The sequence below is a fragment of the Streptomyces sp. NBC_00250 genome (assembly GCF_036192275.1).
Lineage (GTDB): Bacteria > Actinomycetota > Actinomycetes > Streptomycetales > Streptomycetaceae > Streptomyces.
The window spans coordinates 8980919-9037815 of record NZ_CP108088.1 but is presented as its reverse complement, the minus strand read 5'-3'; the positions used below and the strand labels follow the sequence as shown (position 1 = coordinate 9037815).

The following is a 56897-nucleotide window of genomic DNA, read 5'->3' as shown; positions in this document are numbered from 1 at the left end:
GGGATCCCGGCAGGGCACCCGGGAATCCGTGACCAGTCGACATCCGTGCAGCCCAGCAGCGCGGGGTGGTCGCATGCAGCTCGCTCCATCTGCGGATACTCGCGGAGGAACCGCGCAACGGCAGCCTCTTTGACCGCCGCATCCATCACACACATCTCTCTGCCCTGCTCCCACGACTTCGCTCCGAACGGCGTCCGCGAAACTCTTCCCGGGGCGGGCACCGAACGCAAGTACCAGGCCAGTAGCCGCCACTTCCCGCCCTGGTGCAGTGGCGCCCCAGCCCAGCACTGGATTCCGGGACGGCCCTCAGCTAGCCGGAGCTTTCAGGCGGTGCTCATTGCGAGAGTGCGAATGACGCTCTTTCCTTCCAGTTCGTGCCGTCGTACGCGATGAGTTCAACCGACGAGACGTGCGAGGTGAACGGGAGCCCTCCGGCGAGATCGGCCTCGATCTTCTCAAGGACGGCATCTTTCTGGCCTTGAGCAATGGTCAGGTGCGGGACGATCTCGGTGAACCGTCCCCCGTACGGAGGGGCCTCGGGCCATCGATCAGCGATCGCCTGGGTGAGCTGCCGCAACTGGGCGTCGGGCTCGGGAACGAGATACGACACCCCCGGGAACCGTCCACACCTCTCGAACCGCAGGTCAAAGGCATGGTGACTTCCCATCACGTCCGCGAGAGCGGAGTGGACGCCCGAATCCGTTCGGCTCTCGTCGAGAAACGGGAAGAGCACGGTGACATGTGCTGGAACCCCGGCCTGGGCTGAGGGGTCCAACTGTTCACGCCACCGCCGGACAGCGGACTCCGCCTCGGGGATCCGGACGATGAGCCCGGTCTGGCCTGCCTGGTACGCAGTACCACCTTTGTCTGCCATGACATCGCATGGTGTCACTTCTGCCACACGCGGCACGGCTCTTTTTCGGCTGAACGCTCAGGACGGATCTACGGACACGTCGGCGAGGAGATCCACCGAGGAGGCGGCACTGCCGCCGATGGGCGCTGTCGGTAGAAGGGCTCCGGCTCAAAGGAGTTGAGCCAGAGCCGGTTGAAATGAACGAAGCCAACCGGGCGAAGTCCGAGATCGGCCACGTGCTTCTCGCCTCGGGGGCCGTCCTGGACGCGGTGCAGGCAGTCGAGGTGGTCGGTGACGAGTTTGAGGAGGACTGGCTCGTCGTGCTCGTAGCCGAGCGGTGCGCGTTCGGGTGGCAGGACACATCCGGGCGGCTCCTGCACATAGAACTCCGCCATCCACCGGCCTGCGCCAGCGTCTCGGGCCAGGCACCGGTCAGCGGGGGCGCATGCGGGATTCGGTGGCCAGCGGCTCGGCGAGGAATGGTTTGACCATGAAGGCGAGAGAGTAACCGAGCACTCCCGCGCCGACGATCACGACATCTGCCCCCGCCTGCCGCACGCTTCATGCACCCCCGCTCGCCTTCGGCCGACGCGACCCCCGGGTGCGGCCCGTCTGAGCCGGTCAGAACGCGAAGGCCGCTCCTCCGTTCAGGGTGACGCCCATGGCGCAAGCGTTGGCGAAGGTGTACTGCCAGGACGTGCGGGACCCCTCCCACACTCCGTCCACGGTGACGGTGACGGGGTCGAAGTGCTGCGGGCACATGCGGTCCGGCTCCGGCGAGGCCAGCAGCCCCGCGAAGGCGCCGTCCTCGGACGTGGCCTTGAGCTCGGCGCAGGCGGCCTCGGGGGCGGGGTGCGTTCCGCCGGCGGTCGGCGCACAGCTGAGCGTGACCGCCCGCAGGACGGTGGCCGAACTCGCGTCGGTGCCCTTGCCGATGCTCAGCACGACGGCGGAGGGCGCGTACAGACTTTCGGTCCGGGCTTCCGCGACACCGGCGGTGCCGGCGAGACACAGGAGAGCGGACGCGGAGACTGCGACGGAACGACGAAGCATGACGGAGACTCACTTTCGATTCGAAGAGTTGAGGTGGCATCTACCTTCGGATCACCACCTCCGTTTGCGCTTCGGAGTGTGTCTGACACACAGAGCGACCGCATCTTCGCGGTCATTATCCGGACACGTGCACCCACATGTCGGTGATCGAATGAATGTTCAGCAGGTCAGCCCTGGTTCCGGACGGCTCCGCCGCGGGCCCGAACCCGCTCGCTCCAGCCCCGCAGCAACCGCCGGCCTGCGCAAGGACGCGTCAGATTTACCGACCGGTCGTTCAGTACGACCGATTAACGACGCTCGCTTCGGCGGGAGTCCTCAAGCCCTTCCCTCACTCGTCGAAGCCGTGACACCGACCGTGCGCCTTCACGGCGACCACCCTGGGCTGCCAGGACAGCACCGCCCCTCGACTGGTTCACCGCCGCCCCGACACGCCTCCCCGACAGTGGATCCGTCGCCGCCACGATGAACGTGCTCGATCTGCTGGGCGTCAGACGGTCGGTTCTCCTACGGGAGACCTGGGAAGGGTTCATTCCGCAAGCCGGAGAAGGGATGATCAACCCATGCGAGGTGCCTTCGACGACGTCCCCCTGACCACGCTCTTCCCTGCCCTGTCGCCTGCCGGGGCGAACGCCTTGAACGAGGTGGCCCGCAGGGTCGACGCAGCTCGTGCCGGGAGGAGTACGGCGGACTGGGAGTGGTTCCCGGAACATGCCGCCTTCCCCGCCACGCAGCCGACGACGCCGATCATCCTCGGACTGGAGGTCATCGAGCACTCCGAAGGGGGCGAACGGCTGGAGTTCCTGCTTCAGCTGGTGTGGACAGACTTGGGTCGACTCGCGGTCGACGCGGCGGTGAACGTGGCCTGCTGGTGCGACGCCGATCACGCCACCCATGACGTCGACGCCCTCAGGCTCGTGGCCGACGAGGAAACCTCACTGCCAGAGGTCTTCCGCGCCGGCGCCGAACGTCTGACCGGATGGCTGGCCGATCCTCACGACGCAGACCACTGGCGTGCTCAAGCGGGACTACCAGCGCGGTGGTCCCGCTGAAGGTCCGGCACCGGGCACGTTCGTCTCTACCTGACCGGGTACGTCACATGCGTGCCGACACCCGAGGCGTGCGATCGCTTCATGCAGCGGGACCGCGGCCTGTGGCTCAGCCACGCCACCCCCGGTCCGAACCGATGCCCTCATCTCTGCGGATGACGATCCACTTCGACCCGGAGGCCATCCTCGGCAACAACCACGATGCCTTCCGGGGCCGTTGGGACGACCGGCTGTGGCTCAACGTCCCCGGCCTTTCTACGGCGGGAAGACTGACACCTGCTGGACGGGACGGCTTTCGGCACCCGCCCACGTCCTCTACGGAGGCGAGTACCTCAGCGAAGAAATACGTCTATCGCCGGCCCAGAACGCCGGCCGATGCGACCCTGCTGGTCGAGGCGCCTGGCGTTCGGGCTTCATCGGCGGCTAGGCCGTTTCGTTTGGATCACCGAGCGGACCAGAGGAAGATGCCCGCGATGTGGAGCCCGGCCAGGTAGACGGTCGCGGTCTTCTCGCAGCGGGTGGCGATGCCTCGCCACTGCTTCAAGCGATTGATGCAGCGTTCGACACTGTCGCGCTGCTTGTATGCCTCACGGTCGAAGGCTGGTGGCCTGCCGCCTCGGCTTCCACGCCGCAGGCGGTGACCGCGCTGATCGGCCGGAACGGGGATCACAGCACGGATCCCGCGCTTGCGCAGGTGCTCGCGGATCGCGCGGGAGGAGTACGCCTTGTCGGCCAGGACCACGTCCGGCCTGGTGCGGGGCCGTCCTCGCCGTCGAGGAACGCGAAGGCGGGCCATGACGTGTGTGAAGGCGGGTGCGTCGCCGGCCTGTCCGGCGGTGAGCACGAAGGCCAGCGGACGGCAGTGGGCATCGGAGGCGAGGTGGATCTTCGTGGTCAGCCCGCCGCGGGACCGGCCGATGGCGTGGTCTGCCGGTTCGCCCGCTGAAGCCCCTTTTTGCGGGCTCCGGCCGCGTGCTGGTGTGCGCGCACGATGGTGGAGTCCACCGAGACATCCCAGTTGAGGTCTTCGTCGGCGTCGGCCTGCGCGACCAGCGCGGTGAGCACCCGCTCCCAGGTGCCGTCGATGGCCCACATCCGCAGCCGGTTGTAGACACCTCGCCAGTTGCCGTACTTCTCGGGGAGATGGACCCACTGCGAGCCAGTCTGGAACTTCCAGGCGATCGCGTCGATCACCTCTCGATGATCCCTCCACCGAACAGTCCCCGAGCGCCTCGCGGCGCTCGACGTCCCAGTCCTGGTGATCTTCGGCGCAGCCGACCGCCGTTGGGATCCGTCTTCGGTACACCGCTACGACACGGCGCCGAACGCGCGCGTCGAGCAGCTACCCGACGTCGGACACCTCCCCATGCTCGAAGCACCGGAAGCGACCAGCGAATTGCTGCTGGCCTTCGCGGCCGCAGGCCGCTGACACCGATCGCTACCCTGGTGCCATGCGTGTCATGCATGCCATGTGCGCCACTGAGTCACCTGACTGGACAACAGTGGACGTCGCCGTCCCACGGAAGTCAGAGCGACTTCCCGGTATCAGAATGGCCGGGTTCGGTGCACGTGTCCCGGCGACGCCCGTGGACATCGCCATGGTCGCGCACCCATCAGTCACCCTGTTCGTCGATCTCAGCGAGGGGGACGGGCCCGTCTACGACGCCCGCGGCCACCGCGAACGCGGCAGCGTGGTCGTCGGACTGCTCCCGGGAGACCTTCGGGTCAGCGGACCGACGGCCGAGGCATACCAGTACCTCCAGATTCGGTTGTCGCCGGTCGTGGCAGCCGCAGTGCTCGGCGCATCGACCGAGCTCGTCGGGGCGGTGGTACCTCTGGCAGACGTCTGGGGTCGCGACGCCGGGCGCACCGAGGACAGACTGCGCGCCGCCTCGTCGTGGGACGAGCGGTTCACGATCGTGGCGGATGTCCTCGGCCGACGGCTGGATGCCCGCCCACCGCTCGATCCGGAGGTCGCTGCCGCCTGGTGGCGGATACGCGCCGGCCGGGGACAGGTGCGGGTCGACGGTCTGGCGGACGAGGTGGGATGGAGCCGTCAGCGCCTCTGGTCCCGCTTCCGGTCCCAGGTCGGCCTCACCCCCAAGCGGGCCGCGCAGCTGGTGCGCTTCGACCACGCCGCTCACCTTCTCGCGGCCGGTGGCGCCGCTGCCCGGGTAGCGGCCGCAAGTGGCTACGCCGATCAGTCCCACCTTCACCGCGAGGTCAAGGCGTTCACCGGGGTGACACCGATCGCCCTAGCCGCTGCGCCGTGGCTCGCGATCGACGATGTCGCATGGCCGACTTCGTTCGCCGACCCGCCGCCGTCATCGTGTGCGCTCCGTCAGGTCCCTTCGAAGTGAGTACACGTGCCACGACTCCGAGCGGGTCGCTGACCACCGGCTTCTTGGCCCGCTGGGAGAACGCGGCACGGGGGTGATCTACCTGGCCCGGTCGTTGTCCTGCTCACCCAAGGGCAGGGTGATCGGCACGCGGCCCTCCGCACCGCTCCCCCGCGGAACCTGTCCGCCGGCCCTGCTGGTCCCCCGTGCCACCCTGAACGGGCCCGGTGGCACCCGCCTCTTTCAGTAGAGGTCGATCGTGAAGCGCCTCGTACCCGGAGCGATCGTGTCGGCGTGCACCGAACCACGAGCCCGGTCGTATTCCCCAGTGCCGCCGGTGATCCCGTTGTCGAACGACGGGGGCGGGCCCGGGTTGAGAATGCCGAAGAGCATCCCCTGCACCGAGATCTGGCCGCCCGGGAGGGTGTAGGTCACCACGCACACCTCCGCTCCGCCGTTGTCGACCCGGGTGGTGGAGCAGGTGCCGCCGGTTTCACCGACCTCCTTGCCGTTCTGGTCGAAGAGGATCGAGCGGAAGACGGTCCGATCGCCCTGGGCGGGGCTGCCGCCGGGGTTGACGGGGAAGCGCGTCTGTTCCGCGAGCCGACCGGTGAGTGTGATGACCTTGTGCTTGCCCTTGGCGTCGGCCGAGTCGGTCGCGGCAGCGGCCGCGAGAGGGGCGCAGGCGAGAAGGGTGGCCAGCGCAGTGGCCGTTCCGAGACAGGCTGCTCTGATGGGGCGCATCAAATGGCTCCTGAGGCTGATACTCATGGATGGTCCGGTGATGCATCCATAACCTCAGCTCTGCAGCGCCCAGCGCGACCACCGGAAGATCCGACCGATCGGACGAGCCCGCGGCGGATGGCCTCACGGACCGGCCGACTACCAGGCGAGGGCCGTGTCAAGGCCAGTGATCACACCTTACGATCACGTCAATGTCGACCACACCATCCACCCCTGTCCTGCGCGGCGGCGGCGCCGTTCTCCGTCACGAGGACGACGCACTGACGCTGCGCCGCAGGGACGAAGAGCTACGCATCCCCCTGCAGGCCGTCCGCGACGTCATACCGGACCGCCGTGCGGTAACTGTCGAACTGCGGGTCCCGGCCGGCGGCACGCCCGCCACGTACCGGATCGATGGCGTCAGCGAGGCCGCGGCAGACCTGTTCGCCGTGGCGGTGGGCACGGCCCTGGCCGCGTTGCCGGAGCCGGACCCGTCCTTCGACGGCGCGTCGCTCGTGACGACCCGCTCGTTGCGCACTCCGTCCCTCAGCACCGGCGCGAAGGCGCAACACATCGCCTCGCTCGTGATCGCTCTCGGGCCCGGTGTCGTCACCCTCATCCTGACCTGCGTGCTGGTCGTCACGAAGGGAGAGGCGGGCATGCTCCTCCTCGCGGTCCCGATGGGACTCGTGACCGTGTTCTTCAACGTCGCGAGTACCGCCGCGACGTACGGGACCTTCCAGATGTGGCTGTTCCCCCGGCACGCCATCACGGTGATGGCCGTGCGCACCAGTCCGTACAGCGGCAAGTCGGAGAAGTACGAGTACACGGGCCCGAGCGGCCAGACCCACAGCTGCTACCGGAGCAACTACGCCAGCCAGATCGAGATCAGCTACCACCCGGACAGCCCCGGCGATCCCGCCGTTGTCCATACCCCCTTGACACGTGTGGCAGCCACCATCGGGACCTTGCTGCTGTGGGCCGTCACGGCGGGCCTCATCTTCGTGGCGATGATGGCCGCCACCGAGTGACCACCACGCGCCGAGTGCAGGACGTCGTGACCGCACGCAGAGCACTTCGATGCTCCCACCGCAAGGAACTCGGGCCCGTACTCTGACCGGGCATCCGCTGCTCATGCGCGGCGGCCGGACCGCGCAACGCCTTTGACGTGTCCGACCGGCCACAGGCCGGTGCCCTGTCTTCCGCTGTGGACGTGGTGGGAGACGGGCAGCAGAAACGGGAGGGGCAGCGGTGGTGGCCCCAGGACCCGGTGTCGACGGTGCGGCAGCGGTCGTCGCGGAGGTCGCGCGGAAAGCCAGTCGGCATGCCGATCGCGCGTCCGATCCCGTTCTCCGTGCGTAGTGAGGAAGACATCGGCGCCGCCGTCGTAGGGGTGATGGATGCGCCGCATCTGGGTGTCGGTGACCAGCACTCCCGCCACCTTGTTGTCCGCGATCTCACGGAGCAGCTCGTCGAGGCAGCCACTTCGCCAGGGCCGGCGGACGGCGAAGAGGTGACAGTAGGTACGAAACCCCGGGTCAGGATCGTCCTCGACCAGCAAGCTCTGCCAATAGCCCACATCGGGCTGGAGTGGCGGAACCTCGGCGTCGGTCGCCCACACCGGGGTGACCACGTAGACGTCCTCGCCGGCGAACAACTCATCGAGGACGGTGTTGTACCGCTCCAGTACGACGGCGTATTCGCTCTCGTCCTCTGCGTATCGCTTCGACTCCGGCAGGCTGTGGAAACGCACCCAGATCCCGGTACGGGTCGCGGAGCTTGTACCCGACCGACCGTTGCTTCAGGGCTATCGTCTACCAGATCGAATCCGTACACCCAGGGGGATTGTGTTGAGGCGACGGGTTCTCATGAGCACTGCAGCCATGTTGCTGGTGGTGGCTGGATGTACGTCGGGGACGGAGCAGCCGGGGCAGCCATCGAAGCCGTCGGCGGTGAAGCCCTCGGCCGCGACACGGCCGACAGTCACGCCGGCGCCATACGACAAGTCGCCGGCGCGGCCGCTGGGCAAGGCCGCGGCCACCGGCCGCGACGAGGCGTTCCTCCGTAAGGCTTTTGATTCCGGGGTGCCGACCGGGTACGAGGTTCCGCCGGTCGACGAGGTCGCCGTCATCCATCGGCTGAGTGCCGAGACTGGTGAGCTGGCGTGGATGCCCGACGGGCACACCTTCTGCTACGGCATGGTCCGGGGAGACTACAGATCGTTCAAATGCGGTCGGCTGCCCGAAGAGGCGCCCGCGCCCGGACTGCTTCTCACGCACCCGGGTGACTCTGACGGGGTGACGAGCGAGGACAATCTCGAACAGCTCCGGCGTGTGGTCTTCGTGATGGCCGAGGGCGGTCCGAAGCGTTTCGACCACGTCAAACCCCGTAAGCAGCTGGGAGTGGTTCACCAGGCGGTGGCGAGGTTCCCCTCGGGCCGCATGGTCACCTTCCTGACGTTCGACTACCCCGGGCACGGATGGGAGCTCGACCCGGAGGCCCGGATCTGCAGGAGTGACCGGGCGATCTGCTTTCCGTCCCAGCCCGTGCCGGACTGATAGAGCGGTCGGTGTGTGCCGTCGCTCGCTCATCGGCGGCCGAGCCTGCAACGCGAACCAGCAGACCTCTACCGAGACGTCGCCCTCGCATCTCCGGGGCTCCTGCCCCGGGTCCGCCGGGGCAGCGGGCGAGGACCCGCTCCCTGGCACCTGCTCCAAGTCGGCCAGCGGCGCCGGCCGCCAGGACGCCCAGCCCTCGGCCCGACCGGCACGAGGGCTGGGCCGGTGAGGTGTTCGCCGGCTCTCCAGCAGGCGGTCTGTCAGTAGGGCGGCTCCGACCACACCGCCAAACGCCAGGGCAGGCACGCCCGGTCGATCTTGAAGTTCCATGAGCGCGCGTCGGCCCCGCGGCCACGGCGATCCAGCATCGCTCACCCAGCATGCGAACGAACGTGCGGTCGCGGCGACTTCGAACTCCTACGCAAGCGCGTCCTGATCTACCTTCGAGCTTGCCGTTCAGCCTTCGGCGTCCGGCGAAGGTGGTTCGCCATCGGCGGCGAGAGTGACTTGGGCGGTCCATGACCAAGGCTTCTGGGGCGGATCCCAACTCACTTCGACATCCCTGTTGTGGAAGTCGCGCGCGAGTTCCGTCACCATCAACGCCGCCGCAGCCCGCGCGTCTTGCGGGTCGGTGTTGATCGGCACGTCCAGGCGCCCGCACAGCATTCCGCCCTCCGTGGTGAGGACGCTGGTCCGCCAGCCCTCCGGCGTCGCCAACAGAACGATCCCCTTCGGAATGCCCCAGACGGGCCGCTCCACCTTCGCCTTCTTGCGTCTCACCATGCCGCCATCCAACCTCGTCGGGTTCATGGTGAGGAGTACGGGTGGAGGATCGCCCGCCACGACGCAGCTTGGTGGCCTGTCTTGTACGGCGAGCAGAAACCCTTCAACACGTATCGTGCGCCCCTGAGGGAGGCACGGCGGATCCGAGGGATCTGACGGGCTCCAAAAGTCACTTGCTCTCTAGATCATTCCGGCGAGTACACTCCGCCTACACATCCGGGGGGGGGTGTTCGCCCTACGTGCGCGCCGCGTCTCCGTGGCCGTGCCGAAGCGCCGCGGACGGACCCCCGTTCCGGTTCCGGTTCTTGTTCACGTTCCCCAGGGGGATCTTTGCGTTCTGCGTTCTCTGGGCGTGCCAGCCACGTCGCCACCTGCACCGCGCTCGTCCTGTCCGTCGGCATGCTGTGGGCCTCGCCCGCCGTTGCCGGGTCGGCTCCTCGGCCCGTCCTGGAGCTGCCGCTGACCGATACGCCGATGGTGCCGACGCTCGACGTGTCGGCGCTGGACGGTATGGCCCGTACCGCTGAGGCGACGGCCGGCTCGAAGCCCCGTTTCGACGTGACCGGTGACGGCAAGACCGACCTGATCCACCGCACGCGGAACGGCTTCACCTTCGTCGCGCCGTCTTCGGGCGGGGAGCACGTCGAGTTCACCACTGCCGGCTCGTTCCTCGACCTCGACCTCGTCCCGCTCGGCGACCAGAACGGCACGGGCAAGCCAGAGGTGCTGTCGCTCTCGGCGAACGGCGCGCTGCGACTGTACTCGGATGCCTCCACGACCACCGGCACGCTCAGGTGGACGGGCTACGGCTGGAACATCTACAACAAGGTGTTCTCGCCCGGTGACGTCGACGGCGACGGCAGGGCCGACGTCATGGCCCGCCAGTACAACGGTGACCTGTACTTCTACCGTTCGACCGGTACGGTGACGGCCCCCTTCGCCGGCCGTGCGAAGGTGGGCCCGGGCTGGGGCGCGTACGACCAGCTCGTGGGTCTCGGCGACAACGACGGCGACGGCAAGGGCGACCTGCTCGCCCGCACGCCTTCCGGCCAGGTGTACTTCTACGGCAGCACCGGCGACAAGTCGGCGCCGTTCAAGCCGCGCAAGGCGCTCGCCACCGGTTGGCAGGTCTACAACCAGGTCATCGCCGTCGACGACCGCAACCTCGACGGTCATGCCGATGTGTTCGCACGTGACCTGAACGGCACCCTGTGGGCCTACTACGGCCGCGGCAACGGGACGTTCACGTCGCGGGCGCAGACCGGCAGCGCCTGGAACCGGGTGGAGCAGTTCGGTGGGGCGGGCAATATCCCGTCCGTCGGCAAGACCCTGTTCATCGCCCGCGACAAGGCCGGAACCCTCTTCTGGCACCGCGGCCTGAACAACGGCAAGCTCGCCGCCCGCGAGCAGGTGAGCGACACCGGTGGCTACGCGGGCGCGAACCTCTCGCTCGTCCATTCGCTGGACGGTGGCACGCTCCCCGACCTCCTGCAGGTCTACGAGGGCCGGCTGTGGAACAACGACAAGGACCTCGGCGGCGGCTGGCAGATCTACAACCGGCTCGTCGGCCCCGGTGACCTGACCGGCGACGGCAAGTCGGACCTCCTTGCCCGTGACACGTCCGGTGTCCTGTACCTGTACCGCGGCAACGGCGCCGGCACGGGCTTCGCCTCCCGCATCCGGGTCGGTGACGGCTGGAGCGCGTACAACCAGATCCTCGGCGCGGGTGACTACACCGGCGACGGCCGTGCGGACGTTCTGGCCCGTGACGGCTCCGGCAACCTGTTCCTGTACAGGGGCACGGGCTCCGCGACGGCACCGTTCGCGGGCCGGCTGAACATCGGCGGCGGCTGGGGCTCGTACACCGAACTGGTGGCGCCGGGCGACCTCAGCGGCGACGGCCGGGCCGACCTGCTCGCGGTGAACGCGGCAGGCGATCTGTACCGGTACCTGGGCACCGGCACCGGCTCCGCGATCAGCTCGCGGGTGAAGATCGGCTACGGCTACCAGACGTACGGCGACCTGTACTAGGAGGCCGACGGGCGCCCCGCACCTGAGTTCCGGTGCGGGGCGCCCGTGTGTTCATGTGCTCGCCGGCCGCGTGCCGGGCGGCGCAGCTCCACCGTCCCGGGCTGCGACCCGTACGTTGCAGCCGGCCCAGGATCGGCACCGCGTGCAGGGCCTCGACCGAGCGGGCGAGGTGGAGGACCGCGCGCACGTTCACGAGGGGGCTTCGTCTTCTGTGGGCTCTTCGAAGTGGACGGTGCCGTCTTCGTCGAGGCGGGGGTGGAGGGCCTGGGGGGCGTGGGTGTTGATGTCGGAGGGGCGCGGGCCTTCCGGTCCGTCGGGGCCCCAGCGCAGCAGGCGGCGGGCGCGGCCGATCCGGGAGACGGTGCCGTGGACCTCGACCTGGTCGAGCCGGCCGGCTCGGAGCCGGTCCGCGGCCTCGGCGAACGCCGCCAGCTCACCGACCGCGGGACTGGTGTTCTCGGCGACAACTGTGTGGGCGTCGACGTCTGCCTCGGCCTCGTAGGGGATCAGGCCGCGCTTGCGCGGTTCCCACCAGGTCAGGGCGAAGGCGAGGGTTCGGCGTGCGTCGTGAGGGGTGGCTTGCAGGCCGCTGCCCGGTGTCCAGGGCTCGTCGCCGGACTTCTCGACGATCAGGAATGCCGCCGGCATGAGCACCACGTCGGGGTGACTGTCCACGGCCCGTTCGGAATCGTGCAGTACGGGGGTGGGGAACCTGGTCCCGGTGTAGGCCAGCGAGCGCAAGGACAGGCGTTCCGCCGCCTGGAGTGGGGAGTGGGGTGCGTCCGGGTCCAGGACGAGGTTGTCGTCGACCCGCGGACTGCGGGCACCGGCACCGGGGCTCCAGTCGGGGGTGGGAGGTTCGGGGTCGGTGGGCCGTGGCGTTTCGATATCGCCGTGCGCGTCGATGGCCGCGTACTCCTCGGCCCGCACCACGCGGTAGCGGGTGTCGAGCACGGTGAGCTCGTCGGCGTACTCGTTCTCCAGTCGGGCGACCGCCGCCAGCAGAGCACGCCGTTCCTGCCTGCTCTTCGCCTCGTCCTTCGCCCGGAACCACAGCAGGGAGTTGAGCCCGTCGCGGGCCTGCTGCGGGCAGCCGTGCGTGACCTCGACGACCACCCGCCACCGCCGCCCGTCATCCTTGCCCTGCGAGGCCACGCCGAACAGCGGGCCCCGGACCGCCAGGGCGCTGTTGCGCGCCGCCGCGTCAAGGGCATCGGCCTCCATGACGGCCTCTACCGGCTCCACCGGAACCCTCACCACCACCGGCCACCCCGCCGGCCCCACACCCTCTTCGCTCATGCCACCATCGTGGCGGCACGCGTGCGCCCGCATCAGGGTTTCACCGGATCGTCCACCGACATCAGCGACGTCCCCACGACGGCGGTCTCATCCTCAGGCGGATTCCCGGCGCCGCGCCGTCGCCTTCACGGCGCGGCCCTCATCACCCCCGCCTTCTCGGCACGGTCCTCATCAGAGGCGTCTGCGTCGGTTCCGGCAATCCGTGGACGGTCGCCTCGATGGTCTCGGGCGTCGACGACCGACTTCTCCAGCGCGGCCGTCGGATCGACGACTCCCCCGCCGGGCACCACCTCAACCTCTCCGTGCTTCGGCTCCCGTTGCGCTGATCGATGCGGCCCAATTCGGCCTAATGCGATCCAATGCGGCCTGGTGCGGCACGGTGTCCCGCTTGCAGAAGGTGGTCTCGATGGCCATCCTCGAAGGCTGCGATGCGCCGGCCCCCGCCCTACGCTCCCGATCACGAGATCGACCGCCGAGCGAGCATCGTCGAGAACCACGGGGAGCAACGTGCCGCCTTTCGTCTACCGGATCACCAAGTACGACCCTGCCGACCGCGACGAGCACGGCAGCTACATCGGCGCTGAGGACTCGATCAGCGACCGCGGACCGGTCGAGGCTGCATATCTGCAAGCAATCGCCGCCTTCGCCGAGGACACCGGCATCGACCGCCTGGCCGTTCGCGAGCCGGGGATCTCCGGCTTTGCCCACTTCGGACTGGAGCCGACGGTCGAAGGCCACGGTCTTGCCGGGCACTTCCCGCCCGATCTCAGCGGGTTCCACGACGGTGCCGAAGTGTCCCTCTCCCTCGGCCTGGAGCTGGTCAGGGTCATGCTCCGCGGCAACGGCGCCTGGTGCCGTCTGGAGGTGGAGGGCACGTTCGTTGTGGAGGTCGATGGGGACCAGTACGTCTACGTCCGCAGCGACAAGCCCTGCGAGCGCGCCGTTTCCCACGTCCGGGCTCTCGGTCTCTTCCCGGAGCGGCTGGACGCCTCGCCCTACGACACGGACTTCGACGAGCCCGGCGTGCAACGTCCCGCCGACGAGGACTTCTGGGCCCGTCTGCGCTGGTCCATCGCCATGCGGCACGCAGCGATTCTGGAGGAGGAGTACCTTCACCATGCCTCCCGCTGGCATCGCCTCACCGAAGACACCCTCGATGCGGTGCGCGCCCGGCTCACCCCTCGTGCCCGGCTGACCGTCTGGCCGGATCTTTCCACCGATGTCGACGCGGTCCTCGCCTCGCTTCCCGACGAAGGTCCGGTGGAGTTCGTATGGGAGGACGAGAACGGGGTCGTCTCCAGCACGCCGGCCGACGAGTCCGAGTACGGGGACCTCGCCGCCCACGTCGCGGGCGCCCGTGCCGCCATGGCCCTGTCCTTGGTTCTCGACGAACGCCACCCGCTGTTCACCGCGGTCCTGCCCGACAGCGACGGCGTCCTGCGCGCGCGGTGGAGGACCGAGCCGACACCGAGCGACCGGAACTGGGCCTTCCTCAAGACCCTTCGCCGTGGGCAGATCTGCACCGGCACGGTCACGGAGATCGCCGGCTTCGGTGTGACGTTCGTGGACATCGGCGGCTTCACCGCGATGATCAACATTCCCGAGCTGTCCTGGCGGCCTTTCGATCACCCCTCCGACGTCGTCGCCGTCGGCCAGGAGATCTCGGCCGAGATCCTCGACGTCGACCTGGTACGCGAGCGTGTGCCGCTGTCCCTGAAGGCATTGCAAGAGGATCCGATGCCGCAGTTCATCGAGCAGGTCGGCCACATCACGAAGGGCGTCGTGACCAAACTCGTACCGTTCGGTGTCTTCGTCCGTATCGAGGACAGAGAGAACGGCCTCGAAGGTTTCGTGCACCTCACCGAGTTGGCCGAGGAAGGACACGTGGAACGGCCCGAGGAAGTTGTTCAGGTCGGGGACAGCCTCGCCGTGAAGATTCTGGAGGTCGACCCTCCACGGCGTCGGATCACCCTCTCCCACCTGCGTACGCGCACAGGAGAACGCTGACCAGCGCGGCCTGTCAGGTCGCAAGAGGCTCTCGGACAGCCATATGTCGGGCGGCCCCATGGGCACAACGGCGCTGTACGACCGGCTTTCGTGGCGCATCATCACGGGATGACGCTCGGCAGCGGGAACGCCCTCGACGTCGACCTCATCGCCCGCCTCCGGACCGCTGTCGCTGCCCCCCTCTTCCTGCACGGCTCCTGCGCAGCCATGCCCTCGGTCAGCTGATAACCGCTCAGGGAAGCGGGGTGCAATGCGCGTTGTTGCGGCGGCTCGTCGCAGTAGCGGACGAGGGATGTCCGGTAGGCGGCGTGCGAGGCGGTGCAGCGGATGCGCCCGGACCCCGGAGGAATGCCTTCTCTTCCTCTCGCTCTCGGCCACCGAGGAGATGAGCCTGCGCCGCCGGTCCGCCCGGAGGGGAGGCGAGGGGCGCATATCGGACATTGACGATGCCTTCACTTCCGCCCACCGCGCATATCCACGGATCAGGCAGTGCCGATGCGCTGCGACATCGAGCGTGCGTGCATTTTCAATTCCGCCCACCAATTGCCCGTCAATTACCCATCAGAAACTACCAACCAAAAACTTTGATGTCTAGACCAATGAGATAATTCAAGGCCCTTTCGTAACGCGACACACCCCCAGGCGTACACGTTGTCGCAGGTCAGAGGCAATTCGGAGCTTTTGATTCCGGTTTGTTCAACTGTCGACACACACCCATCTCGTCTCACTCTCTGGGCATCGATCAAATTCCTGTTGCACGCGTACAGGCCTCGTGTAATCTTCCGATCATACAGATCAAGGAATACTGACTCTTTTCGCCTCCAATATCACTGCAGGTCAGAAAATAGAGGAGAAGACCCATGGGTGGCCGCTTCGACATGGGAGCACCAGGCCTCGCAAACGACATGAAGGGAATAGCGGTCGAATCCGTTCCCATCGCGTCCCTGATCACCAGAGAATCTCCTAGAATTCAGGCGGAATTACCTGAGCACGTCCGGTTGCTCGCAGAATCGGACAAGCCCTTTCCGCCGATCGTGGTGCACCGCCCCACCCTGCAGGTGGTCGACGGAATGCACCGGGTCCGCGCCTCGCTGCTCCGCGGCGCGGAACGCATCGACGCACGGTTCGTCGACGGCGACGAGCGGGACCTCTTCCTGCTGGCCGTGCGTCTCAACATCACCCACGGACTCCCCCTCTCGCGCGCCGACCGCCGGGCGGCGGCCGCCCGGATCCTGCGGTCCCATCCCCAGTGGTCCGACCGGGCCATCGCCGAGGCGACCGGCCTCGCCGCCAAGTCGATCAGTGCCATCCGCCGGGACAGCGTCGCCGCCGACACCACGCTGAACGTACGGATCGGGCGAGACGGCAAGCGCCGCCCCCTGAGCAGTATCGAAGGACGCAAGTCCGCCAGTGAGCTCATCAAAGCCCGGCCCGGCACCCCGCTGCGCCAGATCGCCAAGGAAGCGGGCATCTCCCTGGGCACCGCCGCGGACGTACGGTCCCGGGTGCTGCGCGGCGAGGACCCGGTGCCCCAGGGCAGGACGCGCGTGTCCCGGGCGTCGGCCGCCCGCCGGCCCGTCACCACGGTCACCACGGAGCTGCCGGCCCCAGCTGCGGCGACCCGCTCCGTCGAATCTCCCGCCCAGCGCGACGTGGCCACCATGATGCGGATCCTGCTCTCCGACCCGTCCCTGCGCTTCAACGAGGGCGGCCGCAGCCTGCTGCGGTGGCTGTCCGGACACGTGCTCGAGTCCCGGGAGGCCCAGACCGTCGCCGACGAGGCGCCGAGCCACTGTGTCGGCACCATCGCCGACCTGGCGCGCAAATGCGGCGAGTCCTGGCTGGAGCTCGCCGAGCAGCTGGACCGACGGCAACGGATGACGGGCTGAGCCGGACTCACCCACGGGGCCTCGTCCGTACGACGGCCCTTCCGGCGCGGCCGCGTCCGCACCGCGGACGGCCGCGCCCCACAGCAACCGAGGGAAACGCGATGGATCACCTGACCGGACTGGTCAACTCCTGCCTGCTGCCCGCCTATGGCGGAGCGGCACCACCCGACTGGCTGAAGCGGGCGCTGGACGACTCGCTCGCCGGCATCGTGCTGTACGGAGCCAACCTGGGGCTCCTGGACGGGCGGATACGCGAGGACGTGACCGCCCCACTACGGGCGCTGCGCCCGGACCTCGTCATCGCGCTGGACGAGGAAGGCGGCGACATCACCCGGGCCGAGTACCACCGGGGCAGCAACTACCCCGGCAACCTCGCCCTCGGGGTCGTGGACGACACGGCGCTCACCGCGGAGGTCGCCTCCGCCATCGCGGCGGACCTCAGGGACCTGGGCGTCACCGTGAACCTCGCGCCGTCGGCGGACGTCTGCCCCGGCTTCCACCTGCCCGTCTTCGGCACCCGGTCGTTCGGCCCGGACCCCGAGCGGGTGGCCGCGCACACCCGGGCGTTCGTCGAGGCGACCCAGCGGCACCGGGTGGCCGCCACGGCCAAGCACTTTCCCGGGCTCGGGGCCACCCGGGTCGACTCGCACTATGCGCTCCCGGTCGTCGACGCGCCGGAGGAGGTGTTCCGCGCCCGCGACCTCACGCCTTTCGCGCACGCCGTCGAGGCCGGCGTCCAGGCGGTGATGACCGGCCATGTCGTGGTCGAGGCGATCGACTCCGTACCCGCCACGTTCAGCGAGCGGCTCCTGCGCGGTGTCCTGCGCGGCGAACTCGGCTTCGAGGGCGTGGTGATCAGCGACGCGCTCGACATGAAGGCCGCGCAAGCCGGGGTCGGCATCGGCGGCGCGGCCGTACGGGCCTGGCAAGCCAGCGTGGACCTGGTGATCACCGGCCCGCAGGACGGCGAGAAGGACTGCGCGGAAATCCTGGACAGCGCCCGCCGGGCCATCGCCGACGGCTCGCTGCCGCTCGCGCGGCTGGAGGAGGCCGCCGAGCGGGTCGCGCGCCTGCGCGCCTGGACGAGCACCACCGCCGAACCGGCCGCCGGCGGCGGTGCGGCCGGACTGGCCGCAGCCCGCCGGGCGGTCGAGCTGCGCGGGCCTCGCCCCACACCGTCGCCCTACTTCGTCGTGGAGCTGCGCCCGGAGCCGAGCATCTCCTGCGGAACCGTGCCGTGGGGGCTCACCGGGCCCCTCGCCCGGCTCGGCGGGCTCGCCGGGCAGCTCACCGCAGCACCCGGAACGCCCCCGGGCGAGCTGCGCGTACCGGACGGGGTGCCGGCGGCCGTCGTGGTGCGGGCCGAGGCGGCCGACGCCTGGCAGACGGCGGTGCTGGCAGCGCTGACGGCGGCCCGCCCGGACACGGTCGTGGTCGACATGGGCTTCCACGACCTGCCCGTACCCGCAGGGACGACGGTCCTGAAGACCTACGGCGCGGGGCTGGTCAACGCGCTGGCCGCGGCCGAGGTCCTCACGGGCCGACGGGCACCGGGGCCGCCGAGGGACACCTGGTGAGGTGAGGGTCCGGTCACGGCGGCGGCCCGGGGCGGCTCACGGGGTGAGCGCGACGGCTTCAGGCACGGACCGCCGCCACTCCTCGTGGCCGGCGCGGACCGTCCGCCACAGCCGGCCGCGCTCGCCGGCCCCGAACTCGTCCGGGTGGATGCCGAAGGTCGACCACAGCGCGTCGAACCAGTCGGTGGCGGTGTCGAGTTCGGTGCGCTCGTCGCCGGTCGCCGTGATCCGCGTCAGGACGCACCCGAGCAGCAGATCTGTGCCGTCGGCGTCCCTGCGCTGGACGCGGGCGAGCCGGACGAAGTCGGAGTCCGGCGCGGTCGACAGCCGGGCGTGCTCCTGGGCGAAGTCCGTGGCGCGGGCCGGTGCCAGGGAGATGTCCGCCCCGGCGAAGCCCCGTAGTGGCCGGTGGTCCAGGCGCCAGGCGCCGGCCTCGAAGGACGACGGGCTCAGCTCGTAGCCGAAAGGCCCCTGTTCGGCGCGCCCGGGGTGCAGCGGCAAGGGCTCGTGGAAGGCGAACCCCAGGCCGACGTCGACCAGTCGGCTTCCCTCGGGGCCGTCCGGCCCGGGCAGGCCGGCGACCGTCAGGGCCATGTGGTTGCCGTTGATGCCGGGTGGCATCGGCTCGTCCACTTTCTGGACGCCGACGCGATGCATCCGTACCTGATAGCCGAGCGCGGCGAGCAGCCACGCGAACGCACCGTTCAGATGAAAGCAGTAGCCGCCTCTGCTGCTGTTCGCCAGACGGTCGGAGGATTCCTCGGGATCGATTCCGGGTGCCCGTCCAAGCTGAAATTCGAGAGTCTCGTAGGGAATTCTCTCCACATGTGCTCCATGCAGCCGTCGTAGGTTTTCGACGGTGGGCGCCAGATCGCCGTCGAAACCCAGTCGGTCCAGGTATTTCCGCATTCTCACGTCCGTCATAACCTGCAAGTTAACAGGTGCATGCTCGGTTCAACAGAGACTTCCGTTCAACTGAGTCAATTCCGGGAACCGGCCTTCGGCAGTACTGTCGGGGCCAATTGGAGAAAACCTCACCCAGTCTCGGGAGGCTGAATTGACCACCTCGTCCATACGCTGTTTCACCACTGCCGAAGCGGCTTCCGCGAATGCGGCTTCGACCGTCGCGGACGCCATTGGGAAGGCCGTCTCCCGACGTGGCGAGTGCGTCCTCGCGCTCACCGGCGGGAACACACCGGTGGACACCTACCGGCTGCTCGCCGCCATGGACGTGCCCTGGGGCTCGGTCCAGGTCGTGCAGACCGACGACCGGGTGCTGCCGCACACGGAGACCGGCTCGAACTGGGGAATGATCTGCCGGACGCTGCTCGACCCGGCGTCGGTGCCCGAGGACCGGCGCCACCCCATGCCCGTACGTGCCGCCGACCCCGGGACAGCCGCGGCCGACTACGCCAAGCTGCTGCGGACGCTGACACCGGACGGCAGCGCGGACGTCGTCCTGCTCCAGCTGGGCCCCGACGGGCACCTGGCGTCGCTGTTCCACGACCGGTACGACCCGCAGGACGCGTCCGGCGCGCAGGTCACGACCACCGCCGACGGCGCCGTCCGCATGACGCAGACGCTCCGGTCGCTCAGCGGCGCGGAGACCCGCGTGGTGCTCGCGACCGGCGGGGCGAAGGCCGAGGCGGTCGAGAAGGTCCGGTCCGGTACGGCCGACACCTTCGCCACGCGCACCTTCCTCGGCTCCGACGGCCTGCTCCTGCTGGACGACGACGCCGCTGGCCAGGGCCGGTGACCGCTCGGCCGTTCTCCGTCTCCCGGGCACGGGCGAACGACCGGCCGGTCGTCGTCCTCGACCTCGGCGGCACGTGGTTCAGAGCCGGCGTGCTGACCGGCGGCGACACCGTCGAGGGGCTCCGCAGACAACCGGCCGTCACCACCCGGAGCACGCGGGGACCCGCGGCCGGCGTCCAGCGGCGGATGACCGACTGGATCGTGGACACCGTCGACGAGCTGCGCGCCGAGTGGCCGGCGCCGATCGACCTCTGCGCGGTCTCCCTGGGCGCCGCCATGGACGACCGCACCGGCCGGGTGCTGGGCGGCGCGCCCCTCTTCGGAGCCGAGGCCACCGACTGGCGCCCCACCGCCGAACTGTCCGCCCGCCGCCCGGAGGTGACCTGGGCGGTCCTGAACGACGTCTCCGCACTCGCGTTCGCCCTGCTGAAGGACGACGCCCTGGACCAGAGCCGAACGGCGGCCGCGCTCACCGTGAGCACCGGCATCGCCTACCGGACCATCGACCTCGCCACCGGCCACATCCCGAGGGACCGGCGGTACGGCCTCCAGGGCGAGGTGGGGCACCTGCCCTCCCGCATGGAGTGGGACGGCGCGCCGGTGGCCGCCGACTGCGACTGCGGGGCACCGGGTCACGTCAGCGCGTTCGCCTCGGGACGCGGGATCGAGGGCGTCCTGCGCCGGGTGCCCGCTTCCGACTGGGGCGGGGACCCGGACACGGTGGCGACGGCCGGGGCGCTCGCCGCGTTCGGTCGTGCGGTGACCGCGGGGCACGGCGGCGCCCTCCGGCTCCTCGACGCCGTGACCGCGCCACTGGCCGAGGTGCTCCTCGCCCAGGCCTGCCTCAACCCGCAGGTCGAGTACACGGTGCTGACCGGCGGAGTCGTGGACGGGCTCGGCGAGCCGTACCTGGCCGGCCTGCGGGGCAACCTCGACCGGCTGGGCCTGTACGGCATCTCGGAGCGGGACCCGGACTACTTCGCCCCGCGGATCCTCCGGGGGCGCTCGGACGGACTGTGCGCGCTGCGCGGCGCGGGAATCCACGCACGCGGACTTGTCGACGGGAGTGAACACACACCATGAGTGACAGGACTTGGACGGTCCACGCCAGTCTGGACGTCTCCTACCGCGTGGCGGAGACGGAGGACGTGCTGTCGCCGGAGAACGACGCGCTCGCCCGCGCCGCCCGGACGGCTCCGGGCGACCGTCGCCTGATCGTCGTCGACGAGACGGTCCTCGCGGAGCGGGCCGGGGAGATCGAAGGTTACTTCCGCGCCAGGGGGGTGACCCCGACGGTCCTCGCCCTTCCCGGCGGTGAGCGGACGAAGGCGCTGGTGTCGGTCGAGCGGATCGCCGAGGCGGCCGACTCCGTGGCCCTCTCCCGCCGCGACCCGATCGTGGCCATCGGAGGCGGGGTGCTGACCGACCTGGTGGGCCTCGCGGCCGGCCTCTACCGGCGCGGAACCCCGTACGTCCGGATACCCACCACGCTGATCGGACTGGTCGACGCGGCGATCGGCGTCAAGACCGCGGTCAACTTCCACGGGCACAAGAACCGCCTCGGCTCCTTCCACGCGGCTTCCGACACCCTGCTCGACCGGCGGTTCCTCCGCACCTTGAGCACCCGTCACATCACCAACGGCCTGGCCGAGATCGTCAAGATGGGGGTGATCGCCGACGCCGAGCTGTTCGACCTGCTGGACGCGCACGCCGAGCGGCTGGTGGACGGCAGGCTGGACGGCCCCGAGGGGCAGCGGGTGATACGGCTCGCGGTGGGCAGCATGCTGGCCGAGCTGGAACCGAACCTGTGGGAGCAGGACCTGCAGCGGGCGGTCGACTTCGGGCACACCTTCAGCCCGGCGCTGGAGATGGCGGCGCAGCCCGGGATGCTGCACGGCGAGGCGGTGTCGGTCGACATGGCGCTGTCCTGCGCGCTCGCCGTCGGCCGGGGTCTCCAGGGGGCGGACGAGGCGCTCCGGGTGCTGGCACTGCTGCGCCGCGTGGGGCTGCCGGTCCGGCACGAACTCTGCGAGGTGCCGTTCCTCCAGGACGCCCTCCAGGAGTCGACACGGCACCGGGGCGGGGAGCAGAACCTGCCGCTGCCCATCGGCATCGGGAAGTGCTCCTTCGCCGTCGGCGTGGCCGAGGCCGAACTGCGGCGAGCGAGCGCCCTGTTGCACCGGCTGCTCGACGAGGCGGGAGCGGCGGCATGAGCCAGGTCACCGACCTGTCGTGGGCCCGCACCGGAGACGGCGGTCTGCGTCTTCACCGGCAGCGGTTCGGCGCCCGGGGATCGCTGCGCGTCCTGCGGGCGGGGATCTGCGGCACGGACCTCCAGATCCAGCGCGGTGTCCGCCCCGACGGCGCCTCGGTGCTCGGCCACGAGGGGCTGGCCGAGCACTGCGCGACCGAGGGGCCCGTACGCGGGGTGTTCAACCCGGTGGACCCCGCCGACCAGGACCGGATCCTCGGTCACTCGTACGACGGCGTCTTCCGGCGGCGCTACCCGGAAGACCCCGGTGACCTGGTGCGGCGCGGCCTGGTCCGGGCCCGCCCGGACCTGGTCGCCGACCTCACGGTGCTCGCCGAGCCCCTGGGCGCCGTCCTCTACGGCTGGGATCTGCTGGGCGCCGACGGCCCGGCGCACACCGTGGGCGTGTGGGGCAGCGGTACGACGGCGGTCCTGGCCGCGCTGGTCGGCGAGATCCGAGGCGTGACCACGGTGCTGGTCCATTCCCGGCGGGAGCGGCTGGAGTATCTGCGGCGCCGTGAGGTGCTGGCGACCACCCGCCTCACCGGCGGGGCGCCCGGCGGCGTCACGGCCGCCTTCGTCTGCCTGCCGAGGGAGGCCGCGGGCGAGGCGTTCACGCAGGCCGCCGAAGCCGCCGAGGAGGACGCCCCCATCGACCTGTTCGGCGGCTTCGGCTCGGGAACGCGGCATGCCCTCACCGGCGATCTGGACCTCAACTCCGTACGCCGGTCCAACGTGTGCGGAGTGTCACGCTCCGACGGGGCGCGGCCGGTCACCCTGCCCTCGGGCAAGCGGGTCCGCCTGACCGGTCACCGCGGCACCTCCCCCAGCCATCTGCTGCGGGCGCAGGACCTGCTCGCCGCGTACCCGGAGCGCTTCGGTCGGGTGCTCAGCCACGTGCTCTCCCTGGAGGCGGCCGGCCCCGCGCTGCGGTCGATGGCGGCCGACCGGCCCGGCCTGCGGCTGACCGGCGAGCACCTGAAGGTGCTCATCGACCCCACCATGCCGGCGGGCACCACCCGGGCCCCCGATCTGCACACCACCGTGGCTGACATCCCCCACCACTGCTGACCCCCGCAAGAGCCCCCACGCACACACCGAAAGGACACCATGCTGGTTCACCGCTATGGCTATCCGGACCAGTTCGACGACATCGACGCGCTCGGTCGGCAGATCTCCGAGGTCCTCCTCTCCGGCGACTGCATCCTCGGCAAGCCGGTGGAGCGGTTCGAGGCGGCCTTCGCCGCGTACGTCGAGGCCGAGCACGCCGTCGGACTCAACTCGGGGACGGACGCCCTGGTCCTCGCCCTCCACGCGCTGGGGGTGGGGCCGGGCGACGAGGTCATCACCGTCGCCAACACGTTCCACTCCACCGTGCTCGCCATCGCCCGGGTGGGTGCCACCCCCGTGCTGGTGGACTGCACGGACGGCGACTTCATGATGGACCTCGATCGGGTCGAGGCCGCGATCACCCCGCGGACGAAGGCTCTGATCGCCGTCCACATGTTCGGCGAGGTCCTAGACATGGACCGGATGACCGCCCTCGTACGGGACCGGGGCCTGAAGCTCGTCGAGGACTGCGCCCAGGCCGTCGGTGCACGCTGGAAGGGCCGACCCGTCGGCACCTTCGGCGAGATCGGCTGCTTCAGCTTCCATCCGTCGAAGAACCTCGCCGCCGCCGGGGACGCCGGCGCCGCGGTGACCGGCTCCGCGGAACTCGCCGAGCGGCTGCGCGTCCTGCGCGGCCTCGGCCAGCGAGAACAGAACCACCACGTCGAAGTCGGCTACAGCAGCCGGATGGACTCGGTGCAGGCGCTGGTCCTCGACCACAAACTGCCTCGTCTGGACGCCTGGAACCGGGCGCGGCGCGCGCTCGCCGCCCGGTACACCGCCGCGCTGGCGGAGAGCTCCGCCGTGCGGGTGCCGGTGGCCGGACCGGAGCACGTCTTCCACATGTACCAGTTGCTGGTTCCGGACCGGGACGCCACCCTGGCCGCGCTGCGCGCTTCGGGGATCGACGCCGTGGTGCGCTACCCGGTGCCGATCGCCCGGCAGCCGGCGTTCGCCGCGTACGCCTTCGACGACGGCGCGTTCCCGCACGCGGACCTGCTGGCGCAGAACGCGCTCTGTCTGCCCCTGCGCCCCGACATGAGCGACGGGGATGTCGACCTGGTCGTCTCCCGGGTGCTGTCGGTCACCGGCTGACCGCGCTCGCCCGCGGAACGGAACTCTCGCCCCCTTCCCCCGAATCACGAGGAGAACCCCCATGGCTGTACCGCACCACGCGTCCATCGTGCCCGGCCTGTTCGGCGCCGATCCGCTCGCCTACGGGCAGGCCGTCGCCGATGTCGCCCGGACCGACGCCGACCTGCTGCACCTGGACGTGATGGACGGGACGTTCGTCTCCGACATCAGCTTCGGCATGAAGGCGGTCGGCGCCGTACGCAAGGCCTTCGACCGGCGACTCGACGTGCACCTCCAGGTCGACCGTCCCGACCGGCACATCGACGCGCTGGTGGGCGCGGGCGTCGACCTCGTGTCGGTGCACGTCGAGGGCACCCCGCACATCGGGCGGCTGCTGCGGGACCTGGAGACCGCGGGCGTCGCGAGCGGCGTCGTGCTCAACCCGGGCTCGCCTCTGTCGGCCGTCGAAGAGGTCGCGCACCAGGTCGAGCAGGTCGTCGTGATGGCGGTCAACCCCGGCACCAGCGACTTCCTGCCTCATTCGGTGGGGAAGATCCGCCGACTGCGCGCCGCGCTCGACGAACGCGGGCTCGGACACATCCGGATCGCGGCGGACGGCGGCGTGACCGCGGAGCGGGCCGCGGCCCTGCGGCAGGCCGGCGCCGACCGGCTGATCGTCGCCTCCGCGCTGTTCCGTGACCCCGAGGGCGTCGAGGCGGCGTACCGCCGGCTGAGCGCGCTCGCGGCGGACGCATGAGCGCGCGGACCCCGGACGGCGGGGGGCCGACGGAGGGGCCGTACTTCCTCTTCGACATCGACGGCACGCTCGTCGACTCCAGCGGCCTCATCGTCAGCGTGTGGAAGCGCGTCGCCGCCGAGTTCGGCGCGGACGCACAGGCCATCCTGTCGGTGTGCCACGGGCGCCGGGACAGCGAGGTCGTCCCGTTGTTCTTCCGCCCCGAGGACATCCCGCGGGTGACCGTGCGGATCCAGGAGCTGGAGGCCGAGGGAGTCGGGCTGCTGCATCCCGTGCCGGGTGCGCCCGAGCTGCTCCGCGGGCTGCCGAGCGGCCGGTGGGCCGCCGTCACCTCCGGTCCGAGTCTCCTGATGACCGGCAGGCTGAGCGCCGTCGGCCTGCCCAGCCCGGAGGTCCTGGTCGCCGCCGACCACGTCCGGCGCGGCAAGCCCGACCCGGAGAGCTATCTCGCCGCGGCCGTGGCGCTGGGCGTGGATCCGGGTGCGTGCGTCGTCGTGGAGGACGCGCCGGTCGGTGTCGCGGCGGGGCGGGAGGCCGGGATGTTCGTCATCGGGTTGACCACCACCCACACCGCCGCCCAACTGGCCGGTGCCGACGTGGTGGTGGCGTCCCTGGCCGAGGTCCCTGGGGTCGCCGCCGCATGGTCCGGTCGGGCCGGACGGGCGGAGGCCGTGTCGTAGCGGGGCCGGGAAGCCGGCACGCCGCCGGCCGCCCGGGAGGGGCGGTCGGCGGCGTGCGTCGGTGGCGGTACGGCTCAGGGGGCGCGGTTCCCGGCCCGGCGGACGGCTGTCGGGCCGGTCATCCGGGGGTGCTCTCTCCCGCGGCCTCGACCACGATCCGCTCCACGTTCCGCAGCAGTTCCTCGGTGCGCTCCGCCGGGAGGTACCAGAGGTCGACCAGGGCGTGGTGGACGTCGACACCGTCCACCTCGTTCACCCAGTACCAGAGGGTGACCTCCTGGCGGGGACGGTTGCCGTCCCAGGTGAAGCGGGTCGGGGCCGCCGGGCCGGCGTGAGCGCCGCCGTCCGCGGGGTCGCCGGACGGCGGCCGGGCGGCACGCAGGTCGTTGAAGCCGCACGCGAGGTCGATGCGCGGCACTCCGCGTTCCGCGGCCACCTCCGCGCGCAGGGCCGACAGCAGGACCGTGTCGCACGGCACCTTGCGGTAGGCACGCAGGGCCGCGTGCCCGGTGTCCCGGACGATCTCCGCGAAGCTCCTACCGCCGGTGGGCACCAGCGTCACGCAGCTGGCGATGGTGATGCCGACGGTGGTGCGCAGCTCGGCCGGGCCCCGGTTCGAGGCGATGAGTTTGAGCGGCACCCGCTCGCGGCCGGTGAGGCCGCCCAGGACGGCGTTGAGCGCGGCCATCACGACGGTGGTGCCGCTGACCCCGAGCCGGTCCGCGACGGTGCGGCAGGCGCGGGTGAGAGCGGGTGAGCTCATGCTGACCTGGCCGAAGCGGAGCGGGTCGTCGAGCGGCGGCGGGGCCCCGCCGGGCGGGTCGAAGGTGGTGGCCGGGGCGGCGCGGAGGATCTCGGCCCAGTAGTCGAGCGCGGCGGCGGAACGGCGTCGGCTCACCGCCCCCGCCTCTTCGGCGGCCTGTTCGAAGGGCCGGCGGCCGACGGGCTGCAGCTCCGCCGGGGTGGTGCGGCCGGAGAGCAGCGACTCCAGCTCGTCGGTCAGCAGGCCGAGCCCGGTGTGGTCGATGGCCACGTGGGAGACGACCAGGACCAGATGCCGGGGCCTGCCGTCGTGTTCCAGGACCGCGCATCGCAGGGGCAGTTCGTGGGTGAGGTCGAAACTTCGGCCGCGCAGCCGCGCGGCCAGCTCGCTCACCGCGGCCGCCGGGTCCCGGTCGGGGTCGACGGCCCGGTAGACGGGCACGGCCAGTTCGTCCGCGGCGGAGAGCCGCTGCCGGGGGGTGCCGTCGGCGTCCAGCGGGAACCTGGTGCGCAGACTCTCGTGCCGACTCATCACCACCCGCAGACACTCCAGGAGTTCGGGCGGTCCGCAGCCCTCGGGGACGGCCAGCACCCGGTACTGGTTGTAGTAGTGGTCGTGCGGCTTCAGCCACTCGGTGTCGTCCCACTGGAGGCGCTGCGCCCAGGTGAGCGGCGCCTGTCCGTCGCGGGCCGAGGTGACGAGGACCTGGTGCTCCCCGGTGCGGTCGAGGGTGTCGTTCACGGCTGCGGCGCCAGCAGTCCTCCGACCGCCGTCCAGAGGGCGGCGGGCGTGGCGAAGTTCTCCGGGGTGAGGAGCTCGTCGGGGATGAGTACGTCGAGCGCGTCCTCCAGGCCGACCAGCAGCTGCACCGTGGCCAGTGAGTCGAGGCCCAGCGTGGCCAGCCGGGCGTGGGCTGCCAGGTCCTGGTCCGCCGGGAGGAGGGGAAGGTGCGCGCGCAGCGCTTCCTCGAACTGCGGCGTCCATGGGGTGCTCACGATCGCTCTCCGTTCTTTCGATGGTGCCGTGGTCGGGTGTCGCCGGTGGTCCGTGGGGCGCTCACCGTGGAGGGGTCGCCGAGGAGCCGTACGGAGCGGTCGGCGAGGGTCAGCGTCCCGGTGGCTGTCAGCAGGCGGTCGTTGGAGTAGTTGAGGCTCGCCGAGCGCAGGTCGCGCAGGTGCCGCTCCAGCGGTACGGGTGAGTCGGCCCGGTAGCCGAGTGCGAGGCCGGCGAGTTCGACGCACCGGTCGGCGGCCCGGTGGCTGAGCTCCGAGGCCAGCACCTTCAGGGTGTTCAGATGGATCTGTACGGAGGTGGCGGCGACGTCCTTGCCGTCCGCACGGCACCGGGTGATCTCTTCCTGGCACTGCCGCAGGTAGGCGCTGACCGTCTCGTTGTCCATGCGGATGCGGGCGAGCCGCTCGGCGACCAGCTCCGAGGTCAGGTCGACGGAGGACGGCCGGCGCGGCGAGCGGAAGACGGCGACGAGTTCGGCGAGCGCCTGCCGGGAGGCGCCGAGCCAGCAGGAGGCCCAGCCGATGTGGCCGAGCGGTATGAAGCCGTCGACGGCGATCCGCGCGAACTCGCCGCGCTCGCCGAGGATCTGGTGCGGGGGGATCACCCCGCTGAGCCGCAGGGCGACGCTGTGTGTTCCGCGCATGCCGAGCGGGTTCCAGTCGCCGCTGACCGCCACGTCGAGCTGGTCGCGGTCGGCGTACACCAGGGTGACGCGCCGGGCATCGGCGTCCTCGGCGTCGCGCATGGTGAGCAGGAAGCCGTCGGCGACCGCGCCGCCGGTGCAGATGGGCGCGTCCCGTTCCACGACGAGCCCGTCCGGGGTCTCGCGGAGGGCACTGGCGCTGGTGAGGAGGTGGCCGCCGGTCTGCTTCTCCGAGGTGATCGAGCCGAGGTAGACCTCGCCCGCCGCGATCCGGGGCAGCAGGGTGCGCTTCAGGCGGGGTGTGCCGAACCGTACGACGGCGTCGGTCTGTTGGCAGTGCATCGCCCAGATCATCGCGGTGGACAGACATCCGGAGGCGAGGATCTGGGCGACCTCGGACAGTTCGGCGAGACCGCCGCCGAGTCCGCCGTACTCCTCCGGCACGAGGAGGCCCATCAGGCCGCTGTCGCGGAGGGCTTCGAGGGACTCGGCCGGGAACCTCGCATCGGCGTCGACCTCGCGCGCGCTGCCGGTGACCACGGGCAGGATCCGCCGCGCGCGGTCCGCCGGGGAACCGGGCCGGGGTCCGGTGACCGGCGCGGGGGTCCGGCGCAGCTCCAACCGCGTGGCGGAGACGACGCTGTCCCCGAGGACGGCGACCTCCACCGGGGCGGGCCTCGACAGGAAGCCGACGAGGCTCGCGGTCAGCCCGTACGCACCGGTGTTGGGAACCGAGAGCAGCGCGCCGGGGGCGGGCAGGGGCAGGGTGGTCTCGATGGCGAGGGTGTCGCTCGGTGTGCACAGCGGGCCGACGAGGGTCATCCGGGTGGCGTCCGCCGGGTCGGGGGCCGTGTCGTCCGCGGGGAGCACCTCCGCGCGGACCGGTGGGAGACGGCGGAGTCCGGCGAGGCCGCCGAGGGTGTTCACGCCGGCGTCGAGCACGGCGAAGGTGCGGCCCTTGCTCCGCTTCACGTCGATGACGCCGGTCAGCAGCCGCCCACAGGAACCGCTGAGGTAGCGGCCGGATTCGAAGGCGATCTCCAGGGCGTCGCCCCGCCAGTCGGGCAGGTGCGTGTCGAGCGCCTCCTCCAGGGCGGCCCGCAGTGCCGGGTAGGCGGGCCGGTCGCCGGGCACGGCGTAGGGGTGTCCGAAGCCACCGCCGAGGTCCAGGAGGCGTACGGGCAGGCCGTGTGCGGATCGGAGGAGGGCAGCGGTGCGCACGCTTCCCATCAGCTCCTGGATGAGGCCCTCCTCGTCGGCGGCGTTGCTCATCGAGAAGAAGTGCAGGCCGGTGAGTTCGACGCCCTCGACCTCGGTGACGCGGGCCGCCCAGTCGTCGACCGTGTCGAGGTCGAAGCCGAACTGCGAGGGGGCTCCGGTCATGCGGAGGCCCACCGATCCGGCGCCGGTGACGCCGTTGACGCGGAGCAGGCACCGCACGGTGGTGCCGGCGGCCTGGGCGGTCGCGCCGATGCGCCGCAGGTCGTCGAGGGACTCGGCGGAGAAGGCGCACCCGGCCCGTACGGCGCGGGCGCGTTCGTCCTGGGTCTTGCCCGGTCCGGTGTAGAGGGTGTCCGGGCCGGCGTGGCCGGCGAGCAGGGCGGCGTCGAGTTCGCCCACCGAGCTCACCTCGGCCCGGCAGCCGGCCTCGCGCAGGGCGCGGACGACGTCCGGGTGGGGGTTGGCCTTGAGCGAGTAGAAGAGGGTGGCCTCTTGGGGCAGCCAACCCCGCAGCGCGTCGGCCGCCTCGGCGGCCTGTGCGAGGTCGTACACGTACAGCGGGCTGCCGAACTGCTTGACCAGGGTGGTCGGCTTCATTGCTGGGTTTCCCTCACTGTCTCGGACAGCCTGTGGTAGTCCGTCTTGCCGTTGGGGGTGAGCGGCAAGGCGTCGAACCGCAGGCACTGGTCGGGGAGCTTGGCCTGTTCGAGCCGCTCGGCCAGGCCCTCGACGACCGGGCCGGTACCGGCCGTGTCCGCGACCACGCAGAGGGCCAGCGCGTCCTCGCCGAGGGCGACCACGGCGGCGGCCCGGACCCCGGGGACGTCGAGGGCGGCGGCCTCGATCTCCAGCACGCTGACCCGGGTGCCGCGGTGCTTGACGATGTCGTCCCGGCGACCGCTGAAGTACAGGTGTCCGTCCTCGTCCAGGTGCCCGTGGTCGCCGGTGTGCAGAACCGTCTCGCCGGTCCGCGGGTCCTTCCGGAATCGGCGCTCCGTCAGCTCGGGCGCGTTCCAGTACCCGGCCATCACATGAGGCCCGCGCACCACGAACTCCCCTTCGCTGCCCGTCGGGAGGGGCTTGCCGTCCTCGTCCACGACGTCGACGGCCGTGCCCGGGATCGGCCGGCCCACCGACCCGGGCCGGGTCAGGTCGCCGTCCGGTTCCAGGATGGAGACGCGCTTGCACTCCGTGGTGCCGAACATGAGGGCCACGCGGGCGGAGGGGAACGCGACGCGCAGCGCCTTGCCGGTCGGTTCGGTGAGCGCCGCGCCGGTGTTGGTGAAGAGGCGGACGGCGGTGGGTCCGGGGTCCCTCGTGGCGAGGTGGGTGAGCAGTTGGGCGAGGGCGGGTACGACGGGGACGACGGTGGCGCCCGCGTCCCGCAGTCGGCGCAGCAGCGTCAGGTCGCTTCCGGCCTCGGCGAGGACCACCCGCGCGCCGCTCAGCGCGGCGAGGAAGAGCTGATGGAGCCCGTAGTCGAAGGAGAGCGGCAGGCGCAGGAAGACGACGTCGTCGGCCCGGTAGCGGAGCACCCGGTCGATGGAGCGCGCGGCGAAGACCGTCTGCCGGTGGGGACAGACGACGCCCTTGGGCACCGAGGTGCTGCCCGAGGTGTGGATGAGCAGGGCCGCGTCGTGCGAGGTGCGGGGGCCGGTGCCGTCCGGCGGGGCGGGTGCGGTCCTGCCGTCGTGCCATACGTCGTCGATGTCGGCGATGGGCGCCGGGTTCAGCGCTGCGATCCGCTCGCTGTGCGCGCCGTCGGTGACCACCAGGGCCGGTGTGGTGTCCGCCAGGACGGACCGTAGGTGGAACGGCTTCATCTCCGGGGTGACGGGTACCAGGACGGCGCCGACGCGGGAGGCGCCGTAGAGCAGGGCGACGAGTTCCTTCCGGTTGGGCATCTGGGTGAGGACGCGCTGTCCGCCGCGCACGCCCCGCTGCCACAGTCCGCGGGCCATGCGCAGGCTGGCCGCCCGGAGGTCCGCGTAGGTCCAGTCGCCGGAGGCATCGGAGAGAGCCGTCGCGGTCGGATTCCGCAGCGCCGCGCCGTCGAGCAGGTCGTGTACAAATTCGCATTCCGATACGTACGGCATGCCACCCTCTGTGAATTGATCGGGGTGCCGCCATAAACCCCGGTAAGCGATCGGTGGCGACATTAGCAAAAGCTCGATCTGTTCAACTGAATACCATTCAGGAATCGTTGCGGACGCCCGGCCCTGCGCCCTGTCCGGCTGTTCAACCGCGTACGTTCACCGGTTGAACATGGTTTTCCCGCGTCCGACGCTCACAGGTACACGCGGGCCTGGAGGTCGAAGAGTTCGGCATAGACGCCGCGGCGTTCCATGAGTTCCTCGTGGCTTCCGGACTCCTGGACCCGGCCGTCGCCCAGCACGACGATCCGTTCCGCCATGCGGACCGTGGAGAACCGGTGGGAGACGAAGAGGGTCACGGCGCCAGCACCGTGCCGGGCCCGCAGCGCCGCGTCGCCGAAGCGCTCGAACACGGCGTGCTCGGCGGTCGCGTCCAGGGCCGAGGCCGGTTCGTCGAACATCAGGAGCAGGGGCGACTCGCGGACCAGCGAACGGGCGAGCCCGAGGCTCTGCCACTGGCCTCCGGACAGTTCGACACCGTCTCCGTAGCCGCGGCCGAGCAGACCGTCGAGACCGCCCTCCACCCGGCCGAGGGTTCCGCGGGCGCCGGCCAGGTCCACGGCCGCGCCGAGGGTCTCGTCGTCGCCGATGGAGCCGACGGCGCCGATGCCGATGTTCTCCCGCACGAGCAATTCCAGACGTGCGAAGTCCTGGAAGAGCGGGGCCACTTTGGCAGTCCACTCTTCCGGGGGAAGGTCCCGGAGATCGACGCCGTCGACCAGGATTCGGCCCTCGGTGGGCTGATAGAGCCCGCAGAGCAGTTTCACCAGGGTGCTCTTTCCGGCGCCGTTCTCGCCCACCAGGGCGAGGGTGCTCCCGGCGGGAATGGTGAAGTCGATTCCGCGCAGGACCGGGCGGCCGCTGCCGGCATAACTGAATCCGACGTTCTCCAGGCGTATGCCTTCGGTCAGCCGCCCGGGGACCACGGCCCCGCCGGTCTCCAGAGGGCTTCCGGCCGGCCGGGCGGTGCCGGTGGGCCAGGTGCGCAGCCGGTCGAGCCGGTCGAGGGTGCGGCCCGCTCCGTGGAGCAGGGTGAGCAGACCGAGGGCGTTGGCGACCTGCACGCCGACCTGGGCCGCCAGCGCGATGAGCAGGACGACGTCCCCGATGCCGGCCCGGCCGTCAAGGGCCTGGCGGACGACCACCAGGATCGCGGCCCCGAAGGCGCAGCCGAAGACGAGTTGTCCGCAGCCGCGCAGGGCGGCGGCCCGCAGCTGGGCCCGGCCCAGCACCGCGGAGACGGTCTCCCAGCTCGCGGTCTGCCGCCGCGTCACCTCGCGTTCGGCGCCGTAGAGCCGCAGCTCCTTCACGGACTCGGCGGAGGTCGCCAGGGTCACCAGGTGCCGGCCTCGCCGGGTGTGCTCGGCGGTGGCCTCCCGCGCGCGGTCGACGAGGGCCTGGGCCCGGCGTCCGATCAGGACCGGCGGCACGGCTGCGAGGGGCAGCAGCATGAGCCAGGGGTCGAGGGTGCCGAGGATGACGGTGGTCACGAGCGACTGGAGGGCGAGGCCGCCGAGCTGCAGGGTCGATTCGAGGGCGGACCGGGTGTTCGCCAGTTCGTCGCGGACGAGCGTCACGGCGTCGGCGAACTCCGGGCTTTCGAGGTGTTCGAGGCCCGGGGTGCCGTTGGTCACGGCGAGGAGTTCCTCGTGCAGGGCGGCTTCCTGGAGTTCGCCGAGCTCGAAGTAGAGCAGGTGGGCGAAGTGGCCCATCATCAACTCGACGACGAGGGCGCCTGCGATGGCGAGCCCCAGCCAGACGGCGGTGCGGGCGGGCCCGGCGAGCGCGGCCTCGGTGAACGCCCGGAGCAGGAGGGCGACGGCGGGGGTGGCGAGGAGCCCGGTCAGCAGCAGCAGGACGGAGCCGGCGAGCCGACGGGGGTCGGTGCGGGCGGCGAGCACCAGCATCGTGCGGAGGGCGTCGGCCAGGGACTTCATCGCTCGTTCTCCCGCAGGGTGTCGTCGCAAGCCGTGGTGTCAGAGGTTGCGTGTTCCGGGGCCGTACCGTCCGAAGCCGCGTCGTCGAAGCGCTGGGCCTGGAGGTGGAACAGGGCGGCGTAGCGCCCGTCCAGAGCCATGAGTTCGTCGTGGGTCCCGCTCTCGACGACCCTGCCGTGCTCCAGGACGACGATCCGGTCCGCGCGGCGGATCGTGGAGAAGCGGTGGGAGATGACCACGCTGGTCACGCCCTTGGTCATGGTGAGGAATCGGTCGAAGAACTCGACCTCCGCGCGGACGTCGAGCTGCGCGGTCGGTTCGTCGAGCACCAGCACCCGGGCCCCCGACTCCACGGCGAACAGGGCCCGCGCCAGCGCCGTGCGCTGCCACTGTCCGCCGGACAGGTCCTGCCCGCCCCCGTACTGCCGGGACAGCACCGTGTCCGCCCCCGCCGGGAGGGCGTCGACGACCTCGCGGGCGCCGGCCAGGTCGACGGCCCGCTCCAGGGCGGCCCGGGCTTCCGGGGATCGGGCGGCCTCGGGGGCGCCCATGGCGACGTTCTCCTCCAGGGTGAGCTCGTACCGTACGTAGTCCTGGAAGATCACCGCGAGCTGGGCCTGCCAGGCCGCCGGGTCCAGGTCCCGGAGGTCGGTGCCGTCGACCGTCACCCTGCCCGCGGTGGGGTCGTAGAACCGGGCGAGCAACTTGACCAAGGTCGTCTTGCCGGCGCCGTTGAGGCCCACGACGGCGGTGGAGCGCCCTGCCTCGATCTCCAGGTCCAGGTGGTCGAGGACGGTCCGGCCGGAGGAGGGGTAGCCGAAGCTCACGTCCTCGAAGCGGAGGGCGTCGCGGAGCCGGGGCACGTCGGTCCGCAGGGCGGTATCGCGGCCGGGGGCCGCCGGGCCCAGCCGGGGGTCGCTCTCGGCGCGGCCGGCCGCGAGCCGCTCGAACTCCCGGAGTGACTGGTACGACTGCATGCCGTACTGCGTCTGGACGTCCGCCTCGGAAAAGTAGACGCCGAACCGCATGGGGACGAGGATGCTCTGCAGGGCCACGGCCAGGGCGAGCAGCGAGAGCGAGCCCCCGGCGGCCGTGGTGGCGAGCAGGATCAGCACGGTGGTGCCGCCGGCCAGCCCGGCGAGGGAGAGTCCCACGAACGGGAGGAAGAGCAGGCGGCGGCGCCCTTCCCAGAGGGGTTCGAGATAGGCGCGGGTCTCCTGGCGGTGCCGGTCGGCGAACCAGCCGGACAGTCCGAGGACGCTGATCTCCTTGGCGGCCTTCAGCCCGGAGGCGGTGGTCCGCACGTAGGTCATCTTGCGTCGTCGGCCGGCCAGTTCGCGCATGAGGAGGGCGAACCTGCCGAGTGAGCCGCGCTGTCCGAAGCGGATCACGAGGGCGGTGGCCGCGATGATCAGTCCGGCTGCGGGCGAGAGCGCGACCGCCACCATGGTGGCTGCCCCGGCCAGTTGGGTGTAGCGCGCCACCAGGGCGAGCAGGCCCGCGACGGCCTCGCCCGGGGTGAATCCCTGCCGCTCCAGGGCGTTGCGGGCGTCACCGAGCAGGTCGAGTGTCCGCTGCTCCTCCATGGCGGCCATGGGGGCCGAGGAGAGTCCGGCGGAGATCAGGCGGGTGGCGCAGTGGCCGTCGACCCGCCGGCTCACCCGCTCGCCGACGGCGGACTGGAACGGGGCGAGTACCTGCTGGAGCACGAAGGCGGCGACGGCCGCCGCGAGGAGCGGCCCGAGGGCGCTCCAGCTCCCCGCACCGTCGGCGGGGCTGCCCGGCAACCGGTCGAGCAGAGCGCTCATCGCGAGCAGGAAGACCGGCGGCAGAAGCCCGAGGAGGAGGTTGAGGAGCAGCGAGGCCGCGACGAGGCGCTTCCCCGCGTGCGGGAGCAGTCGCAGGATGGCGGACCAGCGCGCCCCACGGGACGCCAGGCCTGCACGGGCGGCGCGGGCGGACGGAAACGGCATGCTCGGGGTTCCTCCGGAGGTCGGGGGGAGGGTGGGCAGGGGGTGTTACAGCCGGGCCGGGGGGTGACGGTGTGGGCGGGCCCGGGGGTGACGGTGTCGGCGGGCCGGGAAGCCCGTAAGGACTCGGACGGGGGCGTCACTGTCCCGGTCCGGGTTCCATCTGCCCCTGCCGCAGGGGCGTACGGCTGCGGCAGGGGGTCATCGGTGCCACTCGACGGCGACCGGCAGGTGGTCGTAGCCGGCCTTGAGGATGTTCGCGGCCACCCGCTCCCCGCCGAGCGCCGAGACGCTCCGCGTGGCCGCGGCCAGCTCGCCCAGGACGTGCCTCGATTCCATCTGCGCCAGGAACCGGCCGAGGCACCGGTGGGGTCCCGCGCCGAAGGCGACGTGCGGCGTCGCGCGCTCCGGGCGCATCCGGTCGGGGTCGGCGAACACCCGCTCGTCGCGGTTGGCCGAACCGATCAGGATCATGATCCGCGCACCGTCGGGCACGGCCGTCCCGCCGATCTGCTGCCTGCCCACCGCGGTGCGGAAGGTGGCGCGGACGGGTGAGGCGAGCCGCGTGCCCTCGTCGATCAGCCCGGCCAGCGTCGCCGGGTTCGCGGCGAGTGCCGCCCATCGCGGTCGGTCGGCCACGGAGCCGGCCACGATGTGGGCGAGCGCGGACACGATGGTTTCGTATCCGGCCTGGAAGAGCTGGAGGACCGAGAGGATCGTCTCCTCACGCGCGGTCTGCGAGTCCGCCGCGCGCCATGCCTCCACCAGTCCGCTCCCGGTCCCCTCCGGCAGCCCGGCGACCCGGGCGTCGAGCGCGGACGTCACCGTCCGCGCGCCGGTGAGGTTGGAGAGCATCATGCCCGGGGCCGCGGCCGCCAGGGCGAGTTCGTCGCCCGGGTCGAGGGCGCGCGCGGTCAGGTCGGCCCAGGCGGCCAGGGAACGCGCGGTGTCGTCGCCGAGCCCGATGATGTCCCCGATCGCCTTCGTGGCAACGGGCTTGGCGAGGTCGTCCACGACGTCGAAGGCGGAGCGGTCCCGGAGCGCGTCGAGGATCCGAGCGACGTGCGCGCGCACCCCCGCCTCGACGGCGTCGAGCCGGGGCTTGCTCATCAGCCTGGCCACCATGCGGCGCAGACGGGCGTGGTCCTCCCCGTCGGTGGAGGAGACGACGCCGCCGGAGTCGCCGGAGAACCGCAGGTTCAGCTGGAGTCCGGGCCGACGGGAGTCGGTGAGGATCGCGTGCCTGCCGAAGGCCCGCGCCGCCGAGAAGGCGTCCGGGGCGGCGAGGACGCTCCGGACGTCCGCGTACCGGCTCACGGCCCAGACGTCCAGGGGGGCCAGATACGCGACCGGGTCCTGGTCGCGTAGCCGCCGGTAGGCCGCGAACGGTGCCTTGAGCAGTTGCGGGTCCATGGGATCGAAGATGTCGACGGCGTCGATGTGCGCCTCCTTGATCGTCACCGGGCCGCTCCTCGGGCGACCGGGACCGTGGTCACTTCGCCGTCCAGGTCCCCGTGCGGGGTACGGACGGTCACGCCGGTTCCCACGGGCACGTCGGGGCAGACGAATCCGAGTCCCAGGCCCCGGTGGTGGCGGGGTGAGTAGTTGCCGCTGGTGACGGTGCCCACCTGCTCGTCGGCCAGGAGGACCGCATCCCCGGGGGAGGGCGGTCTGCGGCTGCCCATCAGGACACTGCGCAAGATCCTCCGGTTGCCCGTCCGGTGCGCCGCCAGCAGGGCGTCGCGGCCGGTGAAGTCGGTGTCGAGGGCGACCGCCGCGGCACAGCCGGCCTCCAGGGGTGTGATGCCGGGGCCCAGTTCGCGTCCGTGGCGCGGCACACCGGCCTCGACGCGGTGGGTCTCCCGCATCGCCAGGCCCGCCGGCGCGACGCCCTCCCCCACCAGGCGGCGGTGGACGGCGCGGGCGGCGGCGGCCGGCAGGTGCAGTTCGAAGCCGGTCTGCCCGCCGAAGCGGGTGGTCGCGATGAAGCCGGGGGCCCCTTCGATCCGCGTCTCCCGCACCCGGAAGGGGCCGAGTCGGGCCGCGTCGGGGTCGAGGCCGGCCATCCGGGCCCGCGCTTCCTCCCCCTGCACGGCGAGCAGGACCCGGTCGTGGGACACGTCCGACACCGCGCAGTCGGCGCCCACTCCGGTGGCCCGTACGGAGCGCAGTGCGTCGAGCACGGCGTCCGGCCGGCTGGGCGTCAGCAGGAACAGCTCGTCGCGCACCCACCAGACGATCAGGTCATCGACGACGCCGCCGTCAGCCGGAGAGAGCACGAAGGTGTACTGGCTCCGCCCCGGCCCGGCCCGGCGCAGGTCGTTGGTGAAGGTCCGCTGTACCAGCGCGAACGCGCCGGGGCCCTCCACCCGGACCGATCCGAGGTCCGAGGAGTCCCAGACGACCGCTCCGCGCCGGTGGGCGCGGTACTCCTGGAAGGCGCCGGTGTACTCCAGGGGCAGCGTCCAGCCGCCGGACTCGGTCATCCGGGCGCCCAGCCGGACGTGTTCGTCGTGGAGCGGCAGACGGCGGGGGCTCATCGGTCGCCTCCGTGGCCGGGGCGCGGCGCATCGGCGGGGGATCCGTGCGGCGCGGGGAGCCGGCCCGTGCGCCGCCAGGCGGCGAGGGTGCTCCGTAGCAGGGCTTCCGGTTCGGGCGGTTCGGGGAAACCCTCCGCCAGGTCGCGGCGAGCGCGGGCGGGGCGGCTCGCCGCCCGGTCGTCGAAGACGAGCCCGCCGGCGGGCAGCGCGTGGGCCAACCTGGCCAGGTCCACGTCGTCCCGCCCGGCGGCGACCGCCAGCGACCGCCAGTCGTCGTAGGGCAGCTCGTCCACGGCGTATCCGGCGGCCCGCAGTGCCGCGGGCACGCTGCTCCACGGCGTGCTCCGGTCCGAGACGACGTGGTAGGCCCGGCCGAAGGAGGCGTCGTCGCCGGCCAGCCGGATCATCAGCCGGGCGACCCAGTCGACGGGACTGAGCCGGACGCTCGCGTCGAGGCGCGGGGCCGCCCCCAGGGTCGCGCACATCCGGACGACTCCTTCCATCAGGTCGTCCGGGTTGGACCGGCCGGTACGGGAGTCGGCGGTGACGCGCCCCGGACGGAGGATCACCGTCCGTACTCGCTTCTCCTGGTGCGCGACGCTGACCAGCCGGTCCGCGGACCACTTGCTCTGTCCGTAGCCGCCGGACACCGGGTCCAGGAGCTCGAACGGCTCCCCTGTGAGGCGGTGCGCGACCGCGGCCATGCTGCTGACGTGCGCGAAGCGGGCGCCGCGCGCTTCGGCGAGGCCGAGCAGTTCCTCCGTCGCGCGGACGTTGGCGCCGTGGAGCGCACCGTACGGCAGCACCATGTTGACCCGCGCGCCGCAGTGGACGATGTCGGTGACGCCGTCCCCGAGGGCCTCGAACCGCTCGTGGGGCAGGCCGAACCGCTCCTGGGCGAGGTCACCGGGTACGACTTCGACGCGCTCCCACTCCGCCGGGGAGATCCCCTCCTCCCGGGAGGCGCCGCGCACTTCGGTCACGCGCAGGGCGGCCCGGAGCCGCCGCATCCGTTCGTTCGCCGTCGCTCCCCTGACCACGCACCGCACGGTCCGCCCCTGTTCGAGGAGACGGGCGGCCAGGGCGGAGCCGAGGAAGCCGGTGGCCCCGGTGAGCAGCGTGACCGGTTCGCCCCCGGTCATGCCGACGTCCGCGTCGGCTCGTCCGCGTCCGCAGTACCGGAAGCACCCGTGTCGGAGGCGATCCTCAGCGCGTACTCCCGGACGGTGGCGCCGTCCGCCGTCGGCGGAGGTACGTCCCGTCCCACCGTCCCGCCGACCCGGGCGGCCACCTCCATCGCCGCCAGAGAGTCGCCCCCGAGCTCGTAGAAGCCGTCCTCCAGCCCGATCTCCTCGATGCGCAGCACCTCGCAGAAGGCGTCGGCGACGAGCCGGTCCGTTCTGGTCCAGCGCCCTCCGCCGCCCGCGGTGTGCGGGGCGAGGGTCAGGACGGGGTGCGGCTCGGGCAACGCGCGGACGTCCACCTTGCCGTTGGCGTTCACCGGGAACTCGCTGAGGATCGCCATCCGGGCCGGCACCCACTGGGGAGGGAACCGTTCCTCCAGCGCGGACCTGACGGCGCCGGCACTGAGCTCCGCGCCCTCCTCGTGAAGGATGTAGGCGGCCAGTCCGGTCTGTCCGTCCGTCTCACGCGGCAGCACCAAGGCCTCCTTGACGTCGGGCAGCATCCGCAGTGCTTCCTCGACGGCGGCCGGTTCGACGCGGTGGCCACGGATCTTCACCTGCCGGTCCGCGCGGCCGAGCACGGTCACCACACCCTCCGCGTCCATCCGGGCCAGGTCGCCGGTGCGCAGCAGCCGGGCCCCGTCCGTGCCCCAGGGGTGCGGGGTCCATCGCTCGGCCGTCTGCGCGGGGCGGCGCCGATAGCCGCGGCCGATCGACGGCCCACCGACGAACAGCTCCCCCACCTCGTCGACGCCGGCCAGTTCGCCGTCGCTGCCGACGATGTACGCCTCGGCGTTGTCGACCGGCCGGCCGACCGGGACCCGTGTGCCGATGCCCTCGGTGCCGGAGAGCCAGTGGCAGAAGCAGCCGTGCGTCTCGGTGAGTCCGTAGTGGTTCACCACCACGCGGTCCGGGTCGGCCGCCATCCAGCGGGCGAGTTCGCGACTGAAGGTCAGCGGTTCGCTGCCCACCATGAGCTGGCGTGCCAGACCGCCCTCGGGCACCTCGCGCGCCATGAGCATCCGGATGTGGGTCGGCGTCAGTTTGAGCAGGCCGCCGTCGACGGCCGCGCAGACCTCCGACAGCTCGTCCGTGCTCGCCTTGTCCGGGAGGATCGTCACCGGCCACCCTTCGAGCAGAGGCGTGAAGATGGTGGTGAGCGAGCCCAGGAAGAACAGGGAGGCGCTGAGGAACATCGTCTCGCCGGGCCGATGGGCGAACGCCTCGGCGCACCACAGTGCGTAGTTGACGAGCTGCCGGTGCGTTCCTTCCACGCCCTTGGGCTCGCCGGTCGTGCCCGAGGTGTAGAAGACGTAGGCGAGGTCGTCGGCGCGGGCCGGTTCGGGTACGGCGGTGGCTCCGGGTGCGGCGTCGCGCAGATCCGTCACGGTGAGCGTCCTGCGGTCCGGCCCGCCGAGGGCTCGTGCCAGGTCGTCCGTGGCGATCACGAGGGCGGCGCCGCAGTCGTCGAGTGTCGCCCGGAGCTGGTCCAGGGGCTGGTCGCAGGAGAGCGGGACGTACGCGCCGCCGGCTTCGAGGACGGCGAGGATCGCGGTCAGGGCGTCCAGGCCGCGCGGCAGCAGGACGGCGACGGGGACCTCGCGGCCACAGCCCTCGGCCACGAGCACGCGTGCCCATCCGGCGCTGGTCCCCAGGAGTTCGCCCCGGGTCATGTGGACCGTGCCGTGGCCGGCGGCCGGCTGCTCCGGCGGGAGGTTCCGTGCGCGGATCAGCGCGGTGATGGACAGGTCGGGCACGTCGCGGACGGAGCCCATGAGCGCCGCCTCGCCGACGGCCGGACGCCGCGGCTCCGGGGTGCCGAGGCCGCCGGCGGACGCGGGCTTCCCCGTGCCCGCTGCCGCGATGCGCTCGATCTCCGCCAGGCACTCCGTGCGTGTTCCGGTGAATCCGGTGGAATGCCAGCCGTGCGGGAACGGGCGATCAGCGGGCCACAGGGAAAACTGCCCTTTGTCGTTCACCACGACGCCGGAGGGCAAGTCTCCGTCGTTTCGCCAGAACACCATCTCGCCTCAACTCACCTGTTCCGACGGCAATACGGAATGGACCCGCCGCCGTCAAAGGATATCCATTGAAATAGAGAAAGACCGAGCGGTCCGAATGTCCTCCGCCCCTGGTCGTCGACGGAGCCTAGTAGATACTTCTGCCGTCGTACAGATATGCAAGAGGCGGTACAAGTTCGCCTGTTGTACACAGCCGGACATGCGGTAATCTCCCCGGGCTCGAATGACTCACGACATTCAAGGGGGATATTTCCATGCGCGTGGGATTCGTCGGTGCCGGATTGATGGGGGCACCCATGGTGGAACGTCTGATCGCGGCGGGGCACGACGTCGTGGTCTCGTCCCGCGTTCCCGCGGCACTGCCGGCGGAATGGCACACGGTGAGCGGCCCCGCGGCGGCGGCCGACGGCGCCGACGTCATCTGCACCGTGCTGCCCGACTCCGAGGAGGTCCGCGCGGTCGTCGTGGAGATACTCACGGCCGCGAAGCCCGGTGCGGTCGTCCTGGAGATGTCGACCCACTCCCCGCGGGTCGCGCGCGAACTGGCCGCCCTGGCCGGGGCGCTGGGCGTGGACTACCTGGACTGTCCCGCCGGCGGGGGGATCGCGGCCGTGCGCGCCGGGGCGCTCGCGTTCTGGGTGGGCGGCTCCGACGCGGCCGTGGAGCGCGCGCGGCCGGTCCTCACCGCGATCGGCGACCCGGCCCGGCTGCGCCACTGCGGGCCCGTCGGGTCGGGTCTCGTCGTGAAGCTGCTCAACAACTACCTGGTGGCCGTCAACGCTGCCGCCTCCGGGGAGGCCCTCGCCCTGGCACGCGAGGCCGGTGTCGACGTCCGTACCGCGATCGAGGCCGTCACCTCGGGCGGCGGCGGGGCCAACGCCCAGCTCGCACACCTGTATCCGAACCGCGTCCTGGCCGGGGACTTCGAGGCCGGCTTCAAACTCGGCTACATGGTGAAGGACTTGCGCCACGCCTTCGACCTGGCGGCTGAGCTGGGCGTCGACTCCCCGCTCGGGCGGGCCGCCGGGGCCCGCATGGACGAAGCCGCCGTCCGCTACGGAACCGAGGTCGACTTCGGCTCCGTGTCCCGCCTCAGCGGCTGGTAGCGAGCGACGGCAGGTCGCCGGCGGCGGCGCCGAGCAGGCCGCGGCCCCCGCCGGCGACACGGGTGCGGACGGGGGCCGGGTGGAAAGCACGAGACGGCCGACAACGACGAGCGTGCCCCACGCCGGCGGCGGGCGCGTCGCGGCCGACCAGGACGACGGGCACGCACCGGCCGGTGGCGGCGCCGAGTGCATGCCGTCCGCCGGGGGCGGTTGTTGTCGACGATGGGCGCGCGGCCGCCGGCGGCGGCGCGCGCAGGGTCCCCGGCGCCGAGGGCGGCGCCGGTGGGTCATGCCGCGGAGTGGGACCCGTTCGAGCGGGCGCGGGAGCGTTCCACCTTCTCCTCCAGCAGCTTGCGGCACTCCGGCCACTCCTCGGCGGTGATCGAGAACATCGCCGAGTCGCGCAGCCTGCCGTCCTCGCCTGGCGCCCAGGACTTCGACCAGTTCCGCAGCACGCCCTCGAACCGCGCGCCCGTGCTCGCGATGGCGGCCCGGGACCGCTCGTTGCGGGCGTCCGTCTTGAGGTCGACCCGCGACACCCGCCACTCCTCGAAGGCGTGCCGGAACAGCAGGTACTTCGTCTCGGTGTTCACGCCGGTGCCCTGGGCAGACCCGGCGAGCCAGGTGAAACCGACCTCGACGGCGAACAGCCGGTCCTCGCCCGGCCACGGGCGCGGATCCCAGAAGGCCGTGGCGCCCACCGCCCGCCCCGTACGGAGGGAGACCTGCGCGTACGGCGCCAGTCGGCCCGCGGCCGCGCGCCCGAGTTGCTCGTCGATGTAGCGGCCGGTCTCGGCGGCCGTGGGCACCCAGGTGAACCCGTAGGAGCTCCGGTCCTCCTCGGCGGCGGCGGCCAGGTCCGCGGCATGACGGTGCGTCAGCGGCTCCAGCCGGACCAGCGCGCCTTCGAGAACCGGCCCCTCACCCGTGAAAACCATCGTTCATCCCATCCTTCTCATTCGGTTCCTCGCGACGGAGAGCAGTTCGACGGGTGCGCCGCCCGGCGTCCGGATCAGGGCCATGGCCAGACGCCGGCCGCCGACGTCCGTCACGATCGGCGCGGCGAGCAACGTCGCGCCCGCGGCCAGCGCGCGGTCGCAGTCCGCCTCGACAGAGGTGCTGAACACCCCCATGGACGGAAAGCCGACGTCGTTCATCGCGTGGCCGGGTCCGTCCTCGCTCCGGGCGATCACGAACGCGCACTCCCCCTGCGGTCGCGGCGACGGGATCGTTCCGCACGCCACGTCCGAACCGCGCTCCTGCCAGGAGGCGGCGGCGAACTCCGCCCAGAACACGGTCTCTTGGATCACGTCGGGCACCGTGCAGAATATCCCAGCGAGCCCACCCTCCGTGGCTGCGGCGTCGTACCACGCGAGGCCGCCGACCGCGGGCAGCCGGCGGTGCACCGGATCCGCCATCGGGCCGGCCCGCCGGAGAGCGTCCCGCACCACCGGCTCCGCCACCTCCTGTTCCGGGACGGCGTCTCCGTCCGGCGGAGGGCCGCGGAACAGTGCCCCGTACGCGCTCGGCCGGCCGGACGTCCGCCGGTGCCGTACGACTTCCAGCCGAAGACCTCCCGGGCCGGCGAGCAGGGCGAGCGGCAGCAGGGTGTCCCCGTCGTCGATGCCCTCGAATCCGGCTTCCAGCGCCACCTCGTCGCGGAAGACGGGCGCGAAGCCCCACGGCTCCGCCAGAGCCGTCCCGTGGTCCAGGCCGGCTTCCATGGTCAGGTGCGTCACTCCGGCGATCACCGCGCGCTCGCCCCGTGGTCCTGCCACGATCCGGCCAGGCTGCGCGGCACCCCGGGCAGGGCGTCCCAGCGGGCGACCACCGAGGGGCGCTCCAACTTGTCCTGCCCGCCCCTGGGCAGGGGTTCGTCGGTCAGGACCACGCGGCACGGCGCCCGCTGGGCGCCGAGCGCCTCCCGGAGATGGGCGAGGATGTCCTCGGCCGTCACGTCGCCGCCGTCCACGAGCCGTACGAGACAGCCGATGTCCTCGGTGCTGTCTGCCAGCCGCAGGGCCAGCGCCGCCGCCTCCAGGATCTGCGGGTGCGCCGACGCGACCTCTTCCACCTCGTTGAGGTAGATGGCGTAACTCCCCTTCATGACGGCGTCCTTGCTGCGCCCGACGAGGTGGTAGTTGCCCTCCTCGTCACGGCGGCCGATGTCGCCGGTGCGGAGCCAGCCGTCGACGAGCGACTGCGCGGTGGCGGCCTCGTTCCGGTAGTAGCCGGTGAACACCTGGGCTCCGGAGAGCTCGATCTCGCCGACGCCCTCCCCTTCGACGATCGCGCCGGAGGCGTCCCGCAGCCGTGCCGTCACCCGCTCGGGGACGCCGACGCTGTTGGTCGCCAGGCCGTCCGGGCCGAGGTGTCCGAAGAAGGCCGCCGACGAGGTCTCGGAGAGCCCGTACGCGTTGTACAGCGGCGTCCCGAACCGGCGCTGGAACCGCTCTTGCGTCCGGGGCGAGAGCGGAGCACTGCCGGTGAGGCACAGCGGTGCCTCGACGCTCGTGTCCCGGTCGGCTGCGAAGCGGTTGACCAGCTCGATCAACTGCGGCACGAGGAAGGTCTGGTCGATTCCGTGGTCCTCGATCCGCGCCCAGTAGTCCCGCGCGGTCGCTACCGTCAGCTCCGGCAGGACGACGACGGTCGCCCCGAGGACAGCGCCCCAGGTGTGGTGCAGGTTGATCACTCCGGACCCGGACATGCGCATCGAGCGGGCGATCCGCCGGACAGGTCGGCCGCTCAGCCGCCTCGACGCGGAGGCGTTGCCGAGCGTCCCCTCGTACAGGCGCTCGTGGGTGAAGACGATGGCCTTGGGGTCCCCGGTGCTGCCCGACGTGTAGCCGATGAACATGGCGTCGGCCGGCGCGTCGGACGGGTCGGCGGCGAGGGGTGCGACGGAGGGCGGGGCGCCGGTCCCGTCGGCGTCCAAGGTCACACCGAACGCCGGCGTGCTGTGCGCCAGGACCGACGACGTCATCCGCCCGCCCCACTTGGCGTCCAGGAGGACGGGCGGGCAGTCGAGCCGCCAGAGCGCGAGCAGGGTCGGCACCAGGTCGGGATGGTCCTCCAGGACCAGGGACGACACCCGGTGCGGCGTGATGCCCTGGTCGATCAGCGCCTCCCGGATCTCCCCGGCGCGGATGCACAGGTCGGCCCAGGTCTGGACGGTGCCGGTGTGGGGTTCGCGCGCATGGACGACGGCCGGGTCGTCCGGCCGGGCCGAGGCGAGTTCCTCATGGCACCTGAGCAGCTCCCTCACTCCCCGGCGGCCTTCCACTCCAGGTGGTGCAGGCTGAGTTCGAACCCGTTCCGGAGGTACGTGCGGTGGGCACGCCTGCGGTGGTAGCCGGTGTCCAGGTGGACGGCGCCGCAGTCCAGCCTGCGCGCCTCGTCCTGGACGAAACGGAGGACCGCGCTGCCCAGCCCCGCCCCGTGGTGTTCGGTCAGCGCGCCGAGGTCGTCCAGGTAGATGGCGCGGCCCCAGGCCATCGAGTGGACGATCCGGAAGCCGGCGGCTGCCCGGACCTCACCGTCCTGTTCCAGGAAGACGATCCGGTACGCCTCGCCCTGCTGGACCTTCCAGCGCTCGACGAACTCGCTCTCCGAGGTGATGTGGGGCCGCAGTTCACGGAACACCGGCCAGCACCGGCGTACGTCCTCTTCGTTCCGCGCGGTGTGGATCTCGTGGGTCATCGACTCTCCTGACGTCGTGGCATCGGTTCACGGGTGGTGCGGGACGGCCGTTCGGGTGCCGGGGCCGTCGCCTGCGGCGCTCACGCTCCGGGCGAAGACGAAGCCGTGGGCCTTGCGCAGGGTGGAGAGCGCTTCGATCCTCAGGGTCGCGATCTCGATCTCCTCGCCGCGTTGCTCTTCCAGGAAGTCGAGGAACGCCAGGGTCCCCAGGGAGTCGAGGACTTCGGCGGCGAACAGGTCCGTGTCCGCGTGCACGTCCGCCGTCTCGGCGCCGATCTCCTTCAGGAAAGTGATCGCGTTCGCCACGAATTCGTCTTCGGTCGGCACGGGGCCCCTCTTTCGATGGTGTCGTTTTCGATGCGGTTCGGTGCGGTGCGGTTCGGTTCGGTGTGGTGCGGTGCGGCCGGCCGGGTCCTGCCGCGGTCAGTTCACAGCGGTGCGCAGCACTGCGTAGTGCTCGTACCGGGCTCGGTGCGACACCGTCGCCTGCCCGAGGGTGTCGAAGGCGTGGAAGGTCCCGGGGAACTGGTGGAGTTCCGTGGGGACCCCGGCCGCGGTCAGCCGCCGGGCGTAGGCGGCGCCCTCGTCCCGGAGGGGGTCGTACTCCGCCGTCATGACGTACGCCGGGGGAAGTCCGGACAGGTCCGCGGCCCTCGCGGGCGCGGCGTACGCGCTGACGGAGCCGGCGCGGCCACGGCCGAGGTAGTGGTCCCACATGTGGACGCAGTTGCGGGAGTCCCAGGCCGGAGTGTCGGTGAACGCCGCCATGGACGGGGTGTCCATGCGGTCGTCCGTGACCGGGTAGAGCAGCATCTGGAAGACCGGCGCGGCCATGCCCTCTGCGCGGGAGCGCAGACACAGCGCGGCGGTGAGGGCTCCGCCGGCACTGGATCCGGCGACTGCGATCCGGGCGGTGTCGATGCCTTCCGCCGCGCCGGAACCGAGCATCCACCGGTAGACGGTCACGCAGTCGTCGAGGCCGGCGGGGTACGGGTGCTCGGGTGCGAGTCGGTAGTCGGCGGCGACCACGACGAATCCGGTCTCCCGGCTCATCTCCAGGCACCGCGGGTGCTCGAAGTCGAGATCTCCGGAGAGGAACGCGCCGCCGTGGAGGAAGAGGACGGCGGGGCGGGCCTCGGTGACGCCGGTGGGCCGGTAGATCCGGACGGGCACCCGGCCGCCGGAACCGTCCTCGATGAGCGTGTCCCGGACCCGGACCCGGGCGTCGGTCCCGTTCCACAGTCCGGCCAGTCGTGCCAGCCTGGTGCGCCGGGCTGCCTCCCGCCGCACGGCGAGGGGGTCGGTGTGGTCGATGCGCCGGTACAGCCGGGCGGTCCTTCGGAGTCCCGGGTCGATGGGGTGGGCGAGGGCCGTCGTCGCCGGGTCACCGTGCACGCGTGTCTCCCTTCGGGTGCGGCGGTCGCCGCTGGTCCGTCGTGGTTCGGGCCGCCCGGTCGGCGGGCGCCGGATGGCGCAGGACGAGGATGGTGGCCCCGTCCGGCCCGGCCTGCACGGCCGCGCCGAGGGTGCGCGGCGGCTGCCAGCCGAGCGTCTCGGGGCCGTAGGAGGCGTCCGCCGATACGACCGTGCCGGTGGCGACGTAGAGGAACTGGCCACCCTCCCCCGCCTCCGGGAGCGGCAGGGTCGCCCCGGGGCCGCAGGTGAGCCGGCTGACCCGCAGCCCGTCGCGGGAGTCGTCCAGCAGCGTGACCGCACCGTCCGTGACGGGCGCGGCCCGATCGCCGGATTCCGGGCCGACGGCCGCGCGCGCGAACGCGTCCACGTGCACGCTCCGTCCGGTGCGGCGGGGCGGCAGGAGGGCGCGGGACTCAGGCATGAACGCGGTCGTGTCGGTGGGTTCGGCCCGCAGGGTGAAGTAGCGCAGCGGCGGGTCGCCGCCGGTCAGCGGGCCGTAGACGGTGTGCGCGTCGGCGTAGTGGACCTCGAGTGCGCCGACCGGGCGGCGGCCGAACAGGGACCCCGGTGCGCCGCACAGGATCTGGAACTGGTCGACGGGGTGGAAGTGCGGCCGCAGGACGTAGTCCCGCTGCTCGACGAGGTACCCCTGGGGGCCACTCGCCGACGCGGCGCCGCCGAAGTAGTCGACGACCCTGCTGACCCGTCCCTCGAACATCACCCGCCGCCGTACCGCCTGCCGGGGGGAGACCCACTGCGGGTGCGTCACGGCTTCCTCTGCTTCCGGAGCATGTCCAGGGTGAGCGTCGCGGTCTGGACGAAGAACTTGACCTCGTTGCCGATGGCGATGCAGCGGAAGCCTTCCGCCGCGTACTGGCGTGCCGCCTTGGTGCTCTGCGCGAAGATGCCCGCGGGTTTCCCCGCGGCGGCGCAGGCCGCGAGGACCGTCCGCCGCGCCTCGTCGAATTCCGGGCCGGCCGTGCTGCCCGGCTGTCCGAGGTCCATGGCAAGGTCGCCGGTCCCGATGAAGAGCATGTCGACGCCGTCCGTGGCGGCGATCTTCTCCGCGTTGCCCACGGCCTCGCGGCTCTCGATCTGGACCACGCAGAGGACGGCGTCGTTCGCCTCCTCGAAGTACCGTGCAGAGGCGGTGAAGTACGCACTCGCGCGGATCGCGTTGACGCCGCGCGCGCCGCGGGGCGGGTAGCGGGTGTACCTCGCGGCCTCCTCCGCCTGTTCGACCCGGTTGACCTTCGGCACCATCACGCCGCCCACGCCCAGGTCGAGGGCGTGTTCGATGGCGTGGGGGTCGAGGTTCGGCACCCGGACGATCGGCGTGACGGCCGATCCGTTCAGCGCCTGGACCTGGTGGAGCACGTCGGTCCTGGTCATCGCGCCGGCCTCCATGTCGATGACGGCCCAGTCGATCCCGGTGTACGCGGCGGCCTCGGCGAGCTGTGCGTTCCCGCAGACCAGGAACAGTCCATAGGCCGGGCCGTCGGCCATCGCCGCCCGAAGGCGGCCGTCCGTCCACGGAAGCGGGGGGCCTGGTACGGGACTTGTCATCGCTGCGGTCTTCTCCTGTCTGCGGCTCCGCGATCCCGGGCCGGAATTCCCGGGCCCGGGTGGCCGCCCACTAAGAATTCGAAACCCGTTCTTCCGGTCCGGCGGCCTATCGAATGAGGCTTGGATGGTGCCATACCGCAGGAACAGCGCACCAGCGTTCAACTGCTCCCTACACCCTTCTGATTCAGGGCGCTAGGATGACCATCGATTCGATACGGAGAAAGTATCCGCCGAATCCAATCCTCCTGGTCAGAGCGGCACGAATAATCGCGTGAGCTGCCACCACCTGGCATCCGAGAGGCACAATGAATTCACCTCATCCCATGCCGATATCACCATTCGACGGAATCGACAATGCCGTTCATCTCCGTACGGCGATCTCCATGGCACCGGACTCGAACTGTCTGAACGGCGTTCTCGAATCCTGCCGCCGGCCGCTCGTCTACAGCCGCCACCACTGGCTCCTGTACAAGGGCGAGTACCAGGTCCGCGCGGGCCTGCGGGGCGCGCTCGAAGCGGTCGGGTCACGCGCTCCGCAGGAGTGGGACGACGACGAGGCGGACCTCGTGCTCACGTTGTTCGCGCTCGACCTCTCGGCGGTCGGCTTCGATGAACTCCTCGACCGGGCCGACTCGTCCGCCGTCCGGGCCACGCTGCTGGAACGCCACGAGCTGTACGCGGGGGTGCTCGATCCCGCGGAGGAGCCGCCGGCCGCACTGCTCGACCTCGCCCGCCGGGTGGCCGAGATGCGGCCGCTGGTCGCCGCGTCTCACGAGCCGTACTCGATCATCGACGGACGTGCCTGGTACCGGACGGAAGGGCTCGTGCCACGCACCGAGATCGACGCGTCCGTGCTCTCCGACGCCGTGGACGACGTACTCCGTGCCGAGTTCGGCATCCCGCCGGGCGCGTCGGCCGGTGAACGACTCCGTGAGGCCACCCGGGCGGCGATCGCCACGGACGGCGACAGCGCGGCCGTGCTCCGCGGCATCATGCGCGCCGCGCTCGACGACGCGACGCTGCGCGCCGACCACGTCACCGTGACCTGCCCGCTGGGCGACATGCTGGACCGGCCGCACGAGATGACCACGAGCGACGCCTTCTTCACGGAGACGCAGCTGCGGGACGGCATCGAGCTCGGCGACTACGCGGAGCGTCTCGGGCACGAGTCGGCCGACCAGCTCCAGCGCACGATCCGGGCCCGGATGCTCAAGCTCAAACGCGGCGCGATCCGCAGCCTGTACGGCCCCGGCTGCATGCAGGGCCAGTTCGTGGAGAAGCACGGCGGGCACATGGTGTTCCGCAACGAGGACGCCCACTATCGGGGGCACCAGAGCATCGGCTGCTCCAGCGGGGGCCGAGCCGCCTTCGCCCTGCGCTACCGGCACGACGGCGACGACCGTGAACTCACGCCCATGATCGGCGACTTCCGCGTGGTGCGGATGAGCCACGACGAGTCGGAGACCTTCACGGCCGACGACCTGCGCCACACCGTGCGCTACGGCGAGTGGATCCGAACCGTCGTGGAGGAGACGTACGCCCTGGGCGCCGTGCTGCGCGCGGACTCACCGAAGGCAGAGGCCTGACCGCCCTCCCGCCGGGATGCGTGCGGACCCTCACTCACGAATGGAATGCGATGCGGATCTGGATAGACCAGTCGAAATGCCAGAACAGCGGACTCTGCGAGGAAGAGGCACCCGAACTGTTCTCCATAGGCGAGGACTTCCTCGCCTATGTGCGACAGGGCGGTGAGGTCCTCGACCAGCCGGGCGGCGAGGCGGGTCAGGCGGAGGTTCCCGAGGACAAGGAAGAGCTGGCGGAGCTCGCCGCCAAGGCGTGCCCCGCCGGCTGCATCTACCTGGTCGGCTGACCCGCCGCCCACCTTCCCGGCGTTCGCCCTCACCCCCGTCCACGTCCCGCACCCCCGTCTTGACTTCCGCCCCCACCCCACCTCACCCCACCCGATACTCCACAACCTCACGGAGAAGAAGTGACTGTCACCACCGACCGCCCGGTCGAGCCGCAGGAGCTGTCGCACGAAGAGGCGTACGACCGTGTGCACGCCCTGGCACGCGGCTGCGCCGAGCATTCCGCGGTGCGCAACCCGTTCTACGACCTGTGGATCGGCCAGGAGCTCTCCGCCGACCAGGTGGAGATCGTCGCCAAGAACTTCTACGCCCGGGTGCGCCGTACCCCGGTCCGGATCGCCCTGGCGTTCCTCAACATGACCGACATCACGGCGCGCGCGGAGACGGTGGAGAACCTCTACGACGAGATGGGCAACGGCAACCCGTCGAAGGTCCACTCCGTCATCCTGCGCGAGTTCCTGGAGACGCTGCTCGGCCGCATCCGCGGCCACGCGGTCGACCTCGACGCGGTGGCCGCCCCGCTGCTGCCCTCGACCGTGCGGCTCATCGAGGAGAGCGAGAAGCTGTTCAACAGCCCGCATCCGCAGGAGGTCTGCGGCGCGCTGCTGGCCCAGGAGTGGCACGCGTACCCGCAGCTCGTGCAGATCTATGAGGGAGTCCGCAACTACCGTCACCTCTTCGGCTTCGAGGAGTTCCACGAGAACTGCGAGTACTTCTACCTGCACATCGGTGCCACGGAGAAGGAGCACAAGGTCCACTCGCTCTCCACGGCTGCCAAAGCATGCCGTTCGACCGAGGACATCGAGCACCTGGAGCGGGGCTTCAACGCCTACCTCGACCTGCTGGCCGACAACTGGACCGAGGTCCACCGGGAGCTCACCCGCGGCTGACCCATCGCCGGCCGCGGCACGGCCACACGACCCGCACCCGCGCCCCACGAGGCGTGGAGTGCGGGTCGTACCGCGCCACTCCTCACGCCCGAGCGACCCCGCACCCGCGCCCGGCGACGCGTCGAGTGCGGGTCGTGCCGCCCCACTCCACACGCCCGCCCGATCGCGCACCCGCGCCCGGCGACACGTCGAGTGCAGGTCGTACCGCGCCACTCCTGACGACTCCAGAGGAGCACGCCCAGAACATGACGACCGCCGACCCAGCCGCCCCGCCGCACGAGGTCCATCTCTCCGCGCTCGCCTACGAGCTGGGCGACCCCGCGGACATCGCGCTCCTCGACGACCCCGGTGTGGCGCAGCGGCTGGACGCACTCACCGCAGAGGGCCTGCGCCACTGCCGGGTGTCAGATCGGTCCGCGCCGCAACTCGGCGCAGCCAGCGCACGCGCCACCCTGGCGGCCGCCGACGGTCTCGTCCCGGGCTCCCTCGTCCTCGCCACGGAGTCACGGACCCCCTCCCCCACACAAATCCTCTGGGAGACGCTCCGGTCCGTCCCGCTCCCCCGCACCCCCGGTCTCGTCGTCGGCGGAAACGGCTGCGGCAACTTCGCGCCCGCTCTGAGGGCCGCTCGGGGTGTCCTGCTGGCAGAACGCGTCCCCGGCGTCCTGCTGACCTTCGCGGACCGCCTCACCACCCCGAGCCGCTTCATGCCCGACGGCGACACCGTGATGAGCGACAGCGCGGCCTCGTGCCTGGTCACCGCCGGGCCGCCCGGACGCCCGTCGTTCCGTGTCCTCGCCCTCGCGACCTCCGTCCAGGCCGACCTGGTCCCCGAGGAACGGGTCCTCAAGGGCGCGCGCACCATCATGAAGGCGGTACGTGAGGCGCTGAGCCGGATCAACGGAAGCATCCCCGAGCCGGAACGGGGATTCGACTGGTTCATCACCGGCAACTACAGCGGGACCACCCGCCGCTTCCTCGCCACCGCCGCCCAGATGCCGGAGGAGAAGGCGTACTCCCCCCACCACGCCGCCTACGGCCACTGCTACTCGGCGGACCAGCTGATCACGCTCGCGGCGCTGGAAGCGGAGGGCCGGCTCACCCACGGCCATCGCGTCCTGCTGCTCGCGAGCAGCGCCCGCTCGTGGTCCCTCGTGGCCCTCGAACGCGTGGACCCGGACTCGGCGTGACGTCCCGCGTGTCCCGTGAGCCCCCAGCGTGTCGTGAAGGGTGCGTGTGCGTCGCTGGGGAGCGCACGCCCGCTATGACGAAAGCGCCGGCCTCGCCACCCTCTCTGGAGCCGTCCCGGTGGATACCGTCCGGCCCCCTGCAAGGTGGTCTTGGACCACCCCCGGGTACGCCGTCGTCACCGGCGGCGCCTCCACAGGGTGCAGGCGCCGCCAGAAGTGGGAGCGGGGCTCAGCCGCGGATGATGTTCTCTGCCTGCGGGCCCTTCTGGCCCTGGGTGATGTCGAACGTCACCGTCTCGCCCTCGGTCAGTTCGCGGTATCCGTTGCCGGAGATGTTGGAGTAGTGAGCGAAGACGTCCGGTCCTCCTCCGTCCTGGGCGATGAAGCCGAAGCCCTTTTCGGAGTTGAACCACTTCACGGTGCCGCTGGCCATGCTCGTCCTTCTGGGTCAATTCAGCGGTGACCCGGTTCCGAGCCACCCCTGGCTTCCGTTTCGGATGCCCGCAGCAGTCCTCCCCGCATGCCCTCGCACTTACACGCGTTCATCGGATCTTATTCGGGCTCCGTGCGGGCGAACGGCAAGGTGCAGGGGGCTCGAGCCAGACGACTGCAGGCGGGGCGCGCCTCCACGTAGCCTCGGCGCCATCGGTGAAGGCCGCGCGATCTCTGGCCAGGACGCCCGACCAGCCCGCCCGCGGTCCAGGGCCGACCGCTTCGCCACGGGCGGTCGTGACCGCCGCGACCGCGCGTCCGTTCGCCTGGGAGCCGGCCTCGAAGAGAGCCGGGCGGAACAGCTCGCCACCCTCGGCCTGGTCTCGACGCGGTGGTGCGGCGGAACGCCCGCCACCTGGACGCCGCCATCGCCCGGCCCCGGCCTGCACCCGCTGGGTTCTGTCTCTTTGGTCAGTGTCCTGCCCAGATGAGGATGGCGGCGAGGTGGAGTGCTGCCTGGTAGGCGATGGCGAGTTGGTCGCATCGTGTGGCCAGGCCGCGCCACTGCTCGAGGCGGTTGATGCAGCGTTCGACGCTGTTCCGCTGCTTTGCGGATCTCGGCGCCGAAGCCGGGCGGGAGGCCGCCTGCGTCGTTCGCAGGTGGGGCCGGATGGCACGGGAGGAGTAGGCCCGGGTCCGCGAGCATGGCCAACGGCCGGGTTCGGGGCCTGCCGGGCCCGCTTCGTGGCACGCGGATGCGGGCCACGACCGCTTCGAAGGCGGGTGCGTCCGGCCTGGCCCGCGGTGACGGTCAGGGCCAGGGGCCGTGCACGGTCGTCGGCGACCAGGTGGACCTTGGTGCTCAGACCGCCGCGTGAGCGCCCGAGGGAGTGAGCGTCCGAGGGCGTGGTGGCGGGCTCGCTGCGGCCTTCGGCCCCTTTTTGCGTGCTCCGGCGGAATGCTGGTGGGGCGCGGACGATCGTGGAGTCGACCGAGACGGTCCAGCCGATGTCGTCACCGGCGTCCGCGGCCGCCGGCACGGCGGTCAGGATGTTCTGCCAGGTTCCGTCGACTGCCCATCTGATCAGTCGTTTGTGGGCGGTCTGGAACGGGCCGAGCTCGTCGGGCAGGTCCCGCCAGGGCGAGTTGGTGCGGTGCTTGCACATGATGGCCTCGAGCGTTCGGCGGTGATCGGCCCACCGCCGTCCACGGACCGGATCGGCCGGCATCAGCGGCTCGATCCGGCCCCACAGTCGCATCAGTGATCACTGATCGGGCAGACACATCCGATCAACTGACCAACCCATCAAAGAGGCGGGCGCTGGCCAGGAGACCCCAGCCGGCTGCTCCCGCGGGGCAGTCGGGCCCTGGTCAGATCGTGACCGGGCCGTGGGCGGTGGCGAACTCGACCGAGACCAGGCCCGGTTCCTCATCCTCGACCCAGGTGACGTCGATCTGGTCGAGGGGGTGGTCGGCCGGTTCGCCGAGGAATTCGGCGATGGAGGCGGCGTCGCCTGCGATGGAGACCCCGTGGACGGTGGTGGATGTGCGCGGGTCGGCGCTCGGGCGCTCCTCGACGGGGACCAACCACTCAAGGAAGTAGGGCAGTTGCGGGTCCTCCAGCAGTTCCAGCAGGCCGATCTGCTTCCACCTCAGGTCGAACCCGTCGGGGCGGACGCGGTGGCCCTCGGCCGAGGTGCGGCCGAGGCGGGCCTCGACCGGGGCGATGTCATCGACGGAGACCACCCAACCGAGCCAGCCGCCGCCCTCGGCGGCGCGGCGCGCGACCGCCTGGCCGAAGGGTGCGCGGTCGGCGGCGGGGTGGTCGAGTGTGGTGACGACCTCGACATAGGTGCCGCCGCTCAGCGGGAGAATGAAATTGCGGGTGCCGAATCGCGGGTGCACGCCCCCGTCGACGAACCCGGCGCCGAGGGCCGATCCGATCCACTGAACGGTCGAGACGAAGCTGTCGCGGGCCACCGCATAGGACACGTGATCAAGTCGCACTACGCCATCATCACCCGACAACCCGTACAAATCCTGACGCCACGCCCGCCGCCCCGGTCGTGTCCGCCGTGAATTCAGCAGTGGAACGGATCGATCACCGTCATCCCGGCGGGGAGAGGCCCAGTCGAAGCCAGGCGGCAGCGCTGCCGCCTCGTCGAGGCCCACGACCCGCTCGGTCAGCCGCTGCGGGGCGAGCGCTGCTGCCACAGGATTTCGATCCGGCATGCAGCACCATGCACACCACACTTCCAAGAGGCAGGCTCCAGGCCGTTTCCTTCGGATCATCTGATCGTTGGTTGATGTGTGTCATTGACTGATGCCCAGTGGGCACGAGCGAGCCGTTGCTGCCGGATCGAACTCCGAAGCGGGGCGGGCGGTGGCGTGATCACCGGCAGGTGATGGATGCGCTCGCGTTCAAGTACCGCACCGGGAGGCCGTGGATGGACCTGCCCGAGCACTTCGGCTCGTGGAAGGGAGCCCACAACCGTCTGCGGAAGTGGTCCGCCGACGGCACCTGGGAGCGTGTGTTCACCACCCTGCTCGCCCAGGCCGACACTGAAGGGCGACCTCGACTGGGTCGTCGCGGTCGACTCCACCGTCGTCCGCGCCCACCAGCACGCCGCCGGGATAAGTCAAAGGGGGCCCCGGCCGGCGAGCCGGACGACCATGCCCTCGGACAGTCCCGGGGTGGGCTGACCACGAAGATCCACCTCGCCGCCGACGGCCGCTGTCGCCCGCTGGCCTTCGTCATCACGCCCGGACAGGCAGGTGACGCACCAGCGTTCCCCGAGGTCATGACCCGCTTACGGGTGCCCCGGCGGAATGGCCGCCCTAGGATCACGCCGGACGTGGTCCTGGCCGACAAGGCCTACTCGTCCCGCGCGATCCGCTAACATCTGCGCCGACGCGGAATCAGGGCCGTGATCCCGCAGCCCGCCGACCAGGCCGCCAATCGCAAACGCCTCGGCAGCCGCGGCGGCAGGCCACCTGCCTTCGACCGGGACGCCTACAAACAGCGCAACACGGTCGAGCGCTGCATCAACAGACTCAAGCAGTGGCGCGGCCTGACCACTCGATATGACAAGACCGCCACCATCTACCTGGCGGCACTCCATCTCGCAGGCATCTTCATCTGGTCTGCGCGCTGACTCGCAGCCGCCTTTGGCAGAGAATGATCTCGTGCTTCCTCCTCGACTGCTGTGGTGCGATCCTCGGCCCATCCCCCGGTTCAACCGTCAGGAACCGGTGACACTGATCGTCCGGGACCCCGGTTTCTACGAGCCGACTGACGAGGACGGCTGCACGGTGTTCTCGTACTTCTGCCAGACGCATGACCGCTTCTACCAGAGCGAGGCTTGCGGGGAGGGACCGCATCTCGTGGCTCTGCACTGTGAAGAGCACGGGTCCGAAAAAATGTGGCCACAGCCACTCACACTCATGTTCCCTGAAGGTTTCAATCCTCCGCTCAGCGAGGCGCAACTCAACTGGC

General features: G+C 71.2%; 52 protein-coding genes and 3 pseudogenes (2 of these 55 running past the window's edge). 24 read left to right on the top strand and 31 right to left on the bottom strand.

From position 1 onward, the window contains the following. The 4 genes from OG259_RS40690 to OG259_RS40675 form a co-directional block, all read right to left on the bottom strand. A protein-coding gene (locus OG259_RS40690) for a hypothetical protein (RefSeq protein WP_328946862.1) crosses the window boundary here: on the bottom strand, positions 1-146 show its beginning. 415 nt of this gene lie to the left of the window's left edge; the window shows 146 of its 561 coding nt (coding positions 1-146); its start codon is at positions 144-146; its stop codon lies off the left edge, out of view. Between the two features lie 188 nt (positions 147-334). Beyond that, positions 335-874 carry a 2'-5' RNA ligase family protein gene (locus tag OG259_RS40685; protein ID WP_328946861.1) on the bottom strand — a complete coding sequence of 180 codons (540 nt, stop codon included), beginning with the start codon at positions 872-874 and terminating at the stop codon, positions 335-337. A gap of 68 nt (positions 875-942) precedes the next feature. After that, on the bottom strand, positions 943-1248 hold the full coding sequence (locus OG259_RS40680) for a hypothetical protein (protein WP_328946860.1): 306 nt from the start codon (positions 1246-1248) through the stop codon (positions 943-945). 226 nt (positions 1249-1474) lie between these two features. Continuing rightward, the gene (locus OG259_RS40675) at positions 1475-1906 is read right to left on the bottom strand and encodes a subtilase-type protease inhibitor (protein WP_328946859.1); all 432 of its coding nucleotides are present in this window, start codon (positions 1904-1906) and stop codon (positions 1475-1477) included. A 560-nt stretch (positions 1907-2466) separates the two neighbouring features. Here OG259_RS40675 and OG259_RS40670 point away from each other — a divergent pair. After that, positions 2467-2955, top strand: a complete 489-nt coding sequence (locus OG259_RS40670; RefSeq protein WP_328946858.1) for a hypothetical protein — start codon at positions 2467-2469, stop codon at positions 2953-2955. Between the two features lie 439 nt (positions 2956-3394). Here the strand turns inward: OG259_RS40670 and OG259_RS40665 are convergent. After that, a pseudogene (locus OG259_RS40665) lies at positions 3395-4215 on the bottom strand (IS5 family transposase). On the opposite strand from OG259_RS40665, the pseudogene OG259_RS40660 reads away from it, so the two are divergent. Together OG259_RS40660 and OG259_RS40655 are read left to right on the top strand one after the other, a co-directional pair. Further along, positions 4166-4381: pseudogene (locus OG259_RS40660) on the top strand (alpha/beta fold hydrolase); the annotation flags it as partial. The pseudogenes OG259_RS40665 and OG259_RS40660 sit on opposite strands and share 50 nt — an antisense overlap. 40 nt (positions 4382-4421) lie before the next feature. Beyond that, positions 4422-5312 carry a helix-turn-helix domain-containing protein gene (locus OG259_RS40655; RefSeq protein ID WP_328947326.1) on the top strand — a complete coding sequence of 297 codons (891 nt, stop codon included), beginning with the start codon at positions 4422-4424 and terminating at the stop codon, positions 5310-5312. A gap of 222 nt (positions 5313-5534) precedes the next feature. Here the strand turns inward: OG259_RS40655 and OG259_RS40650 are convergent, their stop codons facing one another. Continuing rightward, positions 5535-6035, bottom strand: coding sequence for an allene oxide cyclase barrel-like domain-containing protein (locus tag OG259_RS40650; RefSeq protein WP_328946857.1), 501 nt, complete (start codon positions 6033-6035; stop codon positions 5535-5537). A 191-nt stretch (positions 6036-6226) separates the two neighbouring features. On the opposite strand from OG259_RS40650, the gene OG259_RS40645 reads away from it, so the two are divergent. Continuing rightward, complete coding sequence (locus tag OG259_RS40645; RefSeq protein WP_328946856.1) at positions 6227-7045, top strand: hypothetical protein; 819 nt, start codon at positions 6227-6229, stop codon at positions 7043-7045. A gap of 101 nt (positions 7046-7146) precedes the next feature. On the opposite strand, the gene OG259_RS40640 is transcribed toward OG259_RS40645, so the two are convergent. After that, the gene (locus OG259_RS40640) at positions 7147-7767 is read right to left on the bottom strand and encodes a DUF3885 domain-containing protein (protein ID WP_328946855.1); all 621 of its coding nucleotides are present in this window, start codon (positions 7765-7767) and stop codon (positions 7147-7149) included. 115 nt (positions 7768-7882) lie between these two features. Between OG259_RS40640 and OG259_RS40635 the strand changes: the two genes are divergently transcribed. Next, a complete protein-coding gene (locus OG259_RS40635) occupies positions 7883-8572 on the top strand; it encodes a hypothetical protein (RefSeq protein ID WP_328946854.1) in 690 nt (229 codons plus the stop codon). Between the two features lie 456 nt (positions 8573-9028). Here the strand turns inward: OG259_RS40635 and OG259_RS40630 are convergent, their stop codons facing one another. Continuing rightward, positions 9029-9382, bottom strand: a complete 354-nt coding sequence (locus OG259_RS40630; RefSeq protein WP_328946853.1) for a hypothetical protein — start codon at positions 9380-9382, stop codon at positions 9029-9031. Between the two features lie 303 nt (positions 9383-9685). On the opposite strand from OG259_RS40630, the gene OG259_RS40625 reads away from it, so the two are divergent. Continuing rightward, entirely contained in the window at positions 9686-11386 is a 1701-nt protein-coding gene (locus OG259_RS40625; protein WP_328946852.1) for an FG-GAP repeat domain-containing protein, read from the top strand. Between the two features lie 189 nt (positions 11387-11575). Here the strand turns inward: OG259_RS40625 and OG259_RS40620 are convergent, their stop codons facing one another. Next, positions 11576-12685, bottom strand: a complete 1110-nt coding sequence (locus OG259_RS40620; RefSeq protein ID WP_328946851.1) for a DUF5954 family protein — start codon at positions 12683-12685, stop codon at positions 11576-11578. A 507-nt stretch (positions 12686-13192) separates the two neighbouring features. On the opposite strand from OG259_RS40620, the gene OG259_RS40615 reads away from it, so the two are divergent. The 3 genes from OG259_RS40615 (at position 13193) to OG259_RS40605 (ending at position 18158) form a co-directional block, all read left to right on the top strand. After that, positions 13193-14692, top strand: coding sequence for a S1 RNA-binding domain-containing protein (locus OG259_RS40615; protein WP_328946850.1), 1500 nt, complete (start codon positions 13193-13195; stop codon positions 14690-14692). Between the two features lie 998 nt (positions 14693-15690). Beyond that, positions 15691-16581, top strand: coding sequence for a ParB/RepB/Spo0J family partition protein (locus OG259_RS40610; protein WP_443052099.1), 891 nt, complete (start codon positions 15691-15693; stop codon positions 16579-16581). Between the two features lie 101 nt (positions 16582-16682). Then, the gene (locus OG259_RS40605; RefSeq protein ID WP_328946849.1) at positions 16683-18158 is read left to right on the top strand and encodes a glycoside hydrolase family 3 protein; all 1476 of its coding nucleotides are present in this window, start codon (positions 16683-16685) and stop codon (positions 18156-18158) included. Between the two features lie 36 nt (positions 18159-18194). Here OG259_RS40605 and OG259_RS40600 read toward each other — a convergent pair whose 3' ends face one another. Continuing rightward, a complete protein-coding gene (locus OG259_RS40600) occupies positions 18195-19067 on the bottom strand; it encodes an arylamine N-acetyltransferase family protein (RefSeq protein WP_328947324.1) in 873 nt (290 codons plus the stop codon). Between the two features lie 148 nt (positions 19068-19215). On the opposite strand from OG259_RS40600, the gene pgl reads away from it, so the two are divergent. From pgl to OG259_RS40565, 7 genes are all read left to right on the top strand, one after another. After that, a complete protein-coding gene (gene pgl / locus OG259_RS40595; RefSeq protein ID WP_328946848.1) occupies positions 19216-19914 on the top strand; it encodes a 6-phosphogluconolactonase in 699 nt (232 codons plus the stop codon). Beyond that, the gene (locus OG259_RS40590; protein WP_328946847.1) at positions 19911-20996 is read left to right on the top strand and encodes an ROK family protein; all 1086 of its coding nucleotides are present in this window, start codon (positions 19911-19913) and stop codon (positions 20994-20996) included. The genes pgl and OG259_RS40590 overlap by 4 nt, the downstream gene beginning before the upstream one ends. Beyond that, positions 20993-22126: a sedoheptulose 7-phosphate cyclase gene (locus OG259_RS40585; protein WP_328946846.1), complete on the top strand. Its 1134-nt coding sequence runs from the start codon at positions 20993-20995 to the stop codon at positions 22124-22126. Before OG259_RS40590 ends, OG259_RS40585 begins: the two co-directional genes overlap by 4 nt. Next, a complete protein-coding gene (locus tag OG259_RS40580; protein ID WP_328946845.1) occupies positions 22123-23235 on the top strand; it encodes a dehydrogenase in 1113 nt (370 codons plus the stop codon). Before OG259_RS40585 ends, OG259_RS40580 begins: the two co-directional genes overlap by 4 nt. Before the next feature lie 39 nt (positions 23236-23274). Beyond that, a complete protein-coding gene (locus OG259_RS40575; protein WP_328946844.1) occupies positions 23275-24369 on the top strand; it encodes a DegT/DnrJ/EryC1/StrS family aminotransferase in 1095 nt (364 codons plus the stop codon). A gap of 61 nt (positions 24370-24430) precedes the next feature. Beyond that, the gene (locus tag OG259_RS40570; protein WP_328946843.1) at positions 24431-25105 is read left to right on the top strand and encodes a ribulose-phosphate 3-epimerase; all 675 of its coding nucleotides are present in this window, start codon (positions 24431-24433) and stop codon (positions 25103-25105) included. Next, positions 25102-25785 carry an HAD-IA family hydrolase gene (locus tag OG259_RS40565; protein ID WP_328946842.1) on the top strand — a complete coding sequence of 228 codons (684 nt, stop codon included), beginning with the start codon at positions 25102-25104 and terminating at the stop codon, positions 25783-25785. The genes OG259_RS40570 and OG259_RS40565 overlap by 4 nt, the downstream gene beginning before the upstream one ends. A gap of 118 nt (positions 25786-25903) precedes the next feature. Here the strand turns inward: OG259_RS40565 and OG259_RS40560 are convergent, their stop codons facing one another. The 10 genes from OG259_RS40560 to OG259_RS40515 all read right to left on the bottom strand — a co-directional run bounded on the left by OG259_RS40560 (position 25904) and on the right by OG259_RS40515 (position 41192). Next, the gene (locus tag OG259_RS40560; protein WP_328946841.1) at positions 25904-27289 is read right to left on the bottom strand and encodes a condensation domain-containing protein; all 1386 of its coding nucleotides are present in this window, start codon (positions 27287-27289) and stop codon (positions 25904-25906) included. Then, on the bottom strand, positions 27286-27543 hold the full coding sequence (locus OG259_RS40555) for a phosphopantetheine-binding protein (RefSeq protein WP_328946840.1): 258 nt from the start codon (positions 27541-27543) through the stop codon (positions 27286-27288). Before OG259_RS40555 ends, OG259_RS40560 begins: the two co-directional genes overlap by 4 nt. Further along, positions 27540-30023: an acyl-CoA dehydrogenase family protein gene (locus OG259_RS40550; protein ID WP_328946839.1), complete on the bottom strand. Its 2484-nt coding sequence runs from the start codon at positions 30021-30023 to the stop codon at positions 27540-27542. The genes OG259_RS40555 and OG259_RS40550 overlap by 4 nt, the downstream gene beginning before the upstream one ends. Next, positions 30020-31522: a class I adenylate-forming enzyme family protein gene (locus tag OG259_RS40545; RefSeq protein ID WP_328946838.1), complete on the bottom strand. Its 1503-nt coding sequence runs from the start codon at positions 31520-31522 to the stop codon at positions 30020-30022. Before OG259_RS40545 ends, OG259_RS40550 begins: the two co-directional genes overlap by 4 nt. A 191-nt stretch (positions 31523-31713) precedes the next feature. Continuing rightward, positions 31714-33516 carry an ABC transporter ATP-binding protein gene (locus tag OG259_RS40540; RefSeq protein ID WP_328946837.1) on the bottom strand — a complete coding sequence of 601 codons (1803 nt, stop codon included), beginning with the start codon at positions 33514-33516 and terminating at the stop codon, positions 31714-31716. Then, entirely contained in the window at positions 33513-35489 is a 1977-nt protein-coding gene (locus tag OG259_RS40535; protein ID WP_328946836.1) for an ABC transporter ATP-binding protein, read from the bottom strand. The genes OG259_RS40540 and OG259_RS40535 overlap by 4 nt, the downstream gene beginning before the upstream one ends. Before the next feature lie 198 nt (positions 35490-35687). Beyond that, on the bottom strand, positions 35688-36947 hold the full coding sequence (locus OG259_RS40530; protein WP_328946835.1) for a cytochrome P450: 1260 nt from the start codon (positions 36945-36947) through the stop codon (positions 35688-35690). Continuing rightward, a complete protein-coding gene (locus OG259_RS40525) occupies positions 36944-38026 on the bottom strand; it encodes a glycine cleavage T C-terminal barrel domain-containing protein (protein ID WP_328946834.1) in 1083 nt (360 codons plus the stop codon). The genes OG259_RS40530 and OG259_RS40525 overlap by 4 nt, the downstream gene beginning before the upstream one ends. Beyond that, positions 38023-39168 (bottom strand): thioester reductase domain-containing protein, encoded by a 1146-nt coding sequence (locus OG259_RS40520; RefSeq protein ID WP_328946833.1) that lies wholly within the window; start codon positions 39166-39168, stop codon positions 38023-38025. The genes OG259_RS40525 and OG259_RS40520 overlap by 4 nt, the downstream gene beginning before the upstream one ends. Next, positions 39165-41192 (bottom strand): amino acid adenylation domain-containing protein, encoded by a 2028-nt coding sequence (locus OG259_RS40515; RefSeq protein ID WP_328946832.1) that lies wholly within the window; start codon positions 41190-41192, stop codon positions 39165-39167. The genes OG259_RS40520 and OG259_RS40515 overlap by 4 nt, the downstream gene beginning before the upstream one ends. Positions 41193-41485: 293 nt before the next feature. Between OG259_RS40515 and OG259_RS40510 the strand changes: the two genes are divergently transcribed. After that, positions 41486-42337, top strand: coding sequence for an NAD(P)-dependent oxidoreductase (locus OG259_RS40510; RefSeq protein ID WP_328946831.1), 852 nt, complete (start codon positions 41486-41488; stop codon positions 42335-42337). 287 nt (positions 42338-42624) lie between these two features. Here the strand turns inward: OG259_RS40510 and OG259_RS40505 are convergent, their stop codons facing one another. The 8 genes from OG259_RS40505 to OG259_RS40470 all read right to left on the bottom strand — a co-directional run bounded on the left by OG259_RS40505 (position 42625) and on the right by OG259_RS40470 (position 49021). Further along, complete coding sequence (locus OG259_RS40505) at positions 42625-43275, bottom strand: GNAT family N-acetyltransferase (RefSeq protein WP_328946830.1); 651 nt, start codon at positions 43273-43275, stop codon at positions 42625-42627. A gap of 3 nt (positions 43276-43278) precedes the next feature. Then, positions 43279-44115 carry a hypothetical protein gene (locus tag OG259_RS40500; RefSeq protein WP_328946829.1) on the bottom strand — a complete coding sequence of 279 codons (837 nt, stop codon included), beginning with the start codon at positions 44113-44115 and terminating at the stop codon, positions 43279-43281. Beyond that, a complete protein-coding gene (locus OG259_RS40495; RefSeq protein ID WP_328946828.1) occupies positions 44085-45605 on the bottom strand; it encodes a class I adenylate-forming enzyme family protein in 1521 nt (506 codons plus the stop codon). Before OG259_RS40495 ends, OG259_RS40500 begins: the two co-directional genes overlap by 31 nt. Next, positions 45602-46039: a GNAT family N-acetyltransferase gene (locus OG259_RS40490; RefSeq protein WP_328946827.1), complete on the bottom strand. Its 438-nt coding sequence runs from the start codon at positions 46037-46039 to the stop codon at positions 45602-45604. The genes OG259_RS40495 and OG259_RS40490 overlap by 4 nt, the downstream gene beginning before the upstream one ends. 27 nt (positions 46040-46066) lie before the next feature. Continuing rightward, positions 46067-46366: a phosphopantetheine-binding protein gene (locus OG259_RS40485; protein ID WP_328946826.1), complete on the bottom strand. Its 300-nt coding sequence runs from the start codon at positions 46364-46366 to the stop codon at positions 46067-46069. Between the two features lie 96 nt (positions 46367-46462). Then, positions 46463-47434, bottom strand: a complete 972-nt coding sequence (locus tag OG259_RS40480) for an alpha/beta hydrolase (protein ID WP_328946825.1) — start codon at positions 47432-47434, stop codon at positions 46463-46465. Further along, entirely contained in the window at positions 47424-48224 is an 801-nt protein-coding gene (locus OG259_RS40475) for a hypothetical protein (RefSeq protein WP_328946824.1), read from the bottom strand. The genes OG259_RS40480 and OG259_RS40475 overlap by 11 nt, the downstream gene beginning before the upstream one ends. Next, a complete protein-coding gene (locus tag OG259_RS40470) occupies positions 48221-49021 on the bottom strand; it encodes an HpcH/HpaI aldolase family protein (RefSeq protein ID WP_328946823.1) in 801 nt (266 codons plus the stop codon). Before OG259_RS40470 ends, OG259_RS40475 begins: the two co-directional genes overlap by 4 nt. 383 nt (positions 49022-49404) lie before the next feature. On the opposite strand from OG259_RS40470, the gene OG259_RS40465 reads away from it, so the two are divergent. The 4 genes from OG259_RS40465 (at position 49405) to OG259_RS40450 (ending at position 52969) form a co-directional block, all read left to right on the top strand. Continuing rightward, positions 49405-50607: a hypothetical protein gene (locus OG259_RS40465; RefSeq protein ID WP_328946822.1), complete on the top strand. Its 1203-nt coding sequence runs from the start codon at positions 49405-49407 to the stop codon at positions 50605-50607. Positions 50608-50657: 50 nt separating this feature from the next. Further along, positions 50658-50891 carry a ferredoxin gene (locus OG259_RS40460; RefSeq protein ID WP_328946821.1) on the top strand — a complete coding sequence of 78 codons (234 nt, stop codon included), beginning with the start codon at positions 50658-50660 and terminating at the stop codon, positions 50889-50891. A 120-nt stretch (positions 50892-51011) separates the two neighbouring features. Then, positions 51012-51779 (top strand): iron-containing redox enzyme family protein, encoded by a 768-nt coding sequence (locus tag OG259_RS40455; RefSeq protein WP_328946820.1) that lies wholly within the window; start codon positions 51012-51014, stop codon positions 51777-51779. A 245-nt stretch (positions 51780-52024) separates the two neighbouring features. After that, entirely contained in the window at positions 52025-52969 is a 945-nt protein-coding gene (locus OG259_RS40450; protein ID WP_328946819.1) for a 3-oxoacyl-[acyl-carrier-protein] synthase III C-terminal domain-containing protein, read from the top strand. Between the two features lie 229 nt (positions 52970-53198). Here the strand turns inward: OG259_RS40450 and OG259_RS40445 are convergent, their stop codons facing one another. From OG259_RS40445 to OG259_RS40435, 3 genes and pseudogenes are all read right to left on the bottom strand, one after another. Further along, positions 53199-53402, bottom strand: coding sequence for a cold-shock protein (locus OG259_RS40445; RefSeq protein ID WP_147981444.1), 204 nt, complete (start codon positions 53400-53402; stop codon positions 53199-53201). 470 nt (positions 53403-53872) lie between these two features. Then, a pseudogene (locus OG259_RS40440) lies at positions 53873-54660 on the bottom strand (IS5 family transposase). A 112-nt stretch (positions 54661-54772) separates the two neighbouring features. Beyond that, on the bottom strand, positions 54773-55615 hold the full coding sequence (locus tag OG259_RS40435) for a VOC family protein (RefSeq protein ID WP_328946818.1): 843 nt from the start codon (positions 55613-55615) through the stop codon (positions 54773-54775). Positions 55616-55731: 116 nt separating this feature from the next. On the opposite strand from OG259_RS40435, the gene OG259_RS40430 reads away from it, so the two are divergent. From OG259_RS40430 to OG259_RS40425, 3 genes are all read left to right on the top strand, one after another. After that, on the top strand, positions 55732-56301 hold the full coding sequence (locus OG259_RS40430) for an IS5 family transposase (protein ID WP_443052098.1): 570 nt from the start codon (positions 55732-55734) through the stop codon (positions 56299-56301). 27 nt (positions 56302-56328) lie between these two features. Beyond that, entirely contained in the window at positions 56329-56556 is a 228-nt protein-coding gene (locus OG259_RS41915) for a hypothetical protein (protein WP_443052097.1), read from the top strand. A gap of 97 nt (positions 56557-56653) precedes the next feature. Further along, positions 56654-56897 carry the 5' portion of a hypothetical protein gene (locus OG259_RS40425; RefSeq protein ID WP_328946817.1) on the top strand. The gene runs 26 nt beyond the window's last position, so 244 of the gene's 270 nt are visible here — the first part of the coding sequence; it begins with the start codon at positions 56654-56656; its stop codon lies off the right edge, out of view.

Coding starts and splice junctions, on each gene's coding strand:
- OG259_RS40680 (WP_328946860.1), bottom strand. CDS start 1,248: ATGGCGGAGTTCTATGTGCAGGAGCCGCCCGGATGTGTCCTGCCACCC.
- OG259_RS40670 (WP_328946858.1), top strand. CDS start 2,467: ATGCGAGGTGCCTTCGACGACGTCCCCCTGACCACGCTCTTCCCTGCC.
- OG259_RS40520 (WP_328946833.1), bottom strand. CDS start 39,168: ATGACCGGGGGCGAACCGGTCACGCTGCTCACCGGGGCCACCGGCTTC.
- OG259_RS40490 (WP_328946827.1), bottom strand. CDS start 46,039: ATGACCCACGAGATCCACACCGCGCGGAACGAAGAGGACGTACGCCGG.
- OG259_RS40445 (WP_147981444.1), bottom strand. CDS start 53,402: ATGGCCAGCGGCACCGTGAAGTGGTTCAACTCCGAAAAGGGCTTCGGC.
- OG259_RS40655 (WP_328947326.1), top strand. CDS start 4,422: ATGTGCGCCACTGAGTCACCTGACTGGACAACAGTGGACGTCGCCGTC.
- OG259_RS40550 (WP_328946839.1), bottom strand. CDS start 30,023: ATGAAGCCGACCACCCTGGTCAAGCAGTTCGGCAGCCCGCTGTACGTG.
- OG259_RS40575 (WP_328946844.1), top strand. CDS start 23,275: ATGCTGGTTCACCGCTATGGCTATCCGGACCAGTTCGACGACATCGAC.
- OG259_RS40685 (WP_328946861.1), bottom strand. CDS start 874: ATGGCAGACAAAGGTGGTACTGCGTACCAGGCAGGCCAGACCGGGCTC.
- OG259_RS40510 (WP_328946831.1), top strand. CDS start 41,486: ATGCGCGTGGGATTCGTCGGTGCCGGATTGATGGGGGCACCCATGGTG.
- OG259_RS40585 (WP_328946846.1), top strand. CDS start 20,993: ATGAGTGACAGGACTTGGACGGTCCACGCCAGTCTGGACGTCTCCTAC.
- OG259_RS40540 (WP_328946837.1), bottom strand. CDS start 33,516: ATGAAGTCCCTGGCCGACGCCCTCCGCACGATGCTGGTGCTCGCCGCC.
- OG259_RS40545 (WP_328946838.1), bottom strand. CDS start 31,522: ATGCCGTACGTATCGGAATGCGAATTTGTACACGACCTGCTCGACGGC.
- OG259_RS40535 (WP_328946836.1), bottom strand. CDS start 35,489: ATGCCGTTTCCGTCCGCCCGCGCCGCCCGTGCAGGCCTGGCGTCCCGT.
- OG259_RS40605 (WP_328946849.1), top strand. CDS start 16,683: ATGGATCACCTGACCGGACTGGTCAACTCCTGCCTGCTGCCCGCCTAT.
- OG259_RS40505 (WP_328946830.1), bottom strand. CDS start 43,275: ATGGTTTTCACGGGTGAGGGGCCGGTTCTCGAAGGCGCGCTGGTCCGG.
- OG259_RS40645 (WP_328946856.1), top strand. CDS start 6,227: ATGTCGACCACACCATCCACCCCTGTCCTGCGCGGCGGCGGCGCCGTT.
- OG259_RS40600 (WP_328947324.1), bottom strand. CDS start 19,067: ATGCGGAAATACCTGGACCGACTGGGTTTCGACGGCGATCTGGCGCCC.
- OG259_RS40470 (WP_328946823.1), bottom strand. CDS start 49,021: ATGACAAGTCCCGTACCAGGCCCCCCGCTTCCGTGGACGGACGGCCGC.
- OG259_RS40635 (WP_328946854.1), top strand. CDS start 7,883: ATGAGCACTGCAGCCATGTTGCTGGTGGTGGCTGGATGTACGTCGGGG.
- OG259_RS40525 (WP_328946834.1), bottom strand. CDS start 38,026: ATGAGCCCCCGCCGTCTGCCGCTCCACGACGAACACGTCCGGCTGGGC.
- OG259_RS40580 (WP_328946845.1), top strand. CDS start 22,123: ATGAGCCAGGTCACCGACCTGTCGTGGGCCCGCACCGGAGACGGCGGT.
- OG259_RS40675 (WP_328946859.1), bottom strand. CDS start 1,906: ATGCTTCGTCGTTCCGTCGCAGTCTCCGCGTCCGCTCTCCTGTGTCTC.
- OG259_RS40630 (WP_328946853.1), bottom strand. CDS start 9,382: ATGAACCCGACGAGGTTGGATGGCGGCATGGTGAGACGCAAGAAGGCG.
- OG259_RS40620 (WP_328946851.1), bottom strand. CDS start 12,685: ATGAGCGAAGAGGGTGTGGGGCCGGCGGGGTGGCCGGTGGTGGTGAGG.
- OG259_RS40460 (WP_328946821.1), top strand. CDS start 50,658: ATGCGGATCTGGATAGACCAGTCGAAATGCCAGAACAGCGGACTCTGC.
- OG259_RS40450 (WP_328946819.1), top strand. CDS start 52,025: ATGACGACCGCCGACCCAGCCGCCCCGCCGCACGAGGTCCATCTCTCC.
- OG259_RS40570 (WP_328946843.1), top strand. CDS start 24,431: ATGGCTGTACCGCACCACGCGTCCATCGTGCCCGGCCTGTTCGGCGCC.
- OG259_RS40650 (WP_328946857.1), bottom strand. CDS start 6,035: ATGCGCCCCATCAGAGCAGCCTGTCTCGGAACGGCCACTGCGCTGGCC.
- OG259_RS40565 (WP_328946842.1), top strand. CDS start 25,102: ATGAGCGCGCGGACCCCGGACGGCGGGGGGCCGACGGAGGGGCCGTAC.
- OG259_RS40465 (WP_328946822.1), top strand. CDS start 49,405: ATGGCACCGGACTCGAACTGTCTGAACGGCGTTCTCGAATCCTGCCGC.